Genomic DNA, 54,484 nt, shown 5'->3' with positions numbered 1-54,484 from the left:
CAAAGCATAAGGTCTGCTTTACCAAAACAAGTTTTGGAGCAGGTGAACTCCATTATACGACTAGCGTCTTGCCACTCACTCTGCTCGTGGGACGCTAAAGCATAAGGAGTTTCCATCAATTTCCTTCGGAAATTGGGACAACTCCATTACCAGCACTTTGCGTCGTCGAACTCCTCAAGGGTTGGGTCTACTGGTTCTTCACGAAGCACGGTACGCATATAGCGATTGACTTCTGTCCGCATGTCCTGCCGAGACGCGTCCTCCGGTTTCATCAGCCCATGGGTCACCCAAATCAGATGAATGCCGCGCTTGCGGGCTTCCTCTTCAAAAATGCCGTGATACCCGCTCATGGCTTTGCAGCCCATATGCGCATACATAATAACCATATCACAGTTAAAATATTCGCAGTAGCGCCAAAGGGCCTCGACGCCCACTTCATAACCGCCGTTAGAGCGGTTGCGCATAATCATGTTTTCGTAAAGATGTGCCAGATCATAAATGGCTTTTTCCGGGTCTTCGGTATCAATCGGCTCCATAGAAACCAGACTCAGCATATCTGCCAGAGCCGCAATCCCCCAGCAGTTCTGCAGCCAAATCGGAAAAGCTGTATAATATGCCGCCTGTACACCCCAAGTAATAGCTCTATGTCTGACTTCCTTTGCCACAGGCAGTTTTTTCGCATAACCCTCCTGCGCCAAGGCGGTGATTTTGCGGTCAGTTTCCAGGAATTCCATATTCCGCCCGCCTGCAGCCTGATACACACCGTAGCGATAAAGAGCAAGATTGTCTCCAATGACCTGCGGATACGGTGTTCTGGACATTTCCAGCCATTCCTTTGTCAGCTCGCTCTCTGCGTTAAAGGTTTTCATAGAAGCAAAGAATGCGTTCCAGTCAAAGGTTTCGCCGGTATTTTCCTCTATAAAGCGAATACAGTTTTTAATCTCATCTGCCGCATAATCCTGCACACTTTCCTGGGTATGGCGAATGGGTACTGCCAGCTGGAAAGTCGGAATATTAAAGCGCATGGCTTCAATCCCGTTTCCCATAGCGCTGCCGTCGCAAGTGGTGTTGCACTGTACCGCACATTTGCCAATAAGAGGAAAATCGTCGTCGATGGCAAGACCAAGCTCCGCCGCCGGCATAGGACATACGTCTCCCGGAATGCCGAATCTGCTGGTTACGTCGATATAGTGAGATACGCCGGTCTGATTCATCATGGCGCTGGTATAAATAGATGGAACTTCTACCGACAGCCACCGCAGATTGGGAAATCCATTCATAATCTCACTCATCATATTTTCATCAAAGATAACAATGCGGTCGCTGAGTGCTTTGTCGTTGCCGATACGCGGGTCCGCCTTAAAAATCGTCTCTACCATTTCACACATATCAGTTACAATCAGTCCCAGACCGGTGTGTGCCATTCGAAGCTGCACATCTCGCATGCCTTCTGTATGTCTGTCAAAAAAATCCGGCACCGCCAAAAAATTGAGCATCCAGCGATAACGGAAAAAGCCTTTAATGTTTCTTGGTTTTGCCGCAAACTTAATGAGAACTTTCCAGATTTTCAGCCATTGTGTATAGGCGTACCAAGTGTCTTTAAAGCCACGCCACTCTCTGCGTTTTCTCGCTTTTTTTCCGTCATACAAACTGCCTAGCTTCCTGCCGCCTGCTTCTTTACTCATGTTTCGTCTCCTTTTGACCTGCCAGTTTCTTAATTTCTATACTTTCCACAAATGCCTGTATGCGGGTGCGCAGCTGCCCGCTTTGTCCTACAACATAAGGGTGGTCGATGGAAAGTACAGGATATCCATAGTCCTTACGCATGATGTGGGTCGCTGCAGCCTGCTCGTAGCCCCAGTAATCGCAAAACTTCATATACTGGTAAATAATACCGTCCGCGTTGTACTCCTTCGCCAGTGCATCTATATAAGTTTTTCTCTCGCGAACTTTATCGGTGTTCATGTAGCGAGGACACTGCCCGTGCTCCATGTAATGCCTGCAAATACTTGTCAGTGGATCTTCTTCAGGTTCAATCACAATTTCCTCTCTGCCCGGAAGAGAGCCAAAGCAAAAACGATCCGCCGCCACATAAGCGCCGGCTTCCTCCGCCAGTTTAATTAGCGCCGGGTCGTCGATTTCAGAGCCAGCCATAACGACTCGCACGCGGTACGGAGATTTCTCGTCAGGCTCCCTGCTTTTCAATTCTTCCAAAGTTTCCGTCAGCTTTTCAATCAAAAGATCATGAGGACAACAATAAGTAGCAAGGCACAGCACCGCAAATTCATAACCGGTGATAACCGGATTTTCTGTTTTTCTAAAATCACCAATTTTGCGAATCAGCTCATTTATCTGGTTTTGTGCCTTTACCGCCTGAAACAGCGCAGCGTCAGATACGTCAATGCCAAAAGCTTCGTGAAGCGGAGCAAGTACCCGAAGACGCATTTGTTTTACATAGTGTTTCAGCGCAGTTTCATCTGCTTTCATAGGCACGTCTGCATAGGTGACAAAGAAATGTTCCTTGCTGCAAAGTCCCTGTTTTTCAATATTTTCTACGCACCGATTCATCTGTGCGCAAGCATCCGGGGTCAGCATGCAGTCGAGAAACTCATAGCCGCCTTCTAAAGCTCTTTCCAAATAAGCTCTGCACCCTTCGCAAAGTAAACTGGTCATATAGTAGGTACCCATTTCAATGGACCCAGTCCTAGGCGCACGAAGCCGCACAGCAAAAGTCCCCGGCAAATTGAGCAGCACCTCCGGAATCAATGCGCAGACGCTGCCGATAGCGATATCTCCTCGGCTTTGTGCCTCACGCACCAAATCATTATGACTTTCCTCTAACAGTTTTTCAAAATAAAATAGATGTTTCAGGTCCTTCAAGTCTATACTCCTATCTGCTGCAATGCTCTGGCAGCGCCTTTTACAATTTCCGTATCATCTGGCAGATAGAATACGTTCTCTCCCGCCAGATCAAACTGGCTGAGTTTTCCATCTGCCATAATCTCTGCCAGAACAGGTAACTCATCTATGTGGATAGCTCGCTTGCTTTCCTCAGACAAAATTCTGTTGATGATAACACCAACTTCTTCATACATAACTAGGCGCTCTGCTACGGACTTGATAGTCTGTATGACCTGAATGCCTTTCCTGCTCGGATCGGTGATGAGAAGCAAATGCGTTACTTTCTCCATCACTCTCCTGTTAATCTGCTCAATACCCGCTTCTCCATCGATGACGATATAGTCGAACTCCTCTGACAGCAAGGTTATCACATCTTTCAAATATGTATTAATTTTGCAGTAGCAGCCCGCCGATTCGGGTCTTCCCACTGCGATAAAAGCAAATCCATCCTTTTCGGTCAATGTTTCAAAGATTTTATATCTGGCTTCCCCCAGCAGTTCAATTGCCGCTTTGGTCTGCCCGTCTTCCACAGTTTCCACCACCTCTATACGAATATCGTCGATGGTTTTTTCTGGCTGGATTCCAAGAGCCGTTGCCAGACCCACTGCCGGATCTGCATCGATAGCAAGAATCCGTTTGTCTGGATATTTTTTTGTTAAAACTTTAATCATCGCCGCTGCAACAGAGGTCTTTCCAACCCCACCTTTTCCTGCTACTGCAATGATTTTCGGTTGATGTTTCATAGATTTGCCTCCTTTTGTTACTCTTATCAGTATAGCACAGTGGATACAGAAAGGTCAAAGATTCCTTGGAAATCAGAGAAAGAAAAAGAACTGAAATTCCCTTACGAACATCATTTTGATCCGCTTGGATTTTCAGTTCTTTTATGCGCTTCATTATTCTTCATAATGAAGAGACCTCTTCTATACTTAGGCCTGTTAAAATCGAAATTTGCGCAACATCAATTCCTGCCTTTTTTAGTGTAATCGCAATACTTCTCCGCTGCGCATGCAGCTGCTCCTGTTGCACGCTCAATGCCTGCTGTTTAATGTCCAATTCCTGCTGCTGAACATCTAATTCCTTCTGTTGAATGTCCAGTGCCCGTTGTTGAATGTCTAATTCATCCTGTCGGGATTCAACTTCAGCTTCTTTCTTCTGTACATCAGCTTCCTTCTGAGCCAACTCCGCCTTACGCTTTTCCTCTACAAATCGCAGGGTTGCTAAAGCATGCTCTGTCTTAATCTGCTGTTCCCGCATCTCAAAGGCTATCTGATCCTCTGTTAATTCTTTAAACAATCTTTCCGCCATCGTAACAGCCTCCCCTCCTCGCTCTATTAAATCCTGCACATACATCTCCTGCGTCCGATCTCCTGCAAAAAGCATGTACGCTGCCAAACGCTCCAAAGGATCCATTTCCTCTATCGACTTATGCACATCCACTTTCTCAAGCTCCACAAAGTGAATCTCTGCAGTCTCCGACAGCCTAAAATGTTCCTCACTCTCCAAAAAGTAAAAGGTACTATGTAATTTCTTCGTTTGCGGGAGCACATTCCCCTTCACAATTGAAATTACAATACTTTTTTTCATTTTATCATAGTCTTCCCCTTTTTCCAATGATAAGTTAATTAATTTTCCACAGTAAAAAACAGAACGGTCAGCATAGAATTCCAAGTTTCCATTCTGCATTTCAATATCCAACAGCTCTCCCAGACTGGTTTGCGCCTTAATATCCAAAACCGCACCCTTCATATAGGGTTTCTCCCCGTAAATGTATGGGTTCATAATCTGAATAGACTCTATCGGATCTGCCTCTCGTCCCAATATCACGTTGATAATTGCAATCAGTGCCTGCTTATTTTCCTCCGCATCCCTGGAGAAAATATAATGAAATACCCAACGTTCGCTGCGCTCACTCCTCCGGTTGCTTCGCAACCTACGCTGTCCGTTTCGCCTATCCAGCTAAAGCTGGGGCGAAAAGGCAGTCGTCATATAGATTAAAAAATCCTCTTCGTTTATTTTCAAATAGTGATTGTTTCTTCATGTCTAATACCTCCCTCATATGTTATCAACAAAAAAGAGGCAAAAAGAAAAAACAGCCAATATGACTGTTTAGATTGCAAATTCTTTTTTACCTCTATCCTATTTTAGCATAAAACTTCCCCTTTAGCAACTCCCAAAAATGGTTTATTTTCCCTTAATCTCTTGATTCTTCTTTTATTTTCCAAAATCAAATCATGAAAACACCCGCATAGAGATTTAGTCTCCATACGGGTGCTTTCTGTCAGTATATCTATTTTGTTTATGCGAAAGTAATAACTGTACCAGTTTTACCTTCTAATGCGTCAATAGCCTTATCAAGAGAAGTGATGATAGCTTTCTTGTTCGGATATGCTCTGACAAACTTCATCGCAGCTTCTACCTTCGGCAGCATGCTTCCAGGTGCAAACTGTCCTTCTTCGATGTATTTAACTGCGTCTTCCAGATTCAGGTTATCCAAATTCTTCTGATCCGGTTTATTAAAGTTGATTGCAACTTTTTCTACCTCGGTCAGAATCATCAGTACATCAGCCTCAACCTGTTCAGCCAGAAGTTCTGCTGCAAAATCCTTATCGATTACAGCTGCCACACCTTCCATAGAACCGTCAGCATTTTCTACTACAGGAATTCCGCCGCCACCACAGGAAATCACAATAGATGTATCCCATAGTTTCTTTACTGCGTCGATTTCAACAATTTTTCTAGGAAGTGGGGAAGCTACTACTCTTCTGAAGCCTCTGCCTGCGTCTTCCTTCATTGTGTATCCTTTTTCTGCTTCTAAAGCTTTTGCTTCTGCTTCTGAATAGAACGGACCGATTGGTTTTGTCGGGTTCTGGAATGCTTTATCGCTCTTTTCCACAACCATCTGTGTTGCAACAGTCAGAACAGGAAGATTTCTGCCTTTTTTGCTCAGTGCATATTTCAGCGCCTGCTGCAGATGGTATCCAATATAACCCTGAGACATTGCGCCACAAACATCAAATGGCATAGCCGGGGTAACATCTTTTGCTGTCTCAGAAGCCAGCAAAATTCTGCCGACCTGCGGTCCGTTTCCGTGAACCAGACCGATTTCATAACCTTTGCAGCTGATATCTGCAATATATTCACAAGTTTTCTTAACAACTTCAAGCTGTGCTTCAGCTGTCGCTTCGCTCTTTCCGGACTGCAAAGCATTTCCGCCTAAGGCGATCACAATTTTCTCTGCCATATTGTAATTCTCCTAATACTCTAATTTTGTTCTACACTCTGTGTGCCTGTCAATACGCTAAGCATTACAGGTCATCTCTGTTTACAGGGCAAGACATACATCTTGGACCCCCTCTGCCTCTGGATAATTCCGCACTTGGAATTGTCAGTACTTTTACGCCCTTTTTATCGAGCAAATCGTTGGTTACATAGTTTCTCTCGTAAGTAACAACTGTGCCCGGCGCAATGCAAAGGGTATTGGAACCGTCGTTCCACTGCTCTCTCTGTGCAGCCATCATATCGTTTCCGCCGCAGCGAATCAGATCAACTGCAGGCAGATTCAGCACTTTGCCCAGAATGTGGTCTAAGGAATCTGTAACGGATTTGAAGTTTGCTTTTCCGTCTTTACCTAATGTGATTTCAAAGAGCTGCAGAGGTCCTTCGATTTCTGGATGAATGGTAAACTTGTCATAGTCAACCATAGTAAATACAGTGTCCAGATGCATGAACGCTCTTCTCTTTGGAATATCAAATACTAATACTCTCTTGAACGTAGATTTATTCAGCATGTTTTCTGCAAATCTTTCGATCGCCGGCGCTGTCGTTCTTTCAGAAAGTCCAATTGCAACGGTTTCTGAATTAAGAACCAGCACATCTCCGCCTTCGATGGAATACTCGTGGTCATAGTCGTACCATATCTGAGAGCCTTCTGGCGCAAAATCTTTATTGTGCAGGAACATGTACTTCAGAAGCAATGCTTCTCTTCTTCTGGTTAGCGTGCTCATATGGTGGATATTGATACCATTTCCGACACATGCGCCCGGATCTCTTGTAAAGTACAGATTCGGCATCGGTTCCATATAGAACGGATATGAAGAAGAAATAAAATCTGCTAAAGACTTAGTCTGTACATCGATTTCGTCTCTCTTCACGCCCGCAATCAGCTTTGCCACCATGGATTTCTCATCCATGTTAATCAGATAATCGTAAATCGCCTCTCTGACGCCCATGGAATTCAAGTGACTTTCGTCTAAAAATTTGTTCAAAAACTCTGCCTTGACCGCAGGGTCTTTCAGCGCCTTTGCAGTTTCGTCCACATAATAAACAACTTCTACGCCGTTTTCTCTGAGAACCTCCGCAAATCTATCGTGTTCCTGCTGTGCAACTTTTAAGAAAGGAATGTCATCAAATAACAGTCTTTCAAAGTTGTCGGGAACAAGACCTTCTACTTCTTCGCCAATTCTATGAAGAAGTACTTTGTTTAATTTTCCTATTTCAGAATAGTTGTGAATTCCTGGTTTCATAATTCTTTCCCCCAAAATTTTCTTATGAGCCAAACCAAAAGATTCGGCATCCCTCAGGAATAAAACTGCCGCAAGCCGGAAAAGACCCGCGGCAGCAAGATTTATTGTCTTATAAAGATTCCGCTCCTTGAAGCAGAACAGAGCCACAAGGATAACGTATCCCTACGCTGTCCATTTTGCCTAGCTAAGCAAAGTCTGGGCAAAAAGATTAGCCGATTGTAGCAACGATAACAGCCTTAATCGTATGCATTCTGTTTTCTGCTTCGTCAAATACCACGGAGTTCTTGCTTCTGAATACTTCGTCGGTGACTTCGCGGATGTCGTAACCAGCTTCCATCTGGGTCTTTGCCATCTTTGTTTCAAAGTCATGGAAGGAAGGCAGGCAGTGCATGAACAGGCAATCCGGATTTTCGGTTGCTGCCATTAATTCTTCTGTTACCTTGAACGGAGTCAGCAGTCTAACTCTTTCTGGAATTTCTGCTTCTTCGCCCATGGAAGCCCATACGTCAGCATAGATGACATCTGCGCCTTTCAAGCAAGCCGGATCAGATGATACTTCGATAGTTGCACCAGTTTTCTTTGCAACTTCCTGTACTTCTGCGATAACATCCTGTTTCAGTTCTTTTGCCAGCTCGTCCGGTCCGTAAGCAACAAAGTGCATACCCATCTTAGCACAGCCGTACATCCAAGCGTAGGACATGTTGTTTCTAACGTCGCCACTGAATACAACTTTAACTCTGTTCAGCGGTTTAGCGCAATGTTCTTCGATAGTCAAAAGGTCTGCCAGAATCTGAGTCGGGTGGTCAACGTCGGTCAGACCGTTCCATACAGGTACGCCAGCATATTTTGCAAGTCCTTCTACAACTTCCTGGTCAAAGCCTCTGTATTCAATACCATCGTAGAATCTGCCTAATACTTTTGCAGTGTCTTCCATGGTTTCTTTCTTGCCCATCTGGGAGGAACTGGAATCCAGGAATGTAACGCCAGCGCCTTCATCCATTGCTGCCACTTCAAATGCGCATCTGGTTCTTGTGGAAGTTTTCTCAAACAGCAGAACAATGTTCTTGCCTTTCAAAATCTGATTGCAGATACCAGCTCTTTTCTTTGCCTTCAGGTCATGTGCCAGGTCAAGCATGTATCTGATTTCTTCTGGTGTGAAATCCATAAGTGTTAAGAAACTTCTTCCTTTTAAGTTTACTGCCATTGGTGTGTTCTCCTTTTCATTTCGTTAAAAATCGTTCATATCAGATAGTTTAACTCTCTTTACTAAAAATGATACTATATTTGTCAAAAAATTAAAGTACCAGCACTTTTATTTTTTAAAGTACCAGTATATTCCAAAAACTACTAAAATCAACCAACCCCGTGATTGAACCGTTTACAAACAATCAAGCATTGTTATTATACGTAAGAAAGCGCCGCCAGCTCAAATATCAGTCTGGCGACGCTTTATCGCAAAATCAAAAAATATCAGTTATAAGGAAGTCCTCTGCGCAAGGTTTGTAATAATCTCAATCAAATTCTCCATTCCTAGCTTGATTCGTGCCTTGGTTTCAAAAGAGTAATTAAGGCGTATGCAGTCTCTGCCGCCATTTTTGTTAGGATAAAAAATGTCTCCAGGCACGATAGAAATCCCGCAACGCGTACAGACAGCCGCAACCTCTTTGCCGTCTACACCTTCCGGCAGATGACACCACACATATACACCGCCCCGCGGTTTTTCATAAGAAAGCCCCAGAGGCACCAGCCGATCTAAGAATCCGCACATCAAATCCCGCTTCTCCCGGTTCAGTTCTGTAATGCGCCTTGCATTTTCATAAAATTTTCCACTGGTAATGTACTTGGCAAGCAGCTTCTGGGTAATCCAGTCCAAGGTCATTACGCGAATGGACACCAAATAACTTAGACTCTTAATCAGCTTTTCCGGTGCCACGACAAATGCCATGGAAAGTCCAGGAATAAAGGTCAGGGAGAAAGAGTAAATGTAAATTACATTTTCACTCCTATCCATAGCTTTCAGCGTCGGCATGACATCATCTTCAAAGGCTAACTCTGACGCAGCGTCCTCCTCTACGATAGGCAGTCTATACCGATTAGAAATCTCCAGCAGCTTTTTTCTTCGCTCTACCGACAAAATGTTTCCGGTCGGATCATGATAACTGGAATTGACATAGATAAACTTCGGTCTATGGGTTTCAATGAGCGCTTCCAAGTGATCGCAGACAATACCGTCCTGATCCACCGGCACTGTAACTGCCTTGCAGCCTGCCAGCTTGATCACCCGATAAACATCAGGCGATACCGGCTCCTCCACAATAACCCTGTCACCCTCTTTCAGCATAGCGGTTACAATAAAGTCCAGCGCCTGATTGGTTTCCGACAAAATCTGAACCTGATTGAGCCCAGCCTTAATACCTTTGGTACGCAGATAAGATATCACCCTTTGCCGCAGTTCCAAATCGCCCTGATAAGGCGTCAAAAACGAGGATTTTCCTCCCTGCTCATTTAAAATCGCTGCAAAATCCGCCGCAAGATTCGCCTCATCATATACTGCCGGCGGCAAACCGGTTGCAAAAGAAATGTTATTTGCATCGGAACTTCTCTGAAAAATCTCGTCAAAGGTTCGTTCCATATCCTGATACTCATCTTTAATCACCGCACTCCAATTAACCTTTTTACGAACATCCGGCTCGTAAAAATCTTTACTTTGATAGGCAACGCGGTACCCTACGCCGCGAACAGACTCCACAATTTCTTCATCCTTCAGGGCAGTATAGGCTTTGATAATGGTATTTCTATGTACTCCCAGCATCTGAGCAAAAGCACGCTCTGACGGCAGTACAAAGCCGTCAGGCATTTGTCCGCTGATAATCTTTTCCTTGATCTGATCTGCTATCTGCCAGTAAATTGGCGTTCTGCTCTCCCTATCTACAATCACCTGCATGGATTAGAACTCCTTCTTCCCGTGAAACTGATAATAACACACCTCAAGTCTGCCATTGTAAAGCTTACGCCTGCGGTCTGCAGGTCTTCCCAAAGTCTTCTCCTCCAATTTCTTATCTGTAGTCACCAGAAATAGTGACCAAGTCGGATTTGCTTTAAAAAACTCGCTGTATTTCCGGTAAATACTCTCAATTTGCTTCTTCTCACCGATTCGCTCACCGTAAGGCGGATTGGTAATAATAATGCCTCCGGTTTCTTTTGCTACGAGTTTCTGCATAGGCATCTGCTTAAATATGATGCAGTCATCCACACCCGCTTCGATGGCATTTTCCTTAGCGCTTGTGATGGCTTTTTCGTCCACATCAAAAGCAAAAATCCGAAGCTCGCTGTCATAATTTATAGCACCGAAAGCCTTTTTTCGCTCTTCTTTCCAGACTTTTGAATCAATCAACTCCCAGCCTTCCGCTGCAAAGGTCCGATTAAGTCCCGGCGCAATGTTTCTGCCGATCATAGCAGCTTCGATGGGAATTGTGCCGCTGCCGCAGCATGGGTCTACCAGCAATCTGCCTTCACGCCAAAAGGACAATTGCACCATAGCCGCCGCCAGCGTCTCCTTGATAGGCGCTGCCACATCACGCACGCGATAGCCTCTCTTATGCAGACCTGCGCCGCTGGTATCCACCGTCAAAGTCACATGATCTTTCAAAATTGTTACTTTTACGGTGTATTCTGCGCCGGTTTCCGCAAAATACTCCGCCATATAGTATTCCCTGAGCCGCTCTACAATTGCCTTTTTTACAATACTCTGGCATGCAGGAACACTGTGGAGTTTTGATTTCACCGATGTCCCTGTCACCGTAAATTTTCCATCCAGGGGAATCAGCTGTTCCCAAGCAAGCCCTCTGGTCTGCTGAAAAAGTTCCTCAAAGGTCACCGCATTAAATTCCGCCATTTTAAGCAGCACCCTGTCCGCGCTGCGAAGCCACAAATTGCTGCGCACGATCGCCCGTTCATCGCCCAGATAGGTAATTTTTCCGTCTTCTGATTTCAGAATCTTATACCCTAAATCCTGTATTTCGCGTTTTACCACCGCTTCAAGTCCAAAAGTTGCGGTTGCGATTAATTCCAATTTCATATGTATTCTGTGCTCCTATCTTCATTCTTTTGCCGCCACGTCATCAGGTCTGCCTTGTGCGCTTACCGTGCATGTCTGTATCGTCCTCAGATTGTCGAAAAAACTCTCAAAACCAAAGAATGAAAGTTTTTTGCCAATGCCGCTAAGTCGTATAGTCACTATTTCTATGATACTCGTTTTTTGTGGTGGTGTAAAGCAAAATTGACGATATGATAAAAGACGTATCCCCTGCGTTTATGCTATTATGCGCCTATGATACAAAAATGCATTAAGAAAGAAGGGATTTATATGTACAAAATAAAAACACAACTTTTCGTATTCATTCTAAGCCTGCTGCTGGTAATCGGGCTTACGCTGCTGCTCTGCCTGATGCAGCTGACACCGGCGCTTCAGCTTTTGTTGGGATTTATTGACGCAACCTGCGCTATCTGTCTAAGCCTCTGCCCTGCTGCCATCGCTAAAAAGCTAGGCTGGGAAGAATAAGATTCCGTTGACACAAACCGCTTGTTCCCAATATAATAAATACAATGAAATCTTTTATCCGAAACTTGAAGGAGGCTTTTTATGATATCCAAATATGGAATCTTCTGCAAAGTCATAGAGTGCGGCAGTTTTACCAAGGTAGCAGAGGAAATCAGCTACTCTCAAAGCGCTATCAGCCAATCGGTCAAGTCACTGGAGCAAGAACTCGGCACTACCCTTGTGACCCGCGAAAAAGGTGGTATCAGGCTTACCCGTGACGGCCAAGGATATTTCCCCTATCTGCAGGAAATTTACAATGCAGAACAGTCTCTTGAACGAAAATATTCCGAAATGCAAGGGCTTGAAAACAGTCTGATCCGCATTGGCACCTACACTAGTATCAGCCGATATTATCTGCCGCTGGTCATGAAAGCCTTTAAGGAAAAATATCCGACTGTTAAATTCGAGCTGCATCAAGGTGATTATGAAGATATTATCCAGCAGGTCAAAAATCGCCAGGTTGATTTTGGCTTTACTACACCGAGTGCAGCTTCGGGCTTACCAATTAAGACATTCTACAAGCAGGAACTTGTTGCCATTCTGCCTGCGGGCCATCCATTAGCTGAGAAAAAGACTGTAACCTTAGCAGAGCTTGCTACAGAACCCTTTATTATTGATGACGAAGGCAAGTTCAGTCTCCCGCTTCATTTTTTCTCAGAAGCAGGACTTATACCAAACATTGAATTTCACCTTTATGATAACAACAGTATTATCATCATGGTCGAACAGGGACTAGGCGTATCCATCATAGATCGAGTATTCCTTGCCAATACAAACGCTAATATTGTTATACGAGAAATCGAGGAAAAACCTACTCGTCTTTTGTCTGCCTGCTGGCATAACTGGGATACGATGCCTCTTGCTGCAAGAAAATTTCTCAAATTTTTTCTGTCGCAGCCGGAGTTTCAGGACACTCCAAAATGACCCTGTATTGAAATTCAGCTAACGAAAGGGGACAATCTCATTTCCTTACTTTTGAGACTGTCCCCTTGCAGTAAAAATGATATTGGGCTAAAAAAGGTCCAAATCAAATGTCGGGATGAAGTTCAATCAGATTTAATCTGATTGAATCTGATTGAATCTGATTGGTATGCGGTAGTTCATGCTGCGGAGAAACCGGCGCGCCATAATCGCAGGATTTTTTTGTATATCCGGCGTTTACCCCATGGAAACCGCCATATTCAAAGCGTTTTTTTGTATACATGGCGCCAGCCATTCGCCAAACGCCATATTGGGATTCATTTTCTAAAAAACTGGCGTGCGCCTGCCGCCTGATACGTGCTTTTTTGATATTTTACTGTAGGATGCTAAAGTTTTTTCGACTATCTGAGCTGCATTTCTTTCTGCTGCCGCCATTTTTTCTAAAAAAGCTTTTCTATCTGGCACTTTCTCATAGGTCCGCGCCATGTATACAGAAATCAAGGTCAAATATGGCGCGTGACAAATCCTCGGTATAGCTTGATTCTTATTTTATTCCCGTACACAAACCTGTCAAGCTAACTGCTTCAAGCAAGCACTGGCCTAAAGCCGAAAAAAGCTGTCTCATTTTATATTGAGACAACTCTTCTCGATTTTTATGCATTTATTTTAATCCTTAAGATTTGGATTACTCCGTGACTGCAGTAAATTGCCCAAATTTTCTCTTGAAATCGGTTGAATTTCCACCATGTCTGCCAGTGTCGGACAGATAGCAAAAATGAATGCCATCATCCCATCAATTGCAGCGCTGTTTTTCTTTCGTTGTCATTATCATATCACAACTATTATATTAAGTAAAACGAATGATTCTTATTTTATCATAAGTATCACTTATGATAAGAGCACAAAAAATCCCGTACAAAGCTGCGCCGCAAAGAGGCGGTGCAGATCCGTGCAGGACTTTTGGATAAACGTGATTTACTCTGCAAATTGGGACAACTCCATTATACGACTTGTGCCTTGCCAATCACTTCATTCTTGGGTCACAAAAGCATAAGGAGTTTCCATCAATTTTCTTCGCAAATTGGGACAACTCCATTATACGACTTGTGCCTTGCCAATCACTTCGTTCTTGGGTCACAAAAGCATAAGGAGTTTCCATCAATTTTCTTCGCAAATTGGGACAACTCCATTATACGACTTGTGCCTTGCCAATCACTTCGTTCTTGGGTCACAAAAGCATAAGGTCTGCCTTGCCACTCGCGATTCCTCTCGTGGGGCAGAACCATTATAGATAAGGCGCTCTCCTATTGAGGGAATTGCCTTCCAGCGATTCCAGTTCATTGAGTGCTTTACCTGTGCCAATGGCAACACAAGAAGTCGGGTCGTCAGCAATACGCACCTTGATCCCAGTACGCGCTTCGATACGCTTGTCAATGCCGTAAAGCAATGCGCCGCCGCCGGTGATGACAATGCCAGAGTTACTGATATCTGCAGCCAGTTCAGGCGGTGTCTGCTCCAGCACACTGTGTGCTGCTTCGCAGATTGTATGAAGCGGCTCTTCCAGCGCTTCCATAATCTCTTCGGAGCTAACTTCAACAGTCTTTGGAAGACCGGTTACCAAGTCTCTGCCTCTGCATTCCATCGTCATATTCTCTTCTCTTGGATACGCAGTACCGATAGTCTTTTTGATTTCTTCCCCGGTTCTCTCCCCAATGTACAGCTTGTGTACTTTTCTCATATATTTAATAATGGAGTCATCGAACTTGTCCCCTGCAATCTTAACGGAAGTGCTTGCAACAATGCCGCCAAGAGAAATAACAGCAATATCCGTCGTACCGCCGCCGATATCGATGACCATAACACCGTCAGGCTGTGAAATGTCAATACCTGCACCGATGGCAGCCGCAACCGGCTCTTCCATCAGATACACATCCTTGCCGCCTGCCTGCGTTGCCGCTTCTCTGACCGCTCGCTTCTCAACTTCTGTCACGCCGCTCGGTACGCAGACCATAATTTTAGGCTTGAAAAATCTGCCGCTGCCGCAGGTCTTTTTTATAAAATATTTCAGCATTCTTTCTGTAATATCATAATCAGAAATCACACCGTCGCGCAGCGGTCTTACCGCAATGATATTAGCAGGCGTTCTTCCAAGCATCTGTCTTGCCTCTTCACCCACTGCCAAAATATCGTCTGTATCCTTATTAATTGCCACAACAGAAGGCTCATTGAGCACGATTCCTTTATTTTTTATATATACTAAAACATTGGCTGTCCCTAAGTCTATTCCTACTTCACTTGCCATTTGCATACTCCTTTTCTCTAAAATCTACCTCTCCGCGATTATTTCTCTATAGCATTTGCAGACAAAGCCAACAATATACGCCAGTCAAATAAATTCTACGAAGAATCCAAAACGATATATGCAAATATTATATACAATTTTTGAAGTTTTTTCAATGCAATTGCACATATTTTCCATCTTAAGATTCATTAAGATTCTGCTGCAGCATTTAAAGGGCATATTTGTGCCTGTATTCCCTGAACATTTCCTTAAATGCAGGATCATCCATCGTCTTCAGTTTCCCCAAATACTGATGGGCAGCAAAGGACGATTGAGAAAGTTCAATTACTGCAACGCCAATATTTGAGCAGTGAGCGGAAACTCTGGCATAATTGGTCATGATGTCAGAAAGAACAAAGCCCTGCTGAATAGTGCAAACCCCGCTCTGCAGACGCGAAATATGATTTTGCTTCACCTCTTCTGCCAAATCTCCGATGACTTCCTCCAGCGGTTCCACCCTATATGCTGACTCCATATCATTTCCGTCAAACGCTATAATTGCAAGCCCCATAATCTCACGAATTGCTGCCGTAGCAGTTTCAAGCTCATGTCTGCCGCTTTCTGAAAGGACAAGTTTTTTCTCTTTCATTTCTTTTGCTGCTTCCATGATATGCACCGCATGGTCGCTAATTCGTTCAAAATCTCCAATCACATGAAGCATTTTGGATATAGAATTACTATCTGCATCAGATAAAGCACAGGCTGACAGCTTTACGAGATAAGAGCCAAGCCGATCTTCATAGATATCTGCTTCTTTTTCCAGCTTAATGACCTTTTGCGCCTTTTTCTCGTCATAATGAGAAAATAGTTCCATGGCATTAAGAATTGATTCTTTTGCGATATGTCCCATTTCTATGGTTATCTGTCCGCATTCCTGCACTGCAATAGACGGTGTATTTAAAAGTCTTTCATCAAGAAATGCAATTTCAGTCTCCGGCTCTTCCTTGATACTGCGTTCTGCAATCTTTACAAGAAGCTTCGTAAACGGCAGCAGGAGCAGCGTAGTTGTAATATTGAAAATACTGTGCACCACCGCAATACCCGCAGGACCAATTACCTCTGTCAGAAACGGCAGTTCTACCAGATAGTGAGCCACAAAATAGATAAGCAGACAAATGGCAGTTCCTATAATATTAAATGAAATATGAATCACTGCAACCCGCTTTGCATTGCGGTTTACGCCGATACTGGATATCAGTGCCGTTACACAGGTACCGATATTTTGACCCATGATAATAGGGATTGCCATTCCGTAGGAAATACTGCCCGTCAATGACAGCGCCTGCAAAATACCCACCGATGCCGATGAACTTTGAATCACTGCAGTCAATAAAATACCAGTTGCAATTCCCAGAATCGGATTGGTAAATGCGGTTAAGATTGATGTAAATTCCGGCATATCTTTCAAAGGGCTTACCGCACCACTCATAAAATTCATACCGTACATTAAGATTGCAAATCCTACAAGAATGCTTCCGATATCTTTCTTCCTGCTGTTTTTCGCACTCATCATCAGAATCACACCGATCAACGCCAGTACCGGCGAAAAGGATTCCGGTTTCAGTAGCTTTATCAGCACATTATCACTTTCTACACCGACCAGACTGAGAATCCACGCCGTAATAGTAGTGCCAATGTTCGATCCCATAATAACGCCTACGGTAGAAGCCAGTTCCATAATGCCAGAGTTCACAAGCCCCACCAGCATAACGGTTACAGCTGAAGAACTCTGAATTACCGCCGTGATACCGATTCCCAGAAACAGGCTTTTAAGCGGGCTTGCTGTCATCCTCTTCAAAATGCCCTCCAGCTTACCGCCTGCCAGTTTTTCAAGCCCAGATGACATCAGGCTCATTCCGTAAAGAAACAGCGCCAGTCCGCCGAGCAGCGAAATCAGCGAAAATATATCCATAAATATCCCTTCCTCTCTATCTCATATTCTGTTTAAAATTGTATCGAAATATGTGTACCAACGCCGAGTCTGCTTTCTATTTGAACCTGTGCCCCATGATATGCTGCGCCGTGTTTGACAATGGATAGCCCCAGACCTGTGCCGCCGATTTCTTTAGAATGGCTCTTATTGACTCTGTAGAATCGCTCGAAGATTCGCTCCAGTTCATCTTCTGCAATTCCAATACCAGTATCTGACACCGATACGGTTGGTCTTCCATCCTTTTCCATAACAGAAACCGTCACGCTGCCACCCTCTCGATTATACTTTATCGCATTGTCGCAGAGATTATAAATCATTTCTTCCACAACCTGCATGACAGCCTCAATATAAAGGGATTCTCCAATAAGTTTCAGCTGAATCTTCCTGTCTTCTGCGGCTTTATCCAAATGGCTCAGCACGTTTTGACAAAGCAGGTACAAATCAATCTGTTCTTTCTTTTCGGTAATCCGACCTTCGTCCAGCTGGGACAGTTTGATGATATCCTCCACCAGCATAATCAGCCTCTGCGCTTCATCATAAATTCGGCCGGCAAACCGAGGAATGTCCTCTTCTTTCACCATGCCGGCTTTTATAATTTCCGCAAAACCGCTGATGGAGGTCAGAGGTGTTTTTAGTTCGTGGGACACATTAGCAGTAAATTCTTTACGAAATTCCGCCTCCTTAGTCTTTTCGTCCACATCAGTCTCTAGCCTGCTAATTCTGCTGTCAAGAGCCTGCTTCTGTTCCGCAATACGCCGCACCAAAGGGCGCACCTCCGCATAAGTTTGCGCTTCCTGCGGATGTGCTAAGTCAATCTGATTCAGCGGTTCTACAATTCTTCTGGCAATCCTCGCCGCCAGCATGGCGGACAGCAGCACCGCCATGAGTAAAACAATCAAAATAGGCTGCAGCATGCTTAAAATCAGCGTAAAAATTGTAAACTGCACCTGAGAAACCCGAAGCACACTGCCATCGGACAACTTAACAGCGCAGTACATGGTTTTTTCCGCCAATGTCTTAGAGTAACGAACCGCTTCTCCATAGCCTGACTTCTCCGCTTCTTTTACCTCAGGCCTGTCTTTATGGTTTTCCATCTCCTGTTTCCCCGCAGAAGAATCGTATTCCACTGTTCCATCTGCGGCAATCAGAGTAATTCTGTGATTTTCCGCAAGGCTCAATCCGTCAAAATAACCAGTACCACCTGTTTCTAAGGCTTGCGCCACAAGGCGGCTCTGCATGCGCAGCTCCTGCGCATACTGCTCATTATACTGCAGATACAGTGCGCCTAAAATAAGCACCAGACATGATATCCAGACCAGGATTGCCACCGAAAAAATCCCTCTGAAAATTCTATTCTTCATCCTTTACCTCTCCAATTTTATAACCCAGCCCCCTTACGGTCTCGACGTAATGTCCGCAGGCGCCTAATTTCTGGCGCAATGACCGGATATGTACATCTACTGTTCTATTTTCTCCATCAAAGCCGTATCCCCAAATCCTGGATAGCAGCTGATCTCTGGTAAACACATGCCCTTGCTGCTTCATCAGCAAAGCGAGAAGTTCAAACTCTTTCAGCGTCAGCGCTGTCTCTGTTCCATCTACTGAAACGATGTGTTTTGACACAGAAAGAAAAAGATTGCCGATTCGATACTCTTCCTGCTTATCCAAAGCAGATGCTCTGCGTAGAAGCGCTCTGATGCGTGCAAGCAGTTCCATCATGCCGAAAGGTTTCGGCATATAATCATCTGCACCGTAATCCAGTCCAATCACTTTGTCATATTCCGTTCCCTTTGCTGTCAGCATCATGACAGGCATTCTGGCAGTTTTCACAGATGCGCGCAATCTTTTTAAAACAGATAGTCCGTCTTCTTCGGGCAGCATAATATCCAGCAGAATCAGCTGAGGAAGTTCCTGCTCCATCGCCTCCCAAAACAGAGACGGCACAGCAAACCCCTTTGCCGCATAACCTGCATTATTTAATGTATACAGCACCAGTTCACGAATGCTGTCATCATCTTCTACCAAATAAATCATCTCGCAGTTCTCCTTTGCTTCAAGTCTACTATAAGCCTGCTTAAAAAGCCAGAATTTTAATGTTAAATTCATGTTAAGTTTTCCCGCAAAACCAGAAAAGATACAAAGCCAAGTTTCAGTTAAGTATTGACTTATTCTCTTGCGGCGATATACTAAAAGTATCATAACTTAAAATAATAGTTTATATCCGTTCCATGATTTATCATTATATAAATGCAATTTTAGACAAGGCAAGAAAAGGAGGCACCCATGCAAATCATCCAATACGAAGTTTTACTGAAAGTCTTAGAAAGCGGTACATTGACTTCTGCTGCCGAAGAACTTGGCTATAGCCAGTCGGGACTGACCCGCATGCTAAATTCCCTAGAAGCAGAACTCGGCTTTCCGCTTTTAGTTCGGGATCGCCGCGGCGTGCGTCTTTCTGCGGAAGGAAAATTGGCTCTGCCCCATATTCAGGCGCTCCTCAATGAACAGCGCCGCCTGCTGCAATGTGCCGCAGAAATTAAAAATCTGAACTTAGGGCTGATTACCATCGGCACCTTCAACAGTGTATCAGCACAGTGGCTGCCTGGTATCATCAAAGAATTTACAGAGCTGCATCCCGGTATCCGTTTTCAGCTGCTGCATGGAAACAACGATGAAATTGTAGAATGGGTACAGAATAATCAGGTAGATATCGGATTTACTCGCTACCCTACCGCCGAAGATTGCTGCGAAGTATTTCTCTATCAGGATCCTATCGTCGGCGTATTTTCTGCAGAAGCCCCGCAGGTAAATCAAACATATTTTTCTTTAGAAGAGTTGAAAACACTTCCTTACATTGCTTTAAACGAAGGCGTTGACGATGAAATTACAGAAGTTCTTACGCAAAGCGGCATTACCCTTAATCCTGCCTTTATCGAAAGCGACGACCATGCAGTCATCGCCATGGTAGAACAGGGACTCGGTACCAGTCTGATGTCCCAAATGATGCTCCGCGGTTTTGACAGAAAAATTATTGCCGTTCCTTTAGCCCCGCCCAGATACCGCCAAATCGGTATGGCATGCAAAGATCTCTCTCTGCTGTCGGCTGCTGCCGCAGATTTCTGGGCTCACATACAAAGATGGACAGAAAAACTCTAACCTCTGATAGGCTTTGGTCCAGCTGCCTCCCGTTTCTTTCTATTGATTGGCAACCACTTTCCATCAGCGGCTTTATAATCTGAATTCTTTTGCATATCCCTTCTCTTCCCTGCATATATTGGTTCTAACTTGAGTTTAAGGAGCGGTGTTTATTATGAAGGATTACATAGAGGAGAGAGTACTTTCGCTGGCCAACTACATTATTTCGACCAATTCGACAGTCAGAGCCGCTGCAAAAGAATTCAAAGTCAGCAAAAGTACTGTACACAAAGACGTTACAGAAAGGCTGCAGGAAATCAGTCCTTCGCTTGCCGCACAGGTAAAAACCGTACTGGACGTCAATAAAGCCGAAAGACATATACGAGGCGGTCTTGCCACCAGAGAAAAGTACAGTCATCAGGATGAATAACATAATTGGATAATCTTTTAAATCATGCCCACCCTTCAAAAGGGTGGTAAAAAGCCTAAATCCCTGTTAAGGGATTTAGGCTTTTGTCTACAGTCAGAGCAGGGATTTCCTGCTTTTTTATTATTTAATCTTTAAAACAAATCACTATGTGAGCCTGTTCGGATTAGTCTTAGTTCTAATGTATCCTGCACAATTTTATAGACTAATAACCAGTCCGGTTGAATATGACACTCTCGCATTCCTTTATAGTACCTTGAGTTAACTAACGCATGATCGTGATAGGACTCCGGTAAAGGTTGTTCATTTCGTAAAAGATCTATTACTTGAATCATTTCTTTAAGGTCACAACCTCTCTTAGCTGCCAACTTATAGTCCTTTTTAAATTGTGCAGTAAATTTGACATTAAGCATTCAAAGCCTCCATCAAATCTTCCATATTATCATAAGGACCATAAACTTCTCCATTTTCGGCTGCTTCCATTGCCGCATAGGTAGTATCATTTGGTTCTACAACTTTTACCGGAAAAGGTAACCCATGGTGCATTAGTGCCTGCCGGAAAAAAAGTCCTGTAGCTGTACTTAAATCTAATCCCAAGGTTTTAAATAACTCATCTGCCTGCGCCTTTAGCTCTGGCTCAATGCGTAATGTTAAATTACATTTCTTCGCCATAAAAACACCTCCCTTGATATATTCTTATTATATGCTTATTTCTATTATATTTCAAGTGCATTGCACATAAAACGTTCCTCTTGCTCACCTAGAACACGTCCCATAATTAAAATTTCACCGCTGCTGCGATAAATTCTCTGAACAGCGGATGTGCATTATTGGGTCTTGACTTAAATTCCGGATGATACTGGACGGCGACAAAGAACTTTCTGTCTCTCAGTTCCACTGCCTCTACCAGTCTGCCATCAGGGGAAGTGCCAGCTATCGTCATTCCCGCTGTCTCCATTTCCTCTCTATAAGAATTATTGAACTCATATCTGTGGCGATGACGTTCGCTGATTTCAGATGTGCCGTAGGCTTTTTCCAGCACAGTGCCCTCCCGGATTTTGCAAGGATAAGCGCCAAGACGCATAGTACCGCCTTTAGGAATATTACCCTGCTGATCCGCCATCAAGTCGATAACATTGTGGGCACCGTTTTCTGCAAATTCTCCTGAATCCGCATCAGAGTAGCCGAGAACATCTCTAGCAAATTCAATTACTGCCGTCTGCATGCCAAGACAAATGCCAAGGTATGGCACATTCTTTTCTCTTGCATATTTTGCTGCCTGGATTTTACCTTCAATACCACGATTACCAAAACCGCCCGGCACTAAAATCCCATCAACATCGCCTAATACCAATTCTGCGCTTTCACAAGTTACATCCTCCGCATCAATCCACTTGATATTGACGCTGGCATCATTCTCATAACCTCCATGGCGCAAGGCTTCAGCAACAGAAAGATATGCATCGTGCAATTTTACATATTTACCTACCAGACCGATAGTCACAGACTTGCTTCTGTTCTCAATCCGTGTCAGCATTTTGTTCCAGTCTTCCATCTCACATGGACCAGCGTTAATTCCAAGCTCCCTGCAGACGATCCAGCTGAGTCCTGCCTTTTCCAGCATCACAGGAGCTTCATATAAAGTCGGCAAAGTCATATTTTCAATGACGCAGTCCTTTTTCACATTACAGAACAGTGCGATTTTATCGATGATGTCCTGGTCTACCGGCTCGTCCACCCGCATTACGATGATATCCGGCGAAATCCCCAGCGCACGCAATTCCTTAACCGAATGCTGAGTCGGCTTGGACTTGTGTTCACCGGAGCTTTTGATATACGGCACCAAGGTCACATGAATAAAGATGCAATTCTCCTTGCCCACTTCCAGAGAAACCTGACGAATCGCTTCCAGAAACGGCTGGCTCTCAATATCCCCTACAGTTCCGCCAATTTCAGTAATAATTACATCGGCTAAAGACGTTTCTCCAACATTGTAAATAAACGATTTAATCTCGTTAGTCACATGAGGAATAACCTGTACAGTGCTGCCCAGATAATCGCCATTTCTCTCCTTGTTCAGCACATTCCAGTAGACTTTTCCTGTAGTCAGGTTGCTGAACCTATTCAGGTTTTCATCGATAAACCGCTCATAATGTCCCAGGTCCAGATCCGTCTCAGCACCATCTTCAGTGACAAAAACCTCTCCATGCTGATAAGGGCTCATGGTGCCCGGGTCGATATTGATATAAGGATCCAGTTTCTGTGCCGCCACCTTCAGACCTCTTGCTTTCAAAAGCCGACCTAAGGACGCCGCCGTAATTCCCTTTCCAAGTCCGGATACAACTCCGCCTGTCACAAAGATATATTTTTTCATAGCTACACTCCTTCCAAAAAAACAAAACGCAAAAACTAAAAAAAATAAGGCATCTGGCTTTTTAGTGAGAAGGATACACAAGATCCCGAAACTCTCTAAAGTTCGCCATCTTCTCCTTATTTCTGTTATGTCTTTGCGCAATTTATAAAATAATATTACTGAAATATTATACGACTTTTACAGGAAAAAGTCCAGCAGTTTTTTTATAACCGCGCGGTCTTCTTCCTTTCAGCCATATATAAGGCGGCTCTCAAACAAAGTCTAATTTTATTACATCAGAAACAGCTGCGCCGATGCGCCCGAAAACTTTTTCCCGCTCTGATAAAGATAAGACACTGCCATAGACTTGATGCCTTTGCGAAGGATATTTGCTCTATGCCCCGGAGAATTCTTCCACTGCTCGAAATATGCACGTGCTGCTGCAACCGGATCATTAAAGGAGTTGGAGCGCCATGCCAAATTTTCGCCGGTGCCGTTATAGTCAAGATTCAGCTCCAAATCTGTGTAGACGGAATTGAAAGCAGCTTCTTTTCCATATTTATTATAGCGCATGTGTCCCATCTGCTTATATGCCCAGGCTTCATATGCACGTATGTCTGTTGCCGCCTGAAGGTGATATGCGTACTTCAAAGAATTCAGCCCATTCTTTTTTCTCAGGTCATTGACCAGTCTGAGCATTTCCTTCTGGTAGGCTCTGTCAAACTCAGTTCCTACCGTTACCAAGCAGGATGTGGTAACGCCATTATGCGCTTTTGCCGTAATCCTTACAATCCCTTTTCTCTTAGCAGTGACCTTGCCCGAGGTACTGACTGTTGCAACCGTACAATCGGAGCTTGACCAGCGGACAGTTTTAGCCGGCGCCTTCGCACTCACCGTAGCCTTCAGTACAAAGGAGCCGTTTCCATAAAGGCTCTTCGTCTTTCTGCTGAGAGAAATCCTTGTGACTACGCCGGTTTTAGCAGAAACATTGCTGCTAAATGCTGAAACCTTTCCGGAATCAACTGCACGAATCTTGTACCTATAAGTTGTATTTTGGGATAATCCTGTAAAAGTCACTGCTGTTTTTTCAGTAGTACGAACCCTCCTCCAAGTATTCGATTTGGTATTACGTTGATAAATCTGATATTCTTCCGCACCACTTACTTTTTTCCAGGAAACTTTAATGGTATGCGTTCCTGAAGTGATTGCTCTCACAGAAGTCGGCGCCTTGATTTCTGCCTGCGGATACATTGTCGCCCCTTGTTCGGATTCTGCTGCATAGGTCACCTGACCTGCTGTCATAATGACAGTGAGCACTACACAAAGAGTTAAAACAAAAGTTCCGAATCTTTTCATCATTTTCTTCCTCTCTAAAACTTTTAATATCAATTCTTTTTGTATTGCACTACAGTTTTTCGACAAAAAAAATAGCCGTACAACGTGCCAAGCTATCATTCTCCAATTAAACAATTCTGTTAACTGTAAAGTACAACTGGCTATCTTGTTTCTTGCAAGACCCTATAGCTTTGCGTCATCGCTTCACAACGATTTTGCCTTTTAAATTACTTTTTTACAATAACATATTTAATACGCGTTGTCAATAGATTACATGCATTTTTCGGTTACATTTTCACTAAATCTTCACTTTTATTATCAGGACATATTTGCGTTTTTCAATATCCTTTCAGTTTTAACTCCATATATATTCTAACCCGTTTTCTGGTGCTATCATCGTATTTTTCAGAAATATAATACAAAACATAAAACGTGGTTATGTGGATCTTTCTGTATAAACACAATAAAAGAAGAAGCTGTCTCAAACAAATGAGTCAGCCTCTTCACAAACAACATTCAAAGGATTGCCTACCTGCAGGAATCCATCTTATTTAGATTCACGCTTTTTTTCCACACATGCTATCATACCGGTAAGTGCCAGTAATGCAGTTGCAAGGATTGCCAACCAAGTAAGCATATTGCTCGTATCACCGGTTCTTGGAATCCACCAAGGAAGTTCATCCTCCTCATCGTCATTGGTCTTATTTCCGGCGTTTTGGTCTTCCTTGTTGTTGTCTTTAATCAGTTTGTCAATTTCACTTGGCGTTTTAACGTTTTCATCCGGCTTGCCGTCTCCATCAGTATCGATGTTAGTATCCGGTTTGCCGTCCCCATCGATGTCGACATTAAGGTCAGGGATACCATCTCCATCGGTGTCAATATTAATATCTGGTTTGCCGTCTCCATCGGTGTCGATATTAAGATCCGGCTTGCCGTCTTTGTTAGTATCAATGTTGATATCCGGTTTGCCATCTCCATCAGTATCGATATCAATATCTGGTTTGCCGTCTCCGTCGGTATCTTTGTTCACATCCGGTTTGCCGTCTCCATTGGTATCAACGTTGATATCCGGTTTGCCGTCTCCGTCAGTGTCGATATTGACATCCGGCTTGCCGTCTCCGTTGGTATCGATGTCGAGGTCTGGCTTGCCGTCTCCGTCGGTATCTTTGTTGATATCCGGTTTGCCGTCTCCATTGGTATCAATATCTACATCTGGTTTGCCATCTCCGTCAGTATCCTTGTTAATATCCGGCTTGCCGTCTCCATCGGTATCAATGTTGATGTCTGGCTTGTCATCTCCGTTGGTATCAATGTCTACATCCGGTTTACCATCCCCATCAGTATCGATGTTAATGTCTGGTTTGCCGTCTCCGTCGGTATCCTTGTTAATATCCGGATTATCGTCTGGCTTATCGTCCGGTTCCTCTCCGCCTGGATTATCGTCCGGATCAATGATAATAAGAGAAGGTTTTTTCTTCAGTTTTACCTGCACTGTATGGTCTTTGTCCACAGCTTCAAAGGTCACATTTCCTGCATTCAGTAAATCTGGCCGCACCTCACCGTCAACAGTGACTTCTACAACTTTATATCCTTTACCGGCTTCCCAAGTCACAGTATGGTCTTCGCCCTTCTGTACCTGTCCAGTCGCCGTAATCGTACCTTCACCCTCGGCAACAGACGTTTCAACTACGCAGACCTGATCAGCATCCAGGCTGCTGCCATCTTCACGAACATAAACAACATGTACAGTATGGTTTACCGCAGCATCCTGAAAAGCAATCTCGCCTACATCTTTTAATGCCTCAGCATTTTCGCCGTCAATCCATACCTCTTTTACTTTCCAGCCATCTGCAGGTTTCCAGGAAACTGTATAATCGCCACCCTTTTTCAAGGTTTTTGCTTCACTGATACTTCCCAGACCTTCTGTTGACGTTGCAACACTGACAAAGCTTCCTCCCGCAGTCTCATCGTCATCTGCAGTACCTTCTTCAAAGCGAACCTGCACCTTATGATTTGCGTCTATGCTGACAAATTTGCAGCCATCTGCAGGCAGCAAATCATCACGAATGATTCCATCCACCATAACACTGCTCACACGCCAGCCTTCTGCAGGTTCCCAGGTGACTGTAGCATTCTCTTTATATTTATAGCTTTCAGAACTGCTGATAGTGCCCTGACCAGTCTTTGCAGTAGTAACATCATAAGTGTTCATCTTCCAGACCGCATAGGCAACAGTATCGTCTTTCAGCTTTGTATCTGCTGTAAAAGCATCAAAACGTTCCGGATTTGCCTTCGGGTCAGTAGACCAGCCCATGAAAGTATACCCTTTCATTTCCGGTGATTCTGGGAAGTTCTGCGCCGCATCATTTACACTTTGTCCAACCACATAAGGATAATCGTCTTTTTCTACCCGCGTTCCCCCAGTAGGTTCTGGATAGTTTTTATCATAAGCTAAAGTCAGTACCTCGCGCACGGTCAGCGTCTTACTGTTGACGATACAGCCGCCTTCTAAATTTCCAGACTTATACCACTCATACTGCAGCTTATAAACGCCCTTGTCCTTTTCTTCCGCACTGCGCTGGTTCAGCAGAAGTTTCTGCAACTCTTCGTTGCTTTCAATATGCTGATCTTCATACTTTCCGGTTGCTTCATTCAGTTTGGATACCTTTACTATAACCTTACCACCCACAGTACCCGTACCAGTAAGTTCTGTGCCAACAGGAGTTCCTGTTTCATCATAGCCAAAGGTGGTATCATCCGCCGGATACGGCGTAGTCCTGATGCTTCCGGTGTCCACATCAGTCGCAGATCCCAGTGCGAAGATAACACTTTCTCTGTGGTCGTACTTGGTTGCTTCATCAGGCAAACGATTGTCTTTCTTAACATAAATGTATTGGTCTACCCCAGCGCTGCCATTGGCCAGTGAAATAACGGTTGTCGGCACCAGACGCATGAAGCGCTGTCCCACGATTTCTTCGCCGTTCTGCGGATTGGTGATGCCCGTGCTAACCGATACGTCAGTCCAGCCCACACCAGGCGCGAAGTTTGTTGTCTCATAAGTCTTCGGATCCAGCGTAATAACCGGCAGTCCGTTCATGTCCCCCGGTAACTGACAAGTGTAGCCATCGCGTGTCTCCCACGAAATATCGAAACCACTGCCGTCATAACCTGCCAACCTGTTGTTGGTCAGTGGGAACAATACAGAAATATTACGTACCGTGTCATAATCTGTAGTGCTGAAATTTTCAAGTTCCTCTTGTGTCTTATCTAAGTTAGAAGGCTGCAGCAGTGCTGTGCATACAGACGCCGCGGAATATGCCTTTGCGATTGCTCTGTCTGTTTCATTACCGAAGCTTTCACTCGGATTAGTAAATACGGAAAGCTGCGGATATACACCGCTCTGATAAGTCCAGGTTCCGTCTGTACCGAATTCTTCCTTCATGGCATCGCCAATCATCTGTCCAGTCAGATAGCCAGTGATTCCAGCAAACGAATTATGGGTTAAAGTACCGATTGCATACTCGCCCATGCCGGATGTTTGCTTATCAAAGTAACAATTACTAAAAGTTGCAGCACCTGGATTATTTCCGCCGATACCTCCTAATGTTGAGCCGCTCGCTCCCGGCTTGGTCTTTGTCGTCCCTACCTCACCGGTACTGTAGCAGTTCTGTATTCTGGTATCTCCTGTAGCGCCTCCATAGAATCCTCCCATGGTGCTTGCCGTATTCTGCATACCGACCATGGAGGTGCTGTAACAGTTGATGCAAGTATCGGTATTCTGCTCATCTCTGCCAAAGAATCCACCTACATTGCTGCTTCCTTCTACAACGCCAGAGGCGAAACAGTTCTCAAAATGGTTTGCATAATGACCGATTCCATAGAATACGCCGCCGTCAGTATTGCAATATAGCTTAACATTCGTGAAGCAGTTCTCTATCCAGCAGTTGCCCGGACAGGATATAAAGCCTCCCGAATGCGATGATGTAGAAATATCATAGCTGTCAATAGAATAGCTATTGGTAATCTTATATCCAGAAACCGGACCTACAAAGGAACCAACACAGCTTGTCCCATAGGTTGTTACATTGCGCACGTGGCACTGATCCATATGCACATAGAAACTATCTAAAGAGGTAGAGCCATCGCCGTTCCATCCACTGACAATGCCGCCCGTATGCGCCGCCCCATGAACAATAGAATCCTCAACGGATACCTGCTTCATCTTACCTGCAAGCAGCCAGCCAACCGCTACACCCGAGTACTGCCCGCTAGATTCTACATGGCAATACCGGAAGCGAAGATTCTGCATTTTAAATCCTGTGCTGGCTCTGCCTACAGTTGAAATCATACCCACCGTGCCAGATCCGGCAGTATACATATTATAAATAGTATGTCCATTTCCTTCGATGGTGATGCTGCCTGGATCAGCAACCGGACTCCAATTGTTTGCAGGGTTGCGTCCGCCTAAGTCCACATCGTTTTTCAGTTCTAGAGACTTCTTGTTTACTAGCGCCCAGCGAAGCTGCGCCGCCGTATACACATCCACAAGTCCGTTGCCGTCTCCATCCGTCGCCTCCTGCATCGCATTAAGCGTCCATACCTCATCTGCAGGAACAGTGTTTCCCGCATTTGCTGTTTGAAGCGCATCAAACTCTGTTTTTCGTGCATTATAGACACGCTGTTGGTAAGCCCCCCAGCTTTCGCCCGGATTCATGATGATATCTGCCGCAAATACGCCCAGATTTCCACAAAGAATCAGCATCAAGCACAAAAAAACAATGCACTCTTTCTTTATTCTTTTCATAAAAAACCTCCTACCGCTTCCAAGCTGCCGCAAGCAGCTCGTTATCACCGCCTAATGGCGATTTTCTCGTTAGAATTTACAAAAGTATTATACCCCCCCCCCGCACATTTTTGTCAAGCCTTCAAACGTGTATTTTCAAATGGTTTCAGGTTGTTTTTCATAAATTTTTCACAAAAAAAGAGCCACCGAAGGGTGGCTCACAAGTCAAAACTTCTATCCAAGTTACATCAGGAAAAGCTGCGCAGAAGCAGCAGCAAAAGTTCTTCCGCTCTGATAGTGATAAGAAACTGCCATAGATTTCGCATTTTTATGTAACATATTGGCAAGGTGATACTTAGAATTTTTCCACTGATTAAAATACACCTGTGCCGCAGCTTTTGCATCACTGTAAGAATCTGTACGCCATGCCAGATTTTCAGCTGTGCCCCGGTAAGAGAGCTTCAATCCTAAGTCCGTATACACAGAATCGAAATCACCTTCAGTTCCTTTTTTTGTATATCTCATATGCCCCATGTCTTTATTGGCCCAGGCTTCCTGTGCCCGCAAATCTGATGCCGCCTGAATGCTGTAAGCGTACTGCAGCGGTTTGAGACCTTTTTCTGCTCTCAGATTGTTAACAAGGCGCAGCATTTCTTTTTGATAAGTCTGGTCGAATTTCGTTCCTACTGTCACCAGACAGCTTGCGGTAGCGCCATTATGCGCTTTTGCTGTAATCTTAACGGTTCCTTTTCCCTTTGCGGTTACCTTTCCGGAAGAGCTGACCGTTGCGATGCTCTTGTCTGAACTTGTCCATGTCACTGTCTTTGACGGCGCTTTCGCAGTTACTGTTGCCTTCAGTGTAAAAGATGCAGTACCATACAGCGGCTTGGTTTTTCTGTCCAGCGAAATCTTCGTTACAACGCCGGTCTTAGCAGAAACTACATTGCTGTAATCCGATTTACTGTCGCCGGAAACAGCGCGTACCTTAAATTTGTAAGTGGTGTTCTTTGCGAGACCCATAAAAGAAGCTGTCGCATTTGCTGTAGTGCGGACTCTCTTCCAGCTTTTAGAACTGCTGTAATAGCGGTAAACCTGATATTTCTCAGCTCCACTGACCTTACTCCATGAAACCTTCACAGTTGTTGTTCCTGAGGAAATCGCCTTAACGGAAGACGGTGCTTTCAGCGACGCTTCTGCTCCGGCAAATGCAAAGCTGCTGCCTGCCATACAAACAACCAGTGCCAGGCACAGTGTCAATGCTAAAAATCTAATCTTTTTCATCGTTTTTTCATCCTTTCCAATTATTGCATTTATCATTTTATCACAATTTATTTTAAAATAAAATAGCCTTGTGCGCAACGCATCAGGCTATAGTCTTCCAATAAAACAGTTTTATTCACTGTAAGGTGCAACTGGCTGCCTTGGCTTTACAAGGCCCTATAGCTTTGCGTCATCGCTTCACAACGATTTTGCCTTTAAAATTACGATTTAAGGTTAGCATATCTATCCCTGTTTGTCAATAGCTCGAGGTTATATTTTTATAAATTTTCCCACTTTATTCTTAGGCTATACACTTATATTCCAACAGTAATTATCATTATATTTCAAATATATTCTAACCAAATATTCACTTCAGAATATAGTTGCAAAATTTTTTCCAAAATCTAGTGAATTCTCCCCGAAAATATTTTATAATGGATTTAGAATATTTTATCGTGATAAAACTTACCGACTAGGAGGAACAAACCCATGATTTTTTTCAGAAGTGATTACAGTCAGGGCGCTCATCCAAAAATTCTGGATGCACTGATTGCTACCAATTTAGAACATACTGACGGGTACGCCCTTGATCCACACAGCGAACGCGCTGCACAGATGATTAAAGATTTAATCGGCAGAGCGGACTGTGAAGTTCACATGATGGTAGGCGGAACCCCTACCAATGTCATCACCATCGCTGCAGCACTGAAGCCCTGGGAAGCTGTCGTTGCAACCAGAGCTGCCCATATTTACTCTCACGAGTGCGGTGCGGTGGAGGCTACAGGACATAGAGTGCTGACTGTCGACGGCGTTGACGGCAAGCTGACGCCGGAACTCATCGACAACGCATGGCTGGAATATGAGGATGACCACACTGTCGTTCCTAAGATGGCATACATTTCCCACACCACCGAAAGCGGTACCGTTTACACTAAAGCAGAACTGGAGGCTCTCCGCAAATGCTGTGATGCCCACGACATGTACCTCGGACTGGACGGCGCCAGACTCGGTGCCGGTCTCACCTGTGAGGATACCGACCTTACCATCCAGGATATCGCAAGACTGACTGATGCCTTTTACATCGGAGGCACAAAAAACGGTCTGCTCCTTGGCGAAGCTGTTGTTATCTTTGATGAAAACATCAACGATCACTACCGCTGGATGATTAAGCAAAACTGCGGCATGCTGGCAAAAGGAAGACTCATCGGCGTGCAGTTTGAAGCACTTTTGGAAGGCGGCGAAAACAGCCTTTTCTTCCAAATCGGCGCTCACGAAAATGCTATGGCAAAGAAACTGCGCGAAGGAATTGCTGCCTGCGGCTATGAATTCGACGGCACTTCTACTACCAATCAAATTTTCCCAATCTTTCCAACCGAAATGGTCAGAGAACTGGAAAAAGAATTTTTCTTCTATGATTGGGCTGCTGCCGGAGAAGGCAAGCGTGTCATCAGGCTGGTAACCTCCTGGGGCACAACTGAAGAAGACGTAGACGCATTCTTAAATGCGCTAAAAAAATTCTAAACCTGAGTTTCATAAATTACGAAAGGAGTCGTTCCCATGAAAAAAAGTAAAAAACTTTTTGCTGTTTTACTGTCCTTGTGTCTCATCACAGTAATGATGCCAGCGACAGCTTTTGCAGCAGAGGCAAAAACCGGAGATATCGTCATTCTCCATACCAACGATACCCACTGCAATGTAGAGGGAAATCTTGGTTTTGCAGGTGTTGCCGCCTATAAGGCTGACAAGCTTCTGGAAACCGACTATGTAACCCTAGTTGACGCAGGTGATGCTATTCAGGGTGATGTCATCGGTGCCCTTTCCAAAGGCGATTATATTATTGATATTATGAATGCGGCAGGTTACGATATCGCAATTCCGGGTAACCACGAGTTTGACTTTGGCATGGACACATTCCTGACGCTGGTATCCAAGGCAAATGCCACCTATATCAGTGCAAATTTCCTGGGTTCTGACGGCAAATCGGTATTCAAGCCTTACGAAATGAAAACCTACGGCGACAAAAAAGTCGCTTTCGTCGGCATTTCTACGCCGGAGTCTATCACCAAATCCACGCCTGTTTTCTTTCAGGATGAAAATGGCAACTACATCTACAGCTTCTGCGACGGCAACAATGGAAAAGACCTTTATGATGCTGTACAAAATGCCGTAGATGATGCTAAAGCAGCTGGCGCAGACTATGTCATTGCAGTAGCTCACCTTGGTATCGGTGAAAGCGAAAATCCTTGGACTTCAGAAAACGTCATCGCTAACACCAGCGGAATCGACGTTATGATTGATGGTCATTCCCACAGTGTAATCCAAGATACTAAAGTCAAAGCAAAAGACGGAAAAGAAGTCATTCTAACTCAGACAGGCACCGGAATTTCCTATATCGGCGAAGTCATCATCAAGACCGACGGACAAATTTCCGCTTCTCTGGTTTCCGGCTATACCAAAAAGGACAGCGCTGTAGCTGCTGTTATCAGCGGTATTAACGCTAATCTGAAGGCTGTAACCGAGAAAGTCATCGGCACCTGTGAAGTCGATGTAGACGACTATGACGCTGACGGCAACAGAATGGTAAGAAATCAGGAAGCCCCTGCCGGAAACTTCTGTGCTGATGCATACCGCGCTGTAACTGGTGCGGATATCGGTCTGGTTCAGGGAGGCGGCGTTCGCGCAGCCATCAAAAAAGGCGAAGTTACCTATGGCAGTCTCATCACAGTAAACCCTTGGAGCAATCAGCTAGGCGTTATCGAGGCTACCGGTCAGCAGATTCTTGACGCACTGGAACACGGCGCAAAATCCGCACCTTCCGAAAGCGGCGGGTTCCTGCAGGTATCCGGTCTGACTTACGATATCGATACCACCATCCCTTCCACAGTGGTAACTGATGACAACGGCATGTTCGTAGAAGTAAGCGGTGCAAGAAGAGTCACCAACGTGAAAGTCGGCGGTGAAGCAATTGATCCTGCTAAAACCTACACCGTAGCTTCCAGCCTTTACATCCTTACCCAGGAAGGCGACGGTTTCACCATGTTCAAAGGTGCAAAGGAAGTAACCAAAGAATCCATCACCGACGCGCTAGCGCTGGTTCAGTATCTTGAAAAAGATTTAGGCGGTAAAATCGGTCAGACTTATGCAAAGCCAGAAGGCAGAATCGGTATAATCAAGGCTTACAACTCCAAAGATATTGCCGCTTCCATCGAAAAAGCCGGCAAGGATGCAATCAAGGCATACAAGGCAGCTCTTGCCCGCACCACAAAGATTAAATCAGCGACCGCTTCCAAGAAGACTTCCAAAATCACGGTAAAAATCAGCGGAAACAGCAACGCAAGCGGCTTTTATTATCACGTTTACAATGCAAAAGGCAAGAAAGTTTCTTCCTTAAGCAAGACCTCAAAATCCTTTACCACAAAGAAACTGGCAAAAGGCAAATACACTGTAAAAGTTACGCCGTATACTTATGTAATGGGCGAAAAGATTTACGGTAAAATCACAACAAAGAAAGTAACTGTGAAGTAAATAAAAATCGTAACTGCAATTCAAAACGGCATGCCGGGCAGGACCCCCCCTGCGGCATGCCGTTTTTCTCATCACTAGTCGTCCTTCTCTATCATATATGCGTTTCCATCTTTGTCGTAACGCTGCATTCCTGCTGTCTTATACCTTTTCATGAGCTTATCCATTCTTTCGTTGGTAGAAAGTTCCCTCTCCCGCACCCTTTTCTCATAAGGCGTCAGATTTGCTACATCCTTAATGTGCTTCCTTGCAGGCTTTGGAACAACCATAAGATAAAGCAGCGGTGATACGAGTAAAATATCTGCCAAGAACCAACCAACCATTGCCAGCACCCATTGCAGTACCGTATCAAATCTGTTGTATCCTATGCCCAGAATCGCGCAAAACCCTAAAGTCGTAATAATGAAAGGAATATAAAACTGTTCCAGCTTCCGAATTGCCTTGGAAAGTTCTTCATCAAACCATTGATTTTTTAAACTCTTTATAATATATTTGGCACCGCGGAACTGCACGTTGGACAAATAAATGCAGGTCTTAAAATCGTCAAAGGAAACTCTTTCCCTCGGAATCACCGTAGCCGCCATCTCCTCCGGATGATAGTCGTAGAATATCTGCGCCCGAATCAGAGTGCCGTCTCCCATCACTGAAACTTCCGCCGGATTCCGATTCTCGTCGTTGATCACAAGCTGCTGCCCCGCAGTAAGCATTAGGGTTTCTCCGCAGACAGTCACTGCTGCAAAACCCTCAGTGCAATATAGCGCTGTCGTATAGCGCTCGAAAGATGGATAGGAGTCCCGATCCAGCGGTTTACTTTGCTCTTCCGCCATAATAACATCTAAGAAGCCCTCATTTCCTTTTTTAACCATCAGATTGTAGTCGGTGATTTTGCCAAAGCTCTTAGTCGTATATGCACCGTCAAATCGATCCTGTTCAAAAGGCTGCAGTCTTGCAACTCGCACATCCTGATGGGCAAGCACTGCGTTTCCCGAAAGAACCATCAGCACCCGGTCATAGTCCGCAAGCTTAGAAAAGGTCGTTTCTTCTAAGTCACACGTCGCACTGGACAAACGCCAAATAAAGTTCCTTTCCAGGTATCTGGATTCCTGTGGGAAAATCGCCAGCTGTGTAGTCGTTCCACCGGTCCAGTTCGATTTGTTAAAATCCGTTTCTTTATAAATCTTGTATTCCATATTTTTCTTCCCGGTTCATTAAGATATTCTTAATTATACCGCTCCTTTCTTGATTTCACAACCTTTTTATAGTATAATGCTACAGTGATTGAGTATTTTTTTCGATTGGAGATTTAGAAATGAAACGATCTGACGGATACAGACTTTCGGGCTGCGACCCGTTTTATGAGATTACGCCTTACATTATGCCCAAGCGATATGACGCAGTCAACTACATCGACCTGGAGCTGGATCTCGAGCCTATTCACAGCTATATAAACAAATGCCGCGCAAGTGGAGTTAAGATGGACCATATGAGCGTCATCCTTGCCGCTTATCTCAGATTGGTGTCTCAGTACCCCAATTTAAACCGTTTCGTCTGCAACAAGCGAATTTATGCCAGAAACCACTTCTGCGTATCCTTCACCACACTGAAGAATAATAATACCGAAGAAACTGTGACGAAAATTTATTTTAATTTAGACGATGATATCTTCGAAGTAAACAGAAAACTGGCAGAAGCTATCGAGTTGAATAAAAGCGCCGGTATCAATAATGCTACCGATATGCTACTTCGCGGTGTCATGCGAATTCCCTTTTTGGTCGGCGGCGTTGTCGGCGTTCTAAAATGGTGGGACAAGCATTTTTCTCTGCCTTTCAGCATTGTAGATGCCAGTCCGTTCCATACATCCCTCTTCATTACCAATCTGGCGTCTATTCGCCTGAAAGCCGTCTACCATCATATTTACGATTTCGGCACAACAGGTATCTTTATCGCCATGGGTCAGCCTGAAAAAAGACTTTTTAAGGTCGGCGAGGTCATCGAAGAGCGCAAAGTGCTTCCAATCAAGGTTTCTGCTGATGATAGAGTAGAATCCGGCTATTACTACGCGAGGTGTTTCCGCGAATTCAAACGCTATGCAGGTCACCCTGAGCTTTTAGAAGAAAAACCTCAGTCCATCACTCCCGACCCGAATTTAAAGGAAAAATACACAAAATTCATTGTAAAATAGAGAGAGCGACATGAACAGAAAAGAACTCGCAGTAAATCTGCACCACAAAAAATTCAACTGTGCCCAAGCTGTAGTCTGTGCCTTTGCGGATACCTTGGACTGTGACACAAAGACAATCTTTAAGCTGGCAGAAGCCTTTGGAAACGGAATGAGCACCCGCGGTACGTGCGGCGCAGTTTCCGCCATGGCGATGGTCATCGGCATGAAAGAATCCGACGGCGAATTGGATAATCCCAAGACAAAAGTAAACTGTTATAAGCTGATGAAAAAAGCGACCGAAATGTTTACTGCCAAAAACCAGTCTGTCATCTGCCGTGAACTCAAAGGACTTGACGGCGGCATCCCTCTTAGAAGCTGCGATGGCTGCATCGAAGATGCTGCTGCAATTTTGGATGAGCTGCTTTTTGACAACATGGAATAAACTTTTTTCACGAATTTTACAGGCAATGCATTCTCTTTTGCTGCCTGTTCTTTTTTTGAGGAATATCTCACGATAATTCCCAAAATTACGCAGGTTTTAAGATTCGACTCACGTGGTATGAACACAACATTAAATTCATGTCATTAGGCACGTATAATCCAAATTCCATCATTAAGGAGGAAACAAATATGATTCGTAAAATTATTCAAATAGACAGTGAGAAGTGCAACGGCTGCGGGGCTTGTGCCGCTGCTTGTCACGAAGGCGCAATCGGCATGGTTGGCGGAAAAGCCAAACTGCTGCGCGACGACTACTGTGACGGTCTTGGCGACTGTCTTCCCACATGTCCAACGAACGCAATCACCTTTGTGGAGCGCGAAGCCGCTGCCTATGATGAGGAAGCAGTGAAAGCAAACATGATGACAAAAAAACTGGCAATCGAACTGCAAAACCTGCAGGCAAGCTGTCAGGGAGATTGCGCAGGCGGCGGCACTGATACAGACAGTGCTTCTGCGGGCAACAGCAAATCCGCTGCTTCAAAACTGACAAACTGGCCAGTACAGATAAAGTTGGCACCTCTTTCCGCACCATATTTTGACAAAGCAAATCTTCTGATTGCGGCAGACTGCACCGCCTATGCTTACGCAAAATTCCACGAGCAGTTTATGACAGGTCGCGTAACGCTGATTGGCTGTCCAAAGCTGGATGGTGTAGATTACAGCGAGAAGCTCAGTGAAGTCCTGCGGCGCAACAACATCTCCTCGGTCTCAGTGCTCCGTATGGAGGTCCCTTGCTGCGGCGGACTTGAGACTGCGGTTTCCCGTGCGATTTCTGCCAGCGGAAAATTTCTTCCATATCAGGTAGTGACGATTTCTGCAGAAGGTGATATACTATAAAACGAAGTTACAGCGAAGTTTTAGTTAATATGGAGTTATCCGCAAGTGAAAAAGATTTTAGTCATCGGCTCTACAGTTGCCGATATCATCATCAATCTGGACTTTCTGCCCACTACGGCACAGGATGTCCACGTTAAATCGCAATCCATGTCTCTGGGCGGCTGCGCACACAACGTAGCGGACATGATTCGTCATTTCGACGTGCCTTACACACTGTTTTCTCCAGTGGGTACAGGACTTTACGGAGATTTCGTCCGCAATCAGCTGGCCTCAAAAGGACTGGCTTCACCTATGCCAACGCCGGATATGGCAAACGGATGCTGCTACTGCTTTGTGGAAGAAAGCGGCGAGCGAACCTTTATTGTAGACCATGGCGCAGAGTATCTCTTTTACAAAGAGTGGTTTGACATGCTGAATCTGTCAAAGCTACAGTGTGCCTACATCTGCGGTCTAGAAATAGAAGATAAGACAGGCAGCACTATCGTAGATTTTCTAGAAACCAGCGGGCTGCCGGTGTTCTACGCACCCGGTCCTCGAATCTGTCTCATTGACGATGCATTAATGGAACGAATTTTTGCACTACGCCCAATACTCCACTTAAACGAGGACGAAATTTGTCGTTATACTGGCTGTGTTGCTATTTCCGATGCTGCCGCGGTATTACATAAAAAAACGCAAAATACCATCATCATTACCAACGGTGCCAACGGCGCTTACTATTTCGATGGAACTGCAGGCGGCGAGGGTCTTGTACACGTAGCACCGGTGCCTGCCGAAAAAATCGTTGACACCATCGGTGCTGGCGACGGTCACTGCGGCGCAGTGATGGCAGGGCTTTCCATGGGACTTTCCATGTACGATGCTATCGCAAAGGCTAACGCTGCCTCCTCTCTGGTGGTATCCAACAAAGGCGGCGTCCTATCCGATGAAGAGTTCAAAGCAGGCGGAATCCTGTAATAAAAAGCGAAGCTGTCTTGATTACAATTAGACAGCTCCTTTATATTCCACATTACCTGTCGCTTGTACCGACACCCGGTTTCGGCAGACTCCATCTGAACTTTGCAGCCAGAAGCCGTAGCACCAAAACAATGACAACTCCTGCGATAATTGATACGCCCTGCCCAAAGGGCTCCCACATCAAAGAGCAAATCACTGCACCAATCAGAGAAGCGCTGGCATAAAAATGCTTTACGAAGATATAAGGCGGATCCTGTGCCATAACATCGCGGAGCACACCTCCCCCAACACCTGTCACCGCTCCGACAAAAATCATCAGAAACAAACTAAAATCTGTAGAAACACTATAAGCTGTTTCGATTCCTACAACAGTAAAAATGCCCAGACCCACAGAATCCAGCCAAAGCATTATCAAATCATAATAATTCTGCCTTTTAGAAAAGAGCCTTTGCATCCAAGGAGTGCAGACAATTAATGCCGTTCCTATCGCTACGATAGCATAAATTGGATTCTGAAATGTCTTTGGCGGTGTAATCCCTAAGATTAAGTCGCGAATCACACCACCGCCCACTGCTGTAGTGAGACCTAAGATAGAAATGCCTAAAATGTCCATGCCCTTGCGAATACCGGTCATGGCGCCAGAAACAGAAAAAGCAACAGTTCCAATAATTTCGAGAATAAAAGAAATATATGCAGACACAAAAACCACCTCCAAGCGTATCTTGCATGAGTAAATGAGATAGAATATTACACTCTGTCTTTTTACCTGAAAGATTCTTCCGCCCCTTCACGGGCAGAGTTGCTTCATCGGTGGTTTCTTTTTACACTTTCCAGAGGTCTGTCCGGAAACGGTCCTGTTGCCTGAGAGTTTTGCCCCTTCGGCGGCACGGCGCTACGCTTAAGCCCATGCGCTCTCCCGATTCCATCATCCAGATAATCAAAGTATACCATATTAAAAAAATGCTTGTCAACGGGGACTTTCCTCATCAGAATGCGTTCCAATGCCTGTAAAAAGAGGACGCTGTCCGGCGTCCTCCTTTCATTATACGGTTATTATTTCTTTGACCAAAGTCTGTTTGCGTATTTGCACTGTTTCAGCGCTGTCTTTGCAACCAGCTTTCCGTCTTTATCATAGACCCTGATCTGAACCTTGTAATAATACATCAGACCTTTCTTACCAATTGTATTGGTGTAAGTATTACCTGTCTTTGTCAGCATGCTCTTGTAACCCGCTGCCTTCTTTGTGGAACGGAAGTACATGTATTTTACAGTATATCCCATTTCCTTCAGCTCTTTAATCGCCTCGGTTGTGGTCTTGTCTGCCTTGACAGTAACCTTCACGTTTTTCTTGCTGGTCTTAGCAGAACGCGCAGTCAGCTTCATCTTGGAAATCAATCCTGTTACTGCTTCAGGACCTGGGTCAAGCGGTGTGTCTGGATCGTCAATATCGGTATCGCCTGGATTTTCCGGATTAATAACCGGTGTATCCCACTTGTCTGATCCCTCTTCCTTGGTATAATCGTCAGTATAGTGGAAAACAATTACATTTCCGTTTTCAAGATACTGTTCGCTGACACCATACTCCGGATGTCTTCCATTTAAGGTGTACATCCAGCCGGAGTTTCTTCCATTATCCAACTCGCTAAGGGTCAAATTGCCCTTTGTTACAGCAGAGATATAGTTACCACTCGGATTGGTAAAGCTGATATCAGTTCCCTTCACCGCCTCTTTTAATGCATCCCAAACGGTTGCGTTATTGCTGATGGTTACGGTTTTGGTATCCAGCCATACAGGCAGGTTTCCTTTCGATAATGTGTGAACATCCTGTTCAGATTCTCCATGGAGTGTATCACCCAGAATTTTCACACTTACCGTAATATCACTTCCTGCCGGCTGCATAACGGTTACGCTAATCACTGCACCGATACCGTTGTGCACCAATTTCACTTCCTGAGTGCCTCTCTTTGTCGAATCGAAATTCTGTACTTCTACTTCACTTGGTTCAAGTACCTTTGTTTCACCGGTATGGTATGTTGCAGTAATTGTCATGCCCGTAAAGGAGAATGCCTCGCCGACAAGGTACTCTGTCTTGTATTCGCCAGTGATGTTCAAGTCAATCACAATCGGATCTTTTTGATCGTCGGAATAAGTTAGTCTTACAGCATCTGCTCCAAGCGGGTCATCTGTTCTATTGTGGTTATCCTTTGTAAATCCGGAAATATTCGGTTTATCAACAGATGTGTCAACGTAAGTTGCACCGCTTTCATTTTCATGGGTTTTGCAGCTTGTATCTACGTACTTTACAAATCCAATTCCTTTTTCTGCACCGCAGTCGCTTGCATAGTAGTTTCCAGCGATGTTGTCAAATTTATTCAAGCTTGCAAGGTAGCCGATGACGCCGCCGACATAGCTGCCGTCTGTTGCCTCAACCTTACCTGTAAATTTGTTCAACTTAAAGACGCCTGTACCCCAGTTCTGATTGACATAGTAGTCAGCACCCATAATGCCGCCGACATAATCTTTACCCGTAATTGTACCGGTGGAAACATTGCCTATTACGACAATTCTAACTCCATTTGGCGCTGTTGAATTTACATATCCTCCGCCAATGATGCCGCCGGCCTGCTCCCCGGAAGCTGTTACAGTGCCGTCAAAAGTACAATTCTTCACTTCACACTGACCCATAGCATTATCTCTTGAGCCAATGATACCGCCGACATAGTTGACACCCTGAACAGTTCCATGGTTGACGCAGTTTTCGATGCTTCCCTGCATTCTTCCTGCAAAAGCGCCTATATTGGACTGATTTCCGTCATATCCAATAGTAACGCCCTCTTCAATTGTACAATTCTTTATGGTTGCTACAAAACCAGCTGAGCAACCTGCAAAACCATTGGTTGTAATATTTGCACCGATGAGACCGGACTTCAGTGTAGAGGTTCCTTTTACCAGTGTTACGTTGTCGATTACGATAGCGCTTCCTGATAGACCGACACCCTCAAAGTTGTTGACAAGTCCATAGCCTGCAATCTTCTTACCAAAAATCTTCAAATTGTGAACTTCTGCTTCCTTTACATAGCCAAGCAGAGGCAGACCGTCCTCCGGCACCGTAATCTGATGTCCTTTACCGTCCAGGTTTCCGCTGAATGGATAGAGGTTTGCCCCCTTCTCAATGTCTACTTTTCCATTTTTCGTCACACCCATCGGTTTCCAGTCGGCTGGAAGCGTGATGTTGTTTTCCAGTGACAGATGCTTATTCTTGAAGGCATAGCCTGAGTTAACCAATTCCTGCACTACCAGTAGTTGTTCTAAGTCCTCAATCTGATACGGTTTTTCTTCCGTTCCGTCACCCTTTATTCCTGCCTCTGACAGTTTCTGCTCTGCAAAACTCTGCAAGTCTGTAACTACTACTTTTGCTGTATCAGATGCCGCAGCAGCGGTATATCCCTGTAAGCTATTCGTTACAACACAGTAATAATAGAAGGTGCCGGCTTCATCAGTTGGTGCATAATAACGGTTGAATGTTGCATCTTCGATTGGTGTTCCACCCTCATTTTTGTCTTCCGTATTAACATACCACTGATAGCTTAAGCTGCCCTGATCCTCTCTACCTGTACTAACGTACAAAGTCGGCTTAGAGTCCCCAATAAGAAGCCCCTCATTGCCTCTTGGCTGTGTAACAAATTTTGGTGTAGAAGCAGCATTTGCCTTGATAAACACATAGATGCCTGTTACAGCTTTTCCCGCATTATCTTTTTCTCCGGTTGTTGCATAGGAGCGATAAGTTTTTCCCTTAAAGGTGCAAGTAATCTCGCACCGCCAGAACCAGCCTTCATTATTTGCATACTTTGCCTCTGTATATGGTATAATCTCTGCATCCGTCTGACAATAAGTTCCACCTTTACTAGTTTCTGCACCAGGCCTAGCGACATCTCTATACCACTGATAACTGTAAGCAGCGCCTTCTATCTTGTTTTCAATCTGGAAAGAAAGCTGTGCTGCTGTTTCATCAGCGTTATATACAAAACCTTTCTTCCAGGCATACTCGTCTCCCAGTTCTCCACCAATATTTGAAAAAACTGCCTTCGGTGTCGGATCTGGATCGACTACAATCTTTACGATATCAGAAACAGCAGTTTTTCCTTCCCCTTCTGTATTGGTAAACTGACAATAATAGTAAGTCGTACCAACTTTTTCGGTAGATGGCGTATAGTCCTTAGAATTTGCACCTTCAATGGCTACTGCGCCTTCGATAGACTGTGTATCATTCTGATACCACTGATAGGAAACAACTCCGCTGGCGCTTGCCTTGGTCTTCAGTTCCTTTGCCTTTGCTCCCTGAAGATAATCAGCAGACTCCGGCTGCAGCAAAATAGTAGGCTGCTCAGTCGCAGGTTCCTTTTCATAGCAGATGTGATACGTCTTTTCTTCGCAGCTGTTTGAAGAAACTGAAATCTCCACATCCATACAGTCATTTTCATCCCAATCCAGGGTTAAATCTCCTGCTACGCCGCTCGTAAATTCGGCGCCATTGACTTTAATAGTATAAGAGGAAGCAAAAGCGGTTGCCTTAATGGCTGTCGTTTTTGCATTAGAATCGAGATAAACATGGTAGGAAGTTTTATCTGCATTAAAGGCTTTATCGACAACACCTTCCAGTTCAAGACCTTTCAGCGTTGCGATAATATTAGCGTTTATTTTGTAGTCTGCAACCTGCCCAACGTCGCCATAATAAAAAACGTTATAGCAGCCATTTCTTATGTAAGCTGCATCACCGGAGCTACTGCCCCACCGACTGCTTACATACTTCGATAAAGTTTCACCAAGATATACATTGGTTGGATCATCGGGGTTATCAGAAAAGCTGGAATAAATATACATGCTGCTCGCACTGAGATAGTCAGGAACATCTACAGTATATCCGTCAAATTTCCCTTCCTGCAATGCTGGAGTAATTTCAAGTGAATTCTCACGTGCCAAAAAATCAGCTCTAGTTCTATAAAGTTCAAGCACTTTTAAGGATGGCTCTTCCACCATTTGAACTTTTATGAGCGGCATAACGATATCTGCTTTAGAGTCAAACATGGTCAAATAGCAAAATCCCGTTTCCTGCTGCAGTGTCAAATTAGCAAGCGCATTGTTTCCGCTGGCAACAGCGCCCTCGATTGGCACCACTGCACCTGTTTCCGCATCAATAAGCCCTATGGAAATTCCATCCATTTCTGTTGCATTTCTAAGACGTTCTGCCTCTTCAAATGTTCCATACTGATCTAAAGAAAATCCATAGCAAAATAAGCCGAAATTTTTTCCGCTGATTTTTTTCAGACTGGTAATCCGATCCCAGTGGATTCCATCATGTCCACCCGTAAAGTAAGAAGTAGCAACCCCTGGATACACATCCTTCTTTTCAGCTGAAGCATAACGGAAGAATTCCAAGCAATCGCCTGCCTTTAGTGCTGTCTTTGCTGCAGCTTCCGCAGAAAGTTGCCCGTTGATGACAACACCGCTATCTGAAGTTTCTTCTCCAAAATAACGAGTTACATTCCCGTTCTCATCTAAAGCCAGCCTAGAGCCTGCTGTCTCCTTCGTAAATTCTTCTCCATATTTAGCAATATGCGCCTGTACCAGTGCGTCCAGTACGGAAACGCTTTCCTTTACGCTATCTTCATAACCGTAGCGTTCAGCAAGGTCTGCCGCAACTTCAGTGTCAATAAGCGGCTTGTGCAAGAATTTCTGGTTAGCCTGAGATGTAATAGTCACCTTACAGGAACCTGCTGCCTCGCTTGGTTCTGAACTGTCTGCAGAATCTGCAAAAGCCATGGACGGCATCATGCTGAAAACTATCAGTAAACTGAGAATCAGCGCAAAGGCTTTTTTCATGTTTCGTTTTCGCTCTTTCATATGTTTTTCCTTTCAATTCGATTTCGCAGCCCGGTCTTTTGCAAAAAGAAAAGACTCTAGGCTCTTCGCCTACAGTCCGATTTCACTGTATCTATATTCCGGATTCTTACGGTTAACCTCGCCGCAAATCCTCATCTCGTGCAGGTCTCCTGGCTCATGGATTCTCGCTCTGACTTTCCTTCCCAGGTTTCCCCAGTGGACAGCTTTCACAGCTCATAATCAAAACAATCCAATTACAGTGGCGGGTCCGCGCAAGGCTCTCACTTGCTTCCCTCTTAGCTTCCCTGTGGTATGCACAGGGAAGAACACAAAATGTTGCTTACTTTAATTTAGTTTAGTTTTTAATTAGGGTTTGGAGACTTCTTTTCCACGCTCCTTTCCCGGCAGGATTCCTGCCAAATACTCTCCGCTTACATTGTACCACTCTCAGACATATTTTGGCAAGCTTTTTTTATAAATCTGATTCAGCCAGTTCCAAAAAGTCTGCCTAACGATTCTCCAAAATCTCTGGTTTAATGTTCTCTTCTCTTTAATAGTTCTGTTTCCAAACGATTTACACGGAGAAGCAGCATTTCTCTTTCCTGGTTCACTTTCAAAGCTTCGTCGAGTTTTCTATCCAAGCTCAAATGCCCCTCTGCAATAACTGCTATATTTCTGTTTACTTCGCTTTCCAATGTGATTTTAATCTCTCGGATATCCTTAGTAAATCTTTCGTCCATCTCCGAAACTCTTGTGTTGAGGCACGTCACCTTTTCGTCAAGGTCCAATACCTTCTCATCCAGACATGTCACCTTCTCGTCGAGGCACGTCACCTTTTCGTCAAGGCACGATACCTTCTCGTCGAGGCACGATACCTTCTCGTCGAGATATGTCACTTTGTTATCAAGACTGTTTAATTTCTCTTCCATCTTCTCTAATTTGTCCAAAATCATTCTAGTTTCTTCTGTCATTATAATGCTTCCTTTCTCCTGTCATGCAACCAAGTCTTACGTTGGATTTTTATTATAGCATAAAGACGATTACTCTACAATTCCCAAGATTTTCTGAAAATGTTTGCACCCTTTTACAGAATTTCTATGACCCCCAAATTTATCTCACAATGTATATAAAACGCCGAAGTGCTTGTCTCCGACGTAATTCAATCTTCTATGGTGGACCCGATGGGGATTGAACCCACGGCCTCTGCGTTGCGAACGCAGCGCTCTCCCAGCTGAGCTACGGGCCCATAAAAGGGAGCTATCTCCCTTAATTCTTATAATTTCTCTCTGATTCTGCGCAAACTGCGCCCCAGTCTGTTAATCGCATTGATTCTGCGCACAACTGCATAAGCATTTTCCTCCCTATAAAGCAAAATGTCACTCAAAGTTGTATTCAAATCATTGCATAGCGTATCGACCTCACGCAAGAAGTCATCTTTACTCATTGCCACAAGTCCTGCCGGCAATTCTTCAATCTCATATTGATACTCCATGCCAAACAGCTCCAATACCTTCGCCGACAGCTGCAGCTTGATTTCGTTTAAATGCAGTTCATAAAAGCTTTCTGCTGCTGCAGCCTTTGTTCTGCATGCCTGAACGGTCTCATGGATTTGCTCAAAACAATCATCAAGCTCCTTGTATTCCATGTTCATAGCCTTCCAGTAAAAATCCAGCTGATTGAGTGTTCTGGAAATCAAATCTTTCAGCTTCTTGGCTGCGGACTCTTCCAGAATCTCTCCGGCATTTTTCAGGCAGTCCTCAGTAATGGAGGTTTTCAATTCCTCTACGCCAGCACCCGTTTTAGCGCTGACAGGAAACATCGCTACAGAGTCAACACCCATCAGCTGACAGAGAAGTTTCTGACAGTACTGCACATAAGCTTGTAAATCTGCTTCTCCAACCACATCAATCTTATTTACAGCAAAATAAAATTTCCCTGCAAATTCTTTGGTACTCTGTAGAAAATCAATCTCAATCTGATTAATGGGACTGTCCACTGACAGCAGGAAAATCACCGCATCACTTTCCTTCATATAGTGATATGCCGTTTCCGTGTTATTTTTATGAAAAGAACCAACACCAGGCGTATCCACAAAGGTCAAACCATCTTTGAGAAACTCCGATGGCGTACGCAAAATCACCGAATCCACCCCTAACCTGTTGTCCGCATTCTCCTGTTCACTGATAAATGCTGAAAGTTCTTCAAACTCAATCGGTGTCACCACGCCATTTTGAAAATGCACCTCACAGCCTTTATCGCCATAAACAACTCGAGTAACAGCAGATGTAATCGGCACAATACCGACAGGTAAAATCTCAGCTCCCAAAATCGCATTGGAAAGACTGCTCTTTCCTCTCTTAAACTGGCCGATTATGGATACTGTCATATCTCTTTTTTCTAATTTATCAATTAACGCCCGCACTTCTTTCGCCTGACCGCTGCAGGCCCCATCTGCCGCAAGCAGTTCATATACGTTCTGACTTTGCTCTAAAATTTTTCCGCTCATTAAAATGTTTCTCCTAATAAATTACTGACTTTTTCAGTATATCACAGGAAATTATGCAGTGCAATACAAACCGGCGCATAGAATCCGTTCCCTGCTCATAGATATAAATAGAATAAGGAGTGTGTCTATGACCTTTGGAAAAGTGAAACAGAATATCACAGTGCTGGCTGCATCCAACTTAATCATCGGACTCATCGAGTTCGTCTTCAATATGTATCTCGCCAGAATTCTCGGCGCACAGGGACTGGGTCTTCTCAGTCTGGTGGCCCCAATCAATTGTCTCTTCCTGTCATTTATGACAGAGGGCATCGTCGTCACCATGTCGAAAATCTCCGCAAAACACGAGCACTTCAACAACTATACCGAAATGAATCAGACTGTAAAAATTGCCACCTTTGCCAGCTTTTTCTGGTCTGTTTTTCTTGTTGGTATCGTTTTAATCACCGCAAAGCCTATCGCCTCCGGTTTTCTTGGTGACAGTCAACTTGTCTATCCCATTCTCGCTACCTGTCCTCTAATGATTTTAATGTCCATCTCTAACATCACTAAGGGGCACTTTCTGGGACTTACAAAGATAAGAATTCCCTCTGCAATCAACATCAGCGAAAAAATACTGCGCTTTCCTATTTTATATCTTCTTATACGCTTCTGCCTCAATCGGTTTGATTTTCCTGCAGTAACGCTGGTTTATCTGTGCTATGCCATCGGAGAAACGCAAAGCGTCTTACTGCTGCTGTTATACTATAAAAAAACTAAGCCGAAAGTAAAAACCTCTGTACCAACGAAAAAAGAAATTTCTGGGGTTCTCTTTTCGCTGATAAAAGGTGCTGCTCCGATTTGTCTGACTCAGTGTCTTTTAGAGGGCGTCAATGCATTTTCTTCTGTCATCGTAAAACTCCGGCTTTGCACCTGCGGATATCCGGTTACTGAAGCGTTGGCACTTTTGGGTCAGTACAAAGGCATGGTCTTCCCCCTTATCAACTACCCCATGATTCTGGTGGGCGCGGTTTGCTCAATCGTGGTTCCCAAAATATCCACTATGGCCGCTGCCGGAAAAGAAAAGTTTGTCGGCAGGCTCATCACACGAACTCTGGGGCTTTCCTTCTTCATCGGCATTTTGACCTGCTCTGTATTTTGCGTTTTTGCGGATTCCATGGGACAGTTTTTCTATAAACAGGACAATTTAGGACTAATGATTCGCCTCGCCGGACTGCTGGCGCCCCTTTTATATATGACCGCCTCCACAACCAGCCTTTTAATCGGAATCGGCTGTGAGGGACAGTCTTTCCGCAATTCGCTGTTTCAGCAATTACTGCTCCTAATATTTCTAATTATCTTTACTGGAATTCCCGCACTGAATATTTACGGATATCTGATTGCCATTGCGCTTTCCAATATAATTCTACTTTCCAAGAATTTACATGCATTAAGATTACATAAAAAAAGAACATGACCTTCCTTAAAAGGACAGCCATGTTCATGTTCTGTTAATTTTCAGCATACACCGCAATGTTTTCTTCAATCTTGCTTTTCACCATCTGGGCAATTTCAGTTGTTTTTTTGCCCGCATATTCCTCATAATAGATTGGTTTTAATATATGCACCTGCACTGTAATAAACCCCGGTACATTTCTGTCAAATGGCTTATATGCGTCAATCAAAGCTACAGGAACGACAGGACATTTCGCCTTGACCGCCGCTTTAAAACTGCCTCCCTTAAACTCCAGCAGCTGATTTCCGTTTCTGCTTCTTGTCCCCTCAGCAAAGATAATACAGTTTTCGCCCTGCATTACACGATGACTTACTTCGTTGATTACTCTAAGGGACTGTTTCACATCGCGTCTGTCCATAGGAAGCGCATTCATACAGGTAAAAATCTGCTTTACACCGGGGATTTTCATTAGTTCCTGCTTCATGACAGGACAAATTGGTCTCTGGCAGGCTTCAATCATTGCAAAACCATCAAAAATTCCCTGATGATTGGGATAAAAAATATACCCATCCTTCTCCGGAATATTCTCTCTTCCATAGACTTTGATATCCAAATTTCCGCTGATTTTGGCACGCTCTACAATATACTGCAGCGGCCGCAGCTTTTCCTCTCCGCTATAGCGTTCCGGATGTGCCGCATACCAGTAAATTCTACCAAAAATTGACGGTACACGAAAAATATTCTTTAAAATAATTTTTGTCAATCGATTCATTTCATTTCTCTAGCTTTCTGATTTTTTGCTTCTGATATACTCCGAGATGGAAAAAAAGCAGGTGTTCAACCTGCTTTTCATTGGTGGAGAATAGGGGGTTCGAACCCCTGACCTTTTGACTGCCAGTCAAACGCGCTCCCAGCTGCGCCAATCCCCCACGCTTATGATTCGATTATAGCTCAGTTTCAGTCTTATTGCAAGTATATTCATGGAGCGGGCAATGGGAGTCGAACCCACCTCCTCAGCTTGGGAAGCTGATATTCTACCGATGAACTATGCCCGCACAGTAACCTTTTTTATTATATACCTTTTTGCGCGCGAATTCAATATAATTATCTCACGAAATGCGAAAGAGCGGCTGTTTAGCCGCTCATAAAGTTTACTCTCACTCTTCATTTAGTGATAATTAATTATTGATACATTTATAGTCTGCATCTGGACTTATTCTTTATCATCTCTCTAACGTAGAGTATACTCCTTTTTCTCAATACAGTCAAGCATTTTTTTGTTTTTCTTACCGCACAGGATCCAGGAACTGTTTTTCATAATATGCAGTCATGGCTTTGTATTCATCAGAATCTCTATCGAAGACTTCGCTCTTATGGGTATCCAGGCTCTGCCGCACGATACGCTGGTGCAGATGCTGCGCAATGTTGATGCAATGGTCTGAGATTCGTTCCATGTTAGTCAGAATTTCCACATAGGAAATGCCGCCCTGCGTACTGCATTGACCAGCTTTCAGGCGATCGATATGTTTGGATTTCAGCATATCCACCAAATAATCCACATTGTCTTCAAGAGGACCAATTTTATGACAAACACTTTCCTTCTCTTCCTGATAGGCAGTAACCGTTACGCTGAGCGCCTCATCTACTGCTGCCTGCAGATATCTCAATTCACAAAGAGCATCCTCAGAAAAGACTATATTCTGTTCCATATTAAACTCTGCTACATCAAGAAGATTCTGGCAGTGGTCTCCAATCCGTTCAAAATCACCTACGGTGTGCATAAATTCCGTCGCCAAACGGTTCTGCTCCACATCCAAATGCTGCTCTGTAATGCGAACCAGATAATCCCCCAGAACGGTTTCGGTCTTATCTAGGAAATTTTCATTTTCTTTGATTTTCTCGAAATCTTCAGTCCTATACTTAAACAAGCAGTTCGACGCCAGGCGATAATTTTCCAAAGCAGCATCCGTCATAGAAACCATGACTTTTTTGCACTGTTCCAGAGCCAGCGCCGGCGTAGGAATAAAAATCGGATCCAGCAGTTGCAATTCTTCATCGATTTTAGAAACATTCTTGTCTTTGACGATTTTCTTCGAGAACTGAATCAAGAGGTTTACACAAGGCAACATAAATATACAGGTTGCTAGATTAAATAAAGTATGGAAATCTGCAATACGACCTCTATTTACAGGTTTATCCCAGAAGCTAAATCCAAACAGCCCCTGATATACATAAATCAGCAGCAGAAAAATTACTGCACCTGCAATGGACATTGTGATATCAATACAGACAGCCCTACGTGAATTTTTATTGGTGCCGATACTTGCAAGAAGCACCGTGACGCATTTTCCGATGTTTTGTCCGATAACAATAGGCGCCGCCATGGAAAAAGTAATAGCGCCGGTTGCAGACATAGCCTGCAGTACGCCGACAGAAGCAGAAGAACTCTGCAGCAGCACAGTTACTGCCATGCCGGCAAGAACGCCCAGCACCGGATTGGTCAACACCAGAAAAATCTGCATAAATTCCGGTGAGCTTGCCAGCGGCTTAAAACTGGACTCCATCATATTCATTCCGATGAACAAAATCCCCAGCCCAACAGCGATACCAGCCTTATCTTTGGTCTTGTTTTTCTTAGAAATCAGCATAGCAAAAGCGCCAATCACAACACAGAGAGGCGCAAAAGATACTGGCTTCAGCATCTGCAGAAGGAAATTATCGTTGTTAATATCTCCCAGTCTCAAAATCTGAGCGGTGATGGTCGTACCAATATTGGCACCCATAATGACGGGAACTGCCTGTACCAGTTTCAGAATGCCAGCGTTTAAAAAACCGATTACCATAATAATCGTCGCCGACGAACTCTGAATGACTGCCGTTACTCCTGCGCCAAGGAGGACTCCCTTACCTCTGCTGCTGGTCAGTCTCTCAAGGGTTTTCTCCATCTTCGCTCCGGCAAAGCGTTCCAGGGATTGTCCCATCAGCTTCATTCCATAAAGGAAAAGCCCTACACCGCCGAGCATTGTAAGTACAGCTTGTAAATCCAAAATATTCTCTCCAATGTAAAATTCTACTATAACTTTTGTTTTAATTATACTATACTTGCCTCGCTCTTTTCAAGCAGGTGTACACAATTTTGTCAAAATCTCTCACATTTCTGCCAAAAAAGCGGGCTTTGCCCATGGCGATAACTCGCCGGCAAAGCCCAATTGCATCTAGCAATCATACTAAAATCTCACCATTGGTCCTTCATAACCACATTTTTTGAAGTGTGGCGCGAAGCTGTTTCTTGCGGTTTCAGTTGCAAACCACTTTTCGTCTACCGGTGTACCGAAGTACTGTACATGCATACCTTCCAGTACATCTGCGGTACTAAGTGGGTAGTAATTGTCCTTGTCAATACTGCAGATTACGTCGGGACAGCTCATTACGGTTTCTCCTGTGGTCAGGTTTTCTAATGCCATACTTTCATTTGCAGCAAGAATTCTGTATTCTACGCCTTCTGCATCAGTAACGATGGTAGTCGCTATGTCGTGGCCTTCGTTAATGACAGATTCCTTCTTCGTTACCACACCTTCAGCCAGCAGTTTCAGAGGAACCAATTTTCCGACAGTTTCTGACACATCTACGCCTTTTTCCTTTGCTTCAAGGATTGCTTTTCCCACAGCGATTGCCTTTGACAGTGTTCCTGGAACCAGTTTTGTCAGAATATCTTCTTTAGAAGAGTACCAGCAAGTCATACCCAGCATATTTTCATAGAGATCCAGAATTCTTCTGGTGGTTCTCTCAATGATTGCAGCGTCAAGGGGATCGCTCGGCTCAATACGAATTACGTGACCTCTTTCAGAAGTCAGAACTCCAGGGTAGAACGGCACACCATTTAAGGTGTACAGGCAGCATTCAAGGCCCGGGCATGCACGGTCACAGCCGTCTGCGTCAACCACCGGAATACCTTGCGCAATGCTTACCAGAATCGGAAGAATGCAGCACAAAGAACCCTGTTCCGGCGGAAGTGCTGCTGCAATACCGTGAGGAACTTCCTCTGCCGCAACTTCATAGCCATGCTTGAGCAGCTTGTCAAATAAGTCGAGAACGGTTTTGATATCTACTGCTGTAGGTGCGCCGATTCCACCGAATACTGCCGCATACTCATCGTCTTTCATTTCCTCCGGGGAAATCATCGGCACTTTGTAGTCAGGATATCTTTTTTCCAGTTCAGCCAGCATTGCAAGCCCTGCATCCATGCCGCCGCCTCCGCCGCCAGCAAGGAAAGCACCGCCATAAACCATGTATTCTACATCTTTCCAGCTTAAATATTTCATATGTATACCTCCTATACTTTGCGATTACTCGCCAATAAACTCTTCCGGATTTCTTGCTGCAGGGATTACATTCTTAAGTGCAGCATTTAAAATCAGATATACGATCATACCGACAACAATGGAGTTAAATGCAGGGCTGAATACGTTTACGAAGAAGCCTACTGCCATACCAGCTATCCATGCGCCAATTCCTGCAAAGTTGAAACCTGGAATAATACCCCAGTTTTCTTTCTTGCCTTTTCCAATAATCCAGTAGTCTGCCATCATGATGCCTGCAATTGGCGGAATCATGACAGAAAATGCGTTGAGCATCGGAACGAAGAAATCCAGTGCACCTAAAACTGCCAGAACAGTTGCGATTACACCGATAATTGCAGTAAGAAGCGGTCTCTTACCATCCTTTGCTCCACAGAATCTGGTGAATGCCAGACCGCTCTGGTAGAAGTTAGTGGTGTTAGTAGTCCATGTTGCCAGAAGCAGTGCGAGTACGCCGATAATCGGCATGTTCAGTTTTACGAACAGCTCTGTCAGGTCTGTTGTTCCTGCGCCAACGCTCATGATTGCACCCATAGCAACAATCAAAAGCATCGCCGGTAAAATTCCCAGTACTGAAGAAATGACCGTTGCCTTTCTGTCTTTTGCATAGCGGGTCAGGTCTGTACATACGATGGTTCCGCAAGCAAAGATACCAATCATAATTGCCAGTGCAGATACGAAGTCCATCTGCTGTGCCGGTTCATAAGCAAGCACTGCGCTAAAGCCGCCGTACATGCCTACAGACTTAATGGTACCGTATACACATACAACAACCAGGAATGGAACTGCTACATAGTTTAGCACAGTCATCCATGTAAAACCATATACTGCAGTCAGTACCATAATGCCGCCCCACAAAATCATGGACAGCCACATCGGGAATGGAATTCCAAATGCACCCAGCGCTGCAACAAAAGCACCGCCGCAAACGCCGATCTGTACAGCAGCCTGTAAGCCCTGTGTCAATGTAATCAGACCAGCCAGAATGTATCTGGAACCGGTGTTGCCGAAGGTTTTTCCAAGAATCACTGTCAGTGGATAGCCTGTATCGGATGCTTCAATTCCGTTTAAACTCATAATTGCCACCTGTACACCAAAAGCTAACAGGGTAATTAAAAGAGTCATCTGCAGGGATAAACCTCCCATCAAAATTGCTCCAACCATCAGTGCAGGTGCACTGATTACACCGCCAACCCAAATCATGGTCAAGCTTAAGGTTGACTGCTTTTCCTCGGGCTGCACCTGGGTAATGGCACGTTTTTCCATCGTACCTTGTTTATGATTCTCTGCCATAGTTATTTCCTTTCACGTTCTAATTTCTCTTTTATAATCTTCAGCTGCAGCTGCTGCATAGTCTCAAAGAACCGCATGCCGCGCTCACGGGTTGCACCAGTCGGATCGCCCATAATTCCATTGGCACTGACTGCCCGAAGACCTTCCGTGCTCATTTTGTCCGAAACCTCTTTGGTCAGTCCGCCCATAAAGCCTGCTTCTGCTTTATCCATCTGTACCAAATCGGATACAGCCAGCATCATGGACGTTTCAAATTCACAGGAATGTCCACCGCAGACGCCTTTTGGCAGCCCCTCATTTTTCTCTGCCTCTGCAAGCATTTGCATAACATCCGCCATGCTGCAGCCGGTTACGATAGCAGCCTCAGGATGTTTCTCCCTGCAGCGCACTGCTGCCTCTTCCATCGCAGGCATATTTCCGCCGTGGGTGGATGCAAGAACAAACGTATCAAATCCATGTTTTAAATAAGAATCAATATAGTCCTCAATTATCATCATATAAGTTTCCGCCCTCAATGTAATG

The 54,484-nt window shown here is 44.5% G+C and carries 42 protein-coding genes, 3 tRNA genes and 5 riboswitches (1 of these 50 running past the window's edge); of the genes, 11 read left to right on the top strand and 34 right to left on the bottom strand.

Going from position 1 to position 54,484, the window contains the following annotated elements; all coding sequences use genetic code 11:
* Positions 1 to 146: 146 nt before the first annotated feature.
* The 9 genes from NFR88_RS06880 to NFR88_RS06840 all read right to left on the bottom strand — a co-directional run bounded on the left by NFR88_RS06880 (position 147) and on the right by NFR88_RS06840 (position 11,505).
* Complete coding sequence (locus NFR88_RS06880; protein WP_160202622.1) at positions 147 to 1,685, bottom strand: 2-hydroxyacyl-CoA dehydratase family protein; 1,539 nt, start codon at positions 1,683 to 1,685, stop codon at positions 147 to 149.
* Positions 1,678 to 2,880 carry a 2-hydroxyacyl-CoA dehydratase family protein gene (locus NFR88_RS06875; protein WP_251614445.1) on the bottom strand — a complete coding sequence of 401 codons (1,203 nt, stop codon included), beginning with the start codon at positions 2,878 to 2,880 and terminating at the stop codon, positions 1,678 to 1,680. Before NFR88_RS06875 ends, NFR88_RS06880 begins: the two co-directional genes overlap by 8 nt.
* Positions 2,881 to 2,882: 2 nt before the next feature.
* Positions 2,883 to 3,644, bottom strand: a complete 762-nt coding sequence (locus NFR88_RS06870; RefSeq protein ID WP_160202620.1) for an ATP-binding protein — start codon at positions 3,642 to 3,644, stop codon at positions 2,883 to 2,885.
* 160 nt (positions 3,645 to 3,804) lie between these two features.
* Positions 3,805 to 4,833, bottom strand: coding sequence for an Rpn family recombination-promoting nuclease/putative transposase (locus NFR88_RS06865; protein ID WP_251614441.1), 1,029 nt, complete (start codon positions 4,831 to 4,833; stop codon positions 3,805 to 3,807).
* A gap of 367 nt (positions 4,834 to 5,200) precedes the next feature.
* A complete protein-coding gene (gene arcC / locus NFR88_RS06860; protein WP_160202618.1) occupies positions 5,201 to 6,145 on the bottom strand; it encodes a carbamate kinase in 945 nt (314 codons plus the stop codon).
* A gap of 64 nt (positions 6,146 to 6,209) precedes the next feature.
* A complete protein-coding gene (arcA, locus tag NFR88_RS06855) occupies positions 6,210 to 7,427 on the bottom strand; it encodes an arginine deiminase (RefSeq protein WP_160202617.1) in 1,218 nt (405 codons plus the stop codon).
* A gap of 208 nt (positions 7,428 to 7,635) precedes the next feature.
* Positions 7,636 to 8,631 (bottom strand): ornithine carbamoyltransferase, encoded by a 996-nt coding sequence (gene argF / locus NFR88_RS06850; protein WP_160202616.1) that lies wholly within the window; start codon positions 8,629 to 8,631, stop codon positions 7,636 to 7,638.
* Positions 8,632 to 8,901: 270 nt separating this feature from the next.
* The gene (locus NFR88_RS06845) at positions 8,902 to 10,371 is read right to left on the bottom strand and encodes an aminotransferase-like domain-containing protein (protein WP_251614438.1); all 1,470 of its coding nucleotides are present in this window, start codon (positions 10,369 to 10,371) and stop codon (positions 8,902 to 8,904) included.
* Positions 10,372 to 10,374: 3 nt separating this feature from the next.
* Entirely contained in the window at positions 10,375 to 11,505 is a 1,131-nt protein-coding gene (locus NFR88_RS06840) for a THUMP domain-containing class I SAM-dependent RNA methyltransferase (protein ID WP_251614436.1), read from the bottom strand.
* A gap of 288 nt (positions 11,506 to 11,793) precedes the next feature.
* Here NFR88_RS06840 and NFR88_RS06835 point away from each other — a divergent pair, with 288 nt between their 5' ends.
* Both NFR88_RS06835 and NFR88_RS06830 read left to right on the top strand, forming a co-directional pair.
* Positions 11,794 to 11,988 (top strand): hypothetical protein, encoded by a 195-nt coding sequence (locus tag NFR88_RS06835; protein WP_251614433.1) that lies wholly within the window; start codon positions 11,794 to 11,796, stop codon positions 11,986 to 11,988.
* 81 nt (positions 11,989 to 12,069) lie between these two features.
* Entirely contained in the window at positions 12,070 to 12,951 is an 882-nt protein-coding gene (locus NFR88_RS06830) for a LysR family transcriptional regulator (protein ID WP_251614430.1), read from the top strand.
* Positions 12,952 to 13,054: 103 nt separating this feature from the next.
* Here NFR88_RS06830 and NFR88_RS06825 read toward each other — a convergent pair whose 3' ends face one another.
* The 6 genes from NFR88_RS06825 to NFR88_RS06805 form a co-directional block, all read right to left on the bottom strand.
* The gene (locus tag NFR88_RS06825; RefSeq protein WP_251614428.1) at positions 13,055 to 13,243 is read right to left on the bottom strand and encodes a hypothetical protein; all 189 of its coding nucleotides are present in this window, start codon (positions 13,241 to 13,243) and stop codon (positions 13,055 to 13,057) included.
* 371 nt (positions 13,244 to 13,614) lie between these two features.
* Positions 13,615 to 13,737, bottom strand: a complete 123-nt coding sequence (locus tag NFR88_RS15045) for a hypothetical protein (protein ID WP_285813818.1) — start codon at positions 13,735 to 13,737, stop codon at positions 13,615 to 13,617.
* Between the two features lie 496 nt (positions 13,738 to 14,233).
* Positions 14,234 to 15,256, bottom strand: coding sequence for a rod shape-determining protein (mreB, locus tag NFR88_RS06820; protein ID WP_161908857.1), 1,023 nt, complete (start codon positions 15,254 to 15,256; stop codon positions 14,234 to 14,236).
* A gap of 202 nt (positions 15,257 to 15,458) precedes the next feature.
* The gene (locus NFR88_RS06815; protein ID WP_160202609.1) at positions 15,459 to 17,201 is read right to left on the bottom strand and encodes a Na/Pi cotransporter family protein; all 1,743 of its coding nucleotides are present in this window, start codon (positions 17,199 to 17,201) and stop codon (positions 15,459 to 15,461) included.
* Positions 17,202 to 17,233: 32 nt separating this feature from the next.
* Positions 17,234 to 18,583, bottom strand: a complete 1,350-nt coding sequence (locus NFR88_RS06810; protein ID WP_251614425.1) for a sensor histidine kinase — start codon at positions 18,581 to 18,583, stop codon at positions 17,234 to 17,236.
* Positions 18,573 to 19,328 (bottom strand): response regulator transcription factor, encoded by a 756-nt coding sequence (locus NFR88_RS06805; protein WP_330588325.1) that lies wholly within the window; start codon positions 19,326 to 19,328, stop codon positions 18,573 to 18,575. Before NFR88_RS06805 ends, NFR88_RS06810 begins: the two co-directional genes overlap by 11 nt.
* 177 nt (positions 19,329 to 19,505) lie before the next feature.
* On the opposite strand from NFR88_RS06805, the gene NFR88_RS06800 reads away from it, so the two are divergent.
* Both NFR88_RS06800 and spoIIID read left to right on the top strand, forming a co-directional pair.
* Positions 19,506 to 20,378: a LysR family transcriptional regulator gene (locus NFR88_RS06800; RefSeq protein ID WP_160202607.1), complete on the top strand. Its 873-nt coding sequence runs from the start codon at positions 19,506 to 19,508 to the stop codon at positions 20,376 to 20,378.
* Between the two features lie 154 nt (positions 20,379 to 20,532).
* Positions 20,533 to 20,787 carry a sporulation transcriptional regulator SpoIIID gene (spoIIID, locus tag NFR88_RS06795; protein ID WP_160202606.1) on the top strand — a complete coding sequence of 85 codons (255 nt, stop codon included), beginning with the start codon at positions 20,533 to 20,535 and terminating at the stop codon, positions 20,785 to 20,787.
* A gap of 131 nt (positions 20,788 to 20,918) precedes the next feature.
* Here the strand turns inward: spoIIID and NFR88_RS06790 are convergent, their stop codons facing one another.
* The 6 genes from NFR88_RS06790 to NFR88_RS06765 all read right to left on the bottom strand — a co-directional run bounded on the left by NFR88_RS06790 (position 20,919) and on the right by NFR88_RS06765 (position 30,536).
* Positions 20,919 to 21,197: a type II toxin-antitoxin system YafQ family toxin gene (locus tag NFR88_RS06790; protein WP_251614422.1), complete on the bottom strand. Its 279-nt coding sequence runs from the start codon at positions 21,195 to 21,197 to the stop codon at positions 20,919 to 20,921.
* Positions 21,190 to 21,456, bottom strand: coding sequence for a type II toxin-antitoxin system RelB/DinJ family antitoxin (locus tag NFR88_RS06785; protein ID WP_160202604.1), 267 nt, complete (start codon positions 21,454 to 21,456; stop codon positions 21,190 to 21,192). Before NFR88_RS06785 ends, NFR88_RS06790 begins: the two co-directional genes overlap by 8 nt.
* Positions 21,457 to 21,562: 106 nt before the next feature.
* On the bottom strand, positions 21,563 to 23,158 hold the full coding sequence (locus NFR88_RS06780) for a CTP synthase (protein WP_251614419.1): 1,596 nt from the start codon (positions 23,156 to 23,158) through the stop codon (positions 21,563 to 21,565).
* Between the two features lie 270 nt (positions 23,159 to 23,428).
* Complete coding sequence (locus NFR88_RS06775) at positions 23,429 to 24,496, bottom strand: CAP domain-containing protein (RefSeq protein WP_160202602.1); 1,068 nt, start codon at positions 24,494 to 24,496, stop codon at positions 23,429 to 23,431.
* A gap of 125 nt (positions 24,497 to 24,621) precedes the next feature.
* Positions 24,622 to 24,702: riboswitch (cyclic di-GMP riboswitch) on the bottom strand.
* Positions 24,703 to 25,019: 317 nt separating this feature from the next.
* Positions 25,020 to 29,276, bottom strand: a complete 4,257-nt coding sequence (locus tag NFR88_RS06770) for an InlB B-repeat-containing protein (RefSeq protein ID WP_251614416.1) — start codon at positions 29,274 to 29,276, stop codon at positions 25,020 to 25,022.
* Between the two features lie 222 nt (positions 29,277 to 29,498).
* On the bottom strand, positions 29,499 to 30,536 hold the full coding sequence (locus tag NFR88_RS06765; RefSeq protein ID WP_251614413.1) for an Ig-like domain-containing protein: 1,038 nt from the start codon (positions 30,534 to 30,536) through the stop codon (positions 29,499 to 29,501).
* A 123-nt stretch (positions 30,537 to 30,659) separates the two neighbouring features.
* A riboswitch (cyclic di-GMP riboswitch) is annotated at positions 30,660 to 30,739 on the bottom strand.
* 265 nt (positions 30,740 to 31,004) lie between these two features.
* Between NFR88_RS06765 and NFR88_RS06760 the strand changes: the two genes are divergently transcribed.
* Together NFR88_RS06760 and NFR88_RS06755 are read left to right on the top strand one after the other, a co-directional pair.
* Positions 31,005 to 32,036: a threonine aldolase family protein gene (locus NFR88_RS06760; RefSeq protein ID WP_161908864.1), complete on the top strand. Its 1,032-nt coding sequence runs from the start codon at positions 31,005 to 31,007 to the stop codon at positions 32,034 to 32,036.
* A 36-nt stretch (positions 32,037 to 32,072) separates the two neighbouring features.
* Complete coding sequence (locus NFR88_RS06755; RefSeq protein WP_160200880.1) at positions 32,073 to 34,040, top strand: bifunctional metallophosphatase/5'-nucleotidase; 1,968 nt, start codon at positions 32,073 to 32,075, stop codon at positions 34,038 to 34,040.
* Positions 34,041 to 34,114: 74 nt separating this feature from the next.
* Here the strand turns inward: NFR88_RS06755 and NFR88_RS06750 are convergent, their stop codons facing one another.
* Complete coding sequence (locus tag NFR88_RS06750; protein WP_251614410.1) at positions 34,115 to 35,227, bottom strand: HutD/Ves family protein; 1,113 nt, start codon at positions 35,225 to 35,227, stop codon at positions 34,115 to 34,117.
* A 119-nt stretch (positions 35,228 to 35,346) separates the two neighbouring features.
* Between NFR88_RS06750 and NFR88_RS06745 the strand changes: the two genes are divergently transcribed.
* The 4 genes from NFR88_RS06745 to NFR88_RS06730 all read left to right on the top strand — a co-directional run bounded on the left by NFR88_RS06745 (position 35,347) and on the right by NFR88_RS06730 (position 38,493).
* On the top strand, positions 35,347 to 36,219 hold the full coding sequence (locus NFR88_RS06745) for a 2-oxo acid dehydrogenase subunit E2 (RefSeq protein WP_160200878.1): 873 nt from the start codon (positions 35,347 to 35,349) through the stop codon (positions 36,217 to 36,219).
* A 10-nt stretch (positions 36,220 to 36,229) separates the two neighbouring features.
* Positions 36,230 to 36,640 (top strand): C-GCAxxG-C-C family protein, encoded by a 411-nt coding sequence (locus NFR88_RS06740; protein ID WP_160200877.1) that lies wholly within the window; start codon positions 36,230 to 36,232, stop codon positions 36,638 to 36,640.
* A gap of 188 nt (positions 36,641 to 36,828) precedes the next feature.
* Positions 36,829 to 37,536, top strand: a complete 708-nt coding sequence (locus NFR88_RS06735) for an ATP-binding protein (RefSeq protein WP_160200876.1) — start codon at positions 36,829 to 36,831, stop codon at positions 37,534 to 37,536.
* Positions 37,537 to 37,581: 45 nt separating this feature from the next.
* A complete protein-coding gene (locus NFR88_RS06730) occupies positions 37,582 to 38,493 on the top strand; it encodes a PfkB family carbohydrate kinase (RefSeq protein WP_251614408.1) in 912 nt (303 codons plus the stop codon).
* 52 nt (positions 38,494 to 38,545) lie between these two features.
* On the opposite strand, the gene NFR88_RS06725 is transcribed toward NFR88_RS06730, so the two are convergent.
* From NFR88_RS06725 to NFR88_RS06705, 5 genes are all read right to left on the bottom strand, one after another.
* Positions 38,546 to 39,193, bottom strand: a complete 648-nt coding sequence (locus NFR88_RS06725; RefSeq protein WP_251614405.1) for a trimeric intracellular cation channel family protein — start codon at positions 39,191 to 39,193, stop codon at positions 38,546 to 38,548.
* A gap of 52 nt (positions 39,194 to 39,245) precedes the next feature.
* A riboswitch (glycine riboswitch) is annotated at positions 39,246 to 39,329 on the bottom strand.
* 3 nt (positions 39,330 to 39,332) lie between these two features.
* Positions 39,333 to 39,422: riboswitch (glycine riboswitch) on the bottom strand.
* A gap of 124 nt (positions 39,423 to 39,546) precedes the next feature.
* Complete coding sequence (locus NFR88_RS06720; RefSeq protein WP_251614402.1) at positions 39,547 to 44,394, bottom strand: bacterial Ig-like domain-containing protein; 4,848 nt, start codon at positions 44,392 to 44,394, stop codon at positions 39,547 to 39,549.
* 122 nt (positions 44,395 to 44,516) lie between these two features.
* A riboswitch (cobalamin riboswitch) is annotated at positions 44,517 to 44,720 on the bottom strand.
* Positions 44,721 to 44,906: 186 nt separating this feature from the next.
* Positions 44,907 to 45,344, bottom strand: a complete 438-nt coding sequence (locus tag NFR88_RS06715; protein WP_251614399.1) for a hypothetical protein — start codon at positions 45,342 to 45,344, stop codon at positions 44,907 to 44,909.
* Positions 45,345 to 45,543: 199 nt separating this feature from the next.
* A tRNA-Ala gene (locus tag NFR88_RS06710) sits at positions 45,544 to 45,619 on the bottom strand.
* 27 nt (positions 45,620 to 45,646) lie between these two features.
* Positions 45,647 to 46,879, bottom strand: coding sequence for a dynamin family protein (locus tag NFR88_RS06705; RefSeq protein ID WP_251614397.1), 1,233 nt, complete (start codon positions 46,877 to 46,879; stop codon positions 45,647 to 45,649).
* Positions 46,880 to 47,006: 127 nt separating this feature from the next.
* On the opposite strand from NFR88_RS06705, the gene NFR88_RS06700 reads away from it, so the two are divergent.
* The gene (locus NFR88_RS06700; RefSeq protein ID WP_251614395.1) at positions 47,007 to 48,332 is read left to right on the top strand and encodes an oligosaccharide flippase family protein; all 1,326 of its coding nucleotides are present in this window, start codon (positions 47,007 to 47,009) and stop codon (positions 48,330 to 48,332) included.
* A 34-nt stretch (positions 48,333 to 48,366) separates the two neighbouring features.
* On the opposite strand, the gene NFR88_RS06695 is transcribed toward NFR88_RS06700, so the two are convergent.
* From NFR88_RS06695 to NFR88_RS06665, 7 genes are all read right to left on the bottom strand, one after another.
* Positions 48,367 to 49,083, bottom strand: coding sequence for a lysophospholipid acyltransferase family protein (locus NFR88_RS06695; protein WP_251614392.1), 717 nt, complete (start codon positions 49,081 to 49,083; stop codon positions 48,367 to 48,369).
* Positions 49,084 to 49,164: 81 nt separating this feature from the next.
* A tRNA-Ala gene (locus NFR88_RS06690) sits at positions 49,165 to 49,240 on the bottom strand.
* Between the two features lie 52 nt (positions 49,241 to 49,292).
* Positions 49,293 to 49,366: transfer RNA gene (locus NFR88_RS06685), tRNA-Gly, on the bottom strand.
* Positions 49,367 to 49,597: 231 nt separating this feature from the next.
* Positions 49,598 to 51,358: a Na/Pi cotransporter family protein gene (locus NFR88_RS06680; RefSeq protein ID WP_160200869.1), complete on the bottom strand. Its 1,761-nt coding sequence runs from the start codon at positions 51,356 to 51,358 to the stop codon at positions 49,598 to 49,600.
* Positions 51,359 to 51,538: 180 nt separating this feature from the next.
* Positions 51,539 to 52,633, bottom strand: a complete 1,095-nt coding sequence (locus tag NFR88_RS06675; protein WP_251614378.1) for an S-methyl thiohydantoin desulfurase domain-containing protein — start codon at positions 52,631 to 52,633, stop codon at positions 51,539 to 51,541.
* Between the two features lie 24 nt (positions 52,634 to 52,657).
* Positions 52,658 to 53,962, bottom strand: coding sequence for a cytosine permease (locus tag NFR88_RS06670; protein WP_251614375.1), 1,305 nt, complete (start codon positions 53,960 to 53,962; stop codon positions 52,658 to 52,660).
* A 2-nt stretch (positions 53,963 to 53,964) separates the two neighbouring features.
* On the bottom strand, positions 53,965 to 54,484 hold the 3' portion of the coding sequence (locus NFR88_RS06665; protein WP_251614372.1) for a creatininase family protein. Its footprint extends 245 nt past the window's final position; only the last 520 of its 765 coding nucleotides appear in the window; the start codon falls outside the window, past its right edge — the gene reads right to left on this strand; its stop codon occupies positions 53,965 to 53,967.

Source organism: Senimuribacter intestinalis (assembly GCF_943192965.1).
GTDB lineage: Bacteria > Bacillota > Clostridia > Peptostreptococcales > Anaerovoracaceae > Senimuribacter > Senimuribacter intestinalis.
The sequence above is the reverse complement of the archived record's forward strand: the minus strand, read 5'-3'. Positions and strand labels throughout refer to the sequence as shown.

Bases quoted from the DNA above. Each gene is read 5' to 3' on its own strand.
- NFR88_RS06880 (WP_160202622.1), bottom strand. From the start codon at position 1,685: ATGAGTAAAGAAGCAGGCGGCAGGAAGCTAGGCAGTTTGTATGACGGA.
- NFR88_RS06870 (WP_160202620.1), bottom strand. From the start codon at position 3,644: ATGAAACATCAACCGAAAATCATTGCAGTAGCAGGAAAAGGTGGGGTT.
- arcC (WP_160202618.1), bottom strand. From the start codon at position 6,145: ATGGCAGAGAAAATTGTGATCGCCTTAGGCGGAAATGCTTTGCAGTCC.
- arcA (WP_160202617.1), bottom strand. From the start codon at position 7,427: ATGAAACCAGGAATTCACAACTATTCTGAAATAGGAAAATTAAACAAA.
- argF (WP_160202616.1), bottom strand. From the start codon at position 8,631: ATGGCAGTAAACTTAAAAGGAAGAAGTTTCTTAACACTTATGGATTTC.
- NFR88_RS06845 (WP_251614438.1), bottom strand. From the start codon at position 10,371: ATGCAGGTGATTGTAGATAGGGAGAGCAGAACGCCAATTTACTGGCAG.
- NFR88_RS06840 (WP_251614436.1), bottom strand. From the start codon at position 11,505: ATGAAATTGGAATTAATCGCAACCGCAACTTTTGGACTTGAAGCGGTG.
- NFR88_RS06835 (WP_251614433.1), top strand. From the start codon at position 11,794: ATGTACAAAATAAAAACACAACTTTTCGTATTCATTCTAAGCCTGCTG.
- NFR88_RS06830 (WP_251614430.1), top strand. From the start codon at position 12,070: ATGATATCCAAATATGGAATCTTCTGCAAAGTCATAGAGTGCGGCAGT.
- NFR88_RS06825 (WP_251614428.1), bottom strand. From the start codon at position 13,243: ATGGCTGGCGCCATGTATACAAAAAAACGCTTTGAATATGGCGGTTTC.
- NFR88_RS15045 (WP_285813818.1), bottom strand. From the start codon at position 13,737: ATGATGGCATTCATTTTTGCTATCTGTCCGACACTGGCAGACATGGTG.
- mreB (WP_161908857.1), bottom strand. From the start codon at position 15,256: ATGCAAATGGCAAGTGAAGTAGGAATAGACTTAGGGACAGCCAATGTT.
- NFR88_RS06815 (WP_160202609.1), bottom strand. From the start codon at position 17,201: ATGGATATATTTTCGCTGATTTCGCTGCTCGGCGGACTGGCGCTGTTT.
- NFR88_RS06810 (WP_251614425.1), bottom strand. From the start codon at position 18,583: ATGAAGAATAGAATTTTCAGAGGGATTTTTTCGGTGGCAATCCTGGTC.
- NFR88_RS06805 (WP_330588325.1), bottom strand. From the start codon at position 19,328: ATGAATTTAACATTAAAATTCTGGCTTTTTAAGCAGGCTTATAGTAGA.
- NFR88_RS06800 (WP_160202607.1), top strand. From the start codon at position 19,506: ATGCAAATCATCCAATACGAAGTTTTACTGAAAGTCTTAGAAAGCGGT.
- spoIIID (WP_160202606.1), top strand. From the start codon at position 20,533: ATGAAGGATTACATAGAGGAGAGAGTACTTTCGCTGGCCAACTACATT.
- NFR88_RS06790 (WP_251614422.1), bottom strand. From the start codon at position 21,197: ATGCTTAATGTCAAATTTACTGCACAATTTAAAAAGGACTATAAGTTG.
- NFR88_RS06785 (WP_160202604.1), bottom strand. From the start codon at position 21,456: ATGGCGAAGAAATGTAATTTAACATTACGCATTGAGCCAGAGCTAAAG.
- NFR88_RS06780 (WP_251614419.1), bottom strand. From the start codon at position 23,158: ATGAAAAAATATATCTTTGTGACAGGCGGAGTTGTATCCGGACTTGGA.
- NFR88_RS06775 (WP_160202602.1), bottom strand. From the start codon at position 24,496: ATGATGAAAAGATTCGGAACTTTTGTTTTAACTCTTTGTGTAGTGCTC.
- NFR88_RS06770 (WP_251614416.1), bottom strand. From the start codon at position 29,276: ATGAAAAGAATAAAGAAAGAGTGCATTGTTTTTTTGTGCTTGATGCTG.
- NFR88_RS06765 (WP_251614413.1), bottom strand. From the start codon at position 30,536: ATGAAAAAGATTAGATTTTTAGCATTGACACTGTGCCTGGCACTGGTT.
- NFR88_RS06760 (WP_161908864.1), top strand. From the start codon at position 31,005: ATGATTTTTTTCAGAAGTGATTACAGTCAGGGCGCTCATCCAAAAATT.
- NFR88_RS06755 (WP_160200880.1), top strand. From the start codon at position 32,073: ATGAAAAAAAGTAAAAAACTTTTTGCTGTTTTACTGTCCTTGTGTCTC.
- NFR88_RS06750 (WP_251614410.1), bottom strand. From the start codon at position 35,227: ATGGAATACAAGATTTATAAAGAAACGGATTTTAACAAATCGAACTGG.
- NFR88_RS06745 (WP_160200878.1), top strand. From the start codon at position 35,347: ATGAAACGATCTGACGGATACAGACTTTCGGGCTGCGACCCGTTTTAT.
- NFR88_RS06740 (WP_160200877.1), top strand. From the start codon at position 36,230: ATGAACAGAAAAGAACTCGCAGTAAATCTGCACCACAAAAAATTCAAC.
- NFR88_RS06735 (WP_160200876.1), top strand. From the start codon at position 36,829: ATGATTCGTAAAATTATTCAAATAGACAGTGAGAAGTGCAACGGCTGC.
- NFR88_RS06720 (WP_251614402.1), bottom strand. From the start codon at position 44,394: ATGAAAGAGCGAAAACGAAACATGAAAAAAGCCTTTGCGCTGATTCTC.
- NFR88_RS06715 (WP_251614399.1), bottom strand. From the start codon at position 45,344: ATGACAGAAGAAACTAGAATGATTTTGGACAAATTAGAGAAGATGGAA.
- NFR88_RS06705 (WP_251614397.1), bottom strand. From the start codon at position 46,879: ATGAGCGGAAAAATTTTAGAGCAAAGTCAGAACGTATATGAACTGCTT.
- NFR88_RS06700 (WP_251614395.1), top strand. From the start codon at position 47,007: ATGACCTTTGGAAAAGTGAAACAGAATATCACAGTGCTGGCTGCATCC.
- NFR88_RS06695 (WP_251614392.1), bottom strand. From the start codon at position 49,083: ATGAATCGATTGACAAAAATTATTTTAAAGAATATTTTTCGTGTACCG.
- NFR88_RS06675 (WP_251614378.1), bottom strand. From the start codon at position 52,633: ATGAAATATTTAAGCTGGAAAGATGTAGAATACATGGTTTATGGCGGT.
- NFR88_RS06670 (WP_251614375.1), bottom strand. From the start codon at position 53,962: ATGGCAGAGAATCATAAACAAGGTACGATGGAAAAACGTGCCATTACC.